We start from the raw sequence: 57,671 nt of genomic DNA on the forward strand, positions 1-57,671 counted from the left end.
CAGATTCAAAGTATGTTGTAGATTCTGTGCAGAAGAAATGGGTTTTCGGCTGGGAAAAGAAAGGTTTTGCAGGAAAGAAAAATCCCGACTTATGGAAACGTTTTTTAGTTGTGAATAAAAAACACCGTGTTGATTTCAAATGGATAAAGGGACACAACAATCATCCTCAAAATGAAAGATGTGACGAATTAGCTGTTATGGCTTCTATGCAAAAGCAGCTTTCTATTGATGCTTTTTACGAAAAAGAAGAGGGTAAATTTTTATGAAAACTTTGACTGCTTGACTCTTTGCAATATTGCAACTTAAGAACTATCTTTGCACCCTAATTCGAAACTCATATAATGAATAAATTATTGATTGTTGGAACAGTAGCTTTCGACGCGATTGAAACTCCTTTTGGAAAAACAGACAAAATTCTAGGCGGAGCAGCAACTTATATAGGAATATCTGCTTCCTTTTTTAATGTAAAATCAGCTATAGTTTCTGTTGTTGGTGATGATTTTCCACAAGAATATCTGGATTTGTTAACAGACAGAAATATTGATATTTCCGGAATTGAAGTTGTTAAAGGAGGAAAAACTTTTTTCTGGAGCGGGTTGTATCACAATGATTTAAATTCAAGAGATACTTTAGTGACCGAATTAAATGTTTTGGCAGATTTTCAGCCAAAAGTACCTCAGGATTATAAAAATGCCGAAATTGTGATGTTAGGGAACTTACATCCTTTAGTGCAAAGCAGTGTTTTGGATCAAATGGAAACCAAACCAAAATTAGTGGTTCTAGACACCATGAACTTTTGGATGGATTGTGCCTTGCCGGAATTATTGGCTATAATCAAAAGAGTAGATGTTATTACGATTAATGATGAAGAAGCGCGTCAGCTTTCAGGAGAATATTCTTTAGTTAAAGCCGCTGCAAAAATCCATGAAATGGGACCAAAATATGTGGTAATTAAAAAAGGGGAACACGGAGCTCTATTATTTCATGGTAAAGAAATTTTCTTTGCGCCAGCATTACCATTAGAAGAAGTTTTTGATCCAACTGGTGCAGGTGATACATTTGCAGGAGGATTTTCAGGATATATAACACAAAGTGAAAATGTTTCTTTTGAAAACATGAAAAATGCAATAATTTATGGTTCGAATTTAGCTTCCTTCTGTGTAGAGAAATTTGGGACAGAAAGGATGGTTGATTTAGAGGAGGCTGAAGTGGTCTCAAGACTGAAACAGTTCAAATCTCTGACCCAGTTTGATATAGAATTATAATGTTCTAAAGCCTCGATGTGAGGCTTTTTTTAATTAATACAGTCAATATTTATAAGATGCAGTACGAATTTGCTTCGTATTTAGTTTAAAGAAACGTTATACAGACACCAACAACTACAAACAACAAAACAATGAGCGACGCTTTAAAACACGAATGTGGGATAGCTTTAGTTAGACTTTTAAAACCTCTCGAATTTTATAAAGAAAAGTATGGTACTGCTTTTTATGGCATACAAAAAATGTACTTGATGATGGAGAAACAGCACAATCGCGGTCAAGACGGTGCTGGTTTTGCAAGTATTAAAATGGATGTAGAACCGGGTGAAAGATACATAAGCCGTGTTCGTTCCAATCATGCACAGCCAATTCAGGATGTTTTCAAGCAAATAAATGAGAGGGTAAACGAAGAAATGGAAGCTCATCCTGAGTATGCAGATGATGTCCAGAAGCTTAAAGCAAATATTCCTTATATCGGGGAATTGTATTTAGGACATGTTCGTTATGGAACTTTTGGTAAAAACAGTATAGAAAGCGTTCATCCGTTTTTACGTCAGAGTAACTGGATGCATAGAAACCTGATTTTGGCAGGAAACTTTAATATGACTAATGTTAAAGAACTTTTTCAAAATTTAGTTGAATTAGGTCAGCATCCAAAGGAAATGGCGGATACTGTTACAGTAATGGAAAAAATCGGTCACTTTCTTGATAAAGAAGTTATGCAGCTCTACCAAGACTGTAAGGCTGAAGGTTATTCCAAAAGAGAGGCATCTCCGGTTATTGCTGAAAGACTTGATATTGCCAAAATTTTGGCACGTTCATCCAAAAATTTAGATGGAGGATATGCTATGGCTGGTCTTTTAGGTCATGGTGATGCTTTTGTTTTTAGAGATCCAGCAGGAATACGCCCAGCGTATTATTATCAGGATGATGAAATTGTGGTAGTGGCTTCTGAAAGACCTGTTATTCAGACAGTATTTAATGTTCCGTTTGAGAAAGTGAAAGAAATTGACCCGGGAAGTGCTTTGATTATTAAGAAAAGTGGAGATATTTCTATGAAAGAAATTCTGACTCCAACTGTAAAAAAGGCATGTTCATTTGAGCGCATCTATTTCTCAAGAGGGAGTGATGCTGAAATTTATCAAGAACGTAAAGATTTAGGGAAACTGATTTTGCCAGCAGTTTTAGAATCTATTGATAATGATACAGACAATACTGTTTTTTCGTACATTCCAAATACTGCCGAAACTTCTTTTTACGGTTTGGTTGAAGCGGCTCAGGACTTTTTGAACCAAAGAAAGAAAAATTTTATTCTGGAAAACAAAGATACCTTAACAGTTGACTCTTTAGAAAAATTACTTTCTGTAAAAATTAGAACTGAAAAAGTTGCCATAAAGGATGCTAAGCTGAGAACTTTTATTACCGAAGACAGCAGTAGAGATGATCTAGTGGCTCACGTCTATGATGTGACTTATGGAGTAATCAAACCAACGGACAATCTTGTAATTATTGATGATAGTATTGTAAGAGGAACAACTCTTAAGATGAGTATCATTAAAATGATGGATCGTCTAAAACCAAAAAGGATTGTAATTGTTTCCTCTGCGCCACAAATCCGTTATCCTGACTGTTATGGAATTGATATGGCAAAACTGGAAGGATTAGTTGCTTTTAGAGCAGCTTTAGAGTTGTTGAAAGAAAGAAACCTGTATCATATTGTTGATGAAGTTTATGCTAAATGTAAAGCTCAGGAAAACTATCATGACAATGATGTTGTGAATTATGTTACTGCAATATATGATTCTTTCACTTCTCAGGAAATATCAGATAAAATTGCCGAAATGCTTAGTTCATCAGATATTAATGCGGAAGTAAAAATCATTTTCCAAACAGTTGAAGATTTGCATATCGCTTGTCCAAAAAATTTAGGAGATTGGTACTTCACTGGTGATTATCCTACTCCAGGAGGGAATCGTGTGGTAAACAGAGCTTTTATGAACTTTTATGAAGGTAAAGACGCCAGAGCATATTAGTCATATTGTCCGATTATCGGGTATGTAGGTACTTTGTCGAATTTATTTTTAAAATCATTAATGCCAAAGTATATTTGCTCTACCATAATTTAGTAGGTTAAGTTTATGGTAGATTTGGGGCAAAAAGGGTGAAAGTAAAATTTCACCTTTTTTATTGGTATAAAGCTAGGTTTTTATTATCTGAAGACACATTTACAGCCAGATAAGCACCAATAAAACATACTGTATTACAGTTAACTATTAGTTAAACGAGTTTATTGGGCATTCATCGAAAATAATTTAGAAATAGTTTTTTACAATGTATATTTGACTACCATAATTTTTAGTAGGTTAAGTTTATGGTAGATTTGGGGCAAAAAGGGTGAAAGTAAAATTTCACCTTTTTTATTGGCATAAAGTCACCTTTTGATTTTTATTATCCCAACAAAGAGTCGTTAATTATTGAATAAACATGAATTAAACTTGTTGAATATGAATGAATTAACCGTTTGACGATTTTATAAGACATTCATCGAAAATAATTTAGAAATAGTTTTTTACAATGTATATTTGACTACCATAATTTTTAGTAGGTTAAGTTTATGGTAGATTTGGGGCAAAAAAGGTGAAAGTAACATTTCACCTTTTTTATTGGTATAAAGTCTCAAAAAGAAAATAGAATTTAGAAAAAAGTATGTACAAAAAAAATAGACGAACAAACTCTAGGTTCATCCGTCTATTCTCAATATTGTTTACTCTATTTCTTCTAACTATTTTTCTAAAGCAAAACGTCTTGACACTTCAGTCCAGTTAATCACATTGAAAAAAGCTTCAATATAATCAGGTCTTCTGTTTTGATAATTCAAATAGTAAGCATGTTCCCAAACATCCATTCCTAAAATTGGAGTTCCGCCACAGCCAACTTCCGGCATCAAAGGATTATCTTGATTTGGAGTGCCGCAAACATCAAGTTTACCTCCTTTTTGTACACATAGCCAAGCCCATCCTGAACCAAATTGAGTAGCTCCAGCTTTAGCAAATTTTGCTTTAAATTCTTCAAAAGTCCCAAAAGAACTTTCGATAGCCACTAGCAATTCACCAGTTGGTAATCCGCCTCCATCAGCAGACATAACCGTCCAAAATAAATTGTGATTGTAAAAACCTCCGCCATTGTTACGAACGGCTGCATTAGATTTATCAAGATTTATTAAGATATTTTCGATAGTTTTCCCTTCCAAATCAGTTCCTGCAATAGCTGCATTCAAGTTTGTAGTGTAAGCATTGTGATGCTTTGAATGGTGTATTTCCATTGTGCGGGCATCAATATGTGGTTCTAATGCGTCATACGCATAAGGTAATTGTGGTAATTCAAAAGCCATAATATAGTCGTTTAATGATTTATAAATATTTTATTCAAAATTAAACATTTAACTTTGGAATATAAAATTCTATTTTGTTATAATCCCATCAAATAAAATGATAATACAATTCTGATTATATTAATCCGAGTGATAAGGAGCTATTTCCTGCTGTCATTCCAATCTTTTTATCTCGTCGAAAAAGACGAGATAAAAAGGATTTTCCCTTCCATCAGGGCTGGGGCATTTGGAATTTCAGGAAACATTAGTACAGATCAGAAATAAAATTGTTAATTTACAATCTAAAATCCAAATGGAAAGACCTTCTTTCGCCATATATGATGCCTCGGCAGGTTCCGGAAAAACATACGCTCTTGTTAAAGAATATCTCAAAATTATTTTAACGGCACACAAGAATGACGCGTATCGAAATATTCTTGCCATTACGTTTACCAACAAAGCGGTTCACGAAATGAAAAGCCGGATCGTTGGCAGTTTGTCTGAATTTGTCAAAGAAGAGCCTAATTCCAAAGCATCAGATTTAATGCAGGATTTATCTGTGGATACAGGACTTTCCATAATTCAGATTAAAATCAAATCCCAGCAAATCATCAAGCACATTATTCACAATTATGCCGCTTTTGATATATCCACGATTGATAAATTCACCCACAAAGTTATCCGGGCTTTTGCACACGATTTGGGATTGCCAATGACTTTCGAAGTGACTTTGGACACAGAAAACCTATTAACAGAAGCCGTAGATGCGATCATAGCGCAAGCGGGTGAAGATGAAACGTTAACTAAGCTGCTTATCGATTTCACGATGGAAAAAACCGATGATGATAAATCTTGGGATATTTCACGTGAAATTTTGGAAACGGGAAAATTAGTCCTTAATGAAAATAACCGAAATGAAATTACCCATTTTCACGACAAATCGATCAGTGATTTTATAGCCGTAAAAGAAAAATTAGTTCAAGTCTGTAAAGATTTGGAAAAAGAAAATGCAGCTCTTGCAAGTGAATTACTATCATTAATTGATAAAAATGCAATTGATTTAAAATCATTTTCCAGAGGAACTTTTCCCAATCATCTTCAAAGTATTGCGGATAGAAAATTCAATTCAAAAAACAAGATGTTTCGGGAGTTCGAAGATATTGCGATCAATAAAACGGCAAAAGACAGAGCTTTAATCGAAAATATTATTCCCGATTTGTTACAAAATCTTACGTTAGTTTATAAAAATTTCGAAAAACGAAATTTTTATAAAGCCTTCCTAAAAAACATCACACCTTTGTCATTGCTGAATACGGTTAGCAATGAATTGACAAAAATTCAAAACGAACAAAATGTACTTTCGATATCCGAGTTCAATGCTATTATTCATCGCGAAATCCAAAATCAGCCCGCTCCTTTTATATATGAACGATTAGGAGAACGTTACCGTCACTTTTTTATTGACGAATTTCAGGATACTTCCGAAATGCAATGGCAAAATTTGATTCCGCTTATTGACAATGCGCTTTCAGGACAGGACGATTCAGGTCAAAAAGGAACTTTAATGATTGTTGGTGATCCAAAACAATCCATTTACCGTTGGCGTGGTGGTAAAGCCGAACAGTTTATAGAATTGAGTAAAGATCAAAATCCGTTCAGTAATCCTGAAAAAAAACTGGAACATTTAGATAAAAATTATAGAAGTTATTCGCAAATAATCGAATTCAACAATGACTTTTTTCAATTATTGTCCAATGAATTCAGTAATGCAGATTATAAAGATTTATACGAAAACCACAGTCGGCAAAAGATAAACAATAAGGCAGGCGGTTATGTAAATATTTCATTTTTACCAGAAATTGAATCTTCAGAAGAGGATGAAGAGACATTGGATAAAACAGATTTATATGTTTTGGCTACGCTAAATACTATTCAAAAAGCTGTAAAAGATGGTTTTGAATACAAAGATATTGTAATTCTGACCCGAAAACGAAGCCAAGGAATTGCTGTCGCCAATTATTTAACGGAGCAAAGCATTCCGCTCTTGTCCTCTGAAACATTGATGATTCAAAATGCAACTGAAGTTCGGTTGATTATTCACATTTTAAAATATTTAAAGAATAGTTCGGATTTGGAGTCAAAGGCTTATTTTTTGCAGTATTTGGCAGATAATAAACAAGATGAATTGCCTGTTCATGATTTTATAGCCAAAGGGATGGAATTGAGAGAGGAAGCAGCTTTCGAAAAGTGGCTTGAAAACTGTAACATAGAACTCTCATTTCAAAACATTAGAAAAAAATCATTGTATGAAGCCGTTGAAATTATTGTTTCAAAATTCCTAGCCCCCCCGCCCCCGAAGGGGTAGCTACTAAGATTGAGGAAAAGCTTACGTCTAGTTTGTCAGCTCCCCCTTCGGGGGCGGGGGGGCTTATGTTCAATATTTTCTGGACATTGTTTTAGAACGAGATGTTCGTAATCAGGCCGGAATTTCAGATTTCTTGAATTATTGGGAGAAAAATTCGGAGAAATTTAGCATTCCTTCTCCCGAAGGTACAAATGCTGTTCGTATAATGACCATTCATAAATCAAAAGGATTGGAATTTCCAGTTGTAATAATGCCTTTTGCCGAAGAAGACTATAATAGAAAACCGAAAGATAAGTTATGGCTTAACTCGGAAGAACAGGATTTTGACATGCCAAAAGTTTTAGTGGATAACAGTAGTGCCATTGAAGAATTTGGAGAAGAAGCTTCTGCGGTTTATAATCTAAAAAAACAGGAAGAATTGTTGGATAACATTAATGTATTGTACGTGGCTTTAACCAGGGCTGAAGAGCAATTGTACGTTATTTCTCAAAATATAAAGCTCAGAAAAGATGGAGAATATCCAAGTAATATGGCTTCATTTTTCATAAAATATTTGATACAACAAGGGCTTTACGATGAAGATCAATTAGAATATTCATTTGGGAGTTCAACTAAGTTGTCTGCAAAAGAAAAACATATCGACACAACCAAAAACATTCCTATTGTTTCGGAAGTACTGAATCCCAAAAACATAAAAATAGCCCAAAGGGAAGCATTAATGTGGGGAACGCATCAACAGGAAGCTATTGAATTTGGTAATGTAATACATGAAATACTTTCTTTTATAGCAACAAAAAACGATGTGGAATTAGCAATTAATAAAGCAATTGAGAATGGATTAATTACAATACTTCAAAAAGATATTGTTTATAATGCAATTATTGAAATAGTGAATCATCAAGATTTAGTTGAGCATTTTGCTGAAGGAAATGAAGTTTTGAATGAAAAAACGATTATTCAAAAAGTAAGTGGTACTATTAAGCCCGACCGAATAGTAATTAATAAAGAAAAAGAAGTTTTTTTATTAGATTATAAAACAGGTCTTCCAAATCCGAAATATAAATATCAATTGGAAAATTACCAAATGGCTATTGAAAAAATGGGCTTCAAAGTGCTAAAAAAGGCGCTTGTGTATATAGGAGCCAAAATCGATGTAGTACATTTGTGAAAAATTAAATAAATTGTCAACTAACGAAGTTTATTGCGCTTTCGCTTTTAAACTTTAAGATTTAAATCTCAATAAAATGTACGGTAAAATCCAACAACACTTACAATCAGAACTTCAAACTATTGAAGAAAACGGAATTTTTAAAAAAGAAAGAATAATTACTTCATCACAAGGAGCCGAAATCACCATTTCGACAGGAGAAACGGTTTTGAATTTTTGTGCCAATAATTATTTAGGGTTGTCTTCACATCCGGAAGTAGTCCAAGCTGCTAAAGACGCTATGGATACTCATGGTTTTGGAATGTCGTCTGTTCGTTTTATTTGTGGAACGCAAGATATTCATAAAACATTGGAAAAAAAGATAGCCGATTTTTATGGAACAGAAGATACCATATTATATGCGGCAGCTTTTGACGCAAATGGAGGCGTTTTTGAGCCTTTATTTGGAGAAAACGATGCAATTATATCAGATAGTCTGAATCATGCTTCTATAATTGATGGAGTGCGTTTGTGTAAAGCTAGTCGTTATCGCTATGAAAATAGCAATATGGAGGATTTAGAACAACAATTGATTAAAGCAAATGAATCTGGAGTTCGTTTCAAAATAATTGTTACTGATGGCGTATTTTCTATGGATGGAGTTGTAGCTCCATTAGATAAAATATGTGATCTGGCTGATAAGTACGACGCTTTGGTTATGGTTGATGAATGTCATGCTGCAGGATTTATCGGGGCAACAGGAAAAGGAACGCTCGAGGCCAAAGGCGTTATGGGGCGTGTAGATATTATAACAGGTACTTTGGGAAAAGCCTTGGGGGGAGCAATGGGAGGATATACAACAGCTAAAAAGGAAATAATTGAGTTATTGCGTCAGCGTTCCAGACCGTATTTGTTTTCAAATTCATTGGCTCCAGCTATTGTTGGTGCATCTATAAAGGTATTTGAATTGTTAGAAAAGGATACTGTCCTAAGAGATCAGTTAGAGTGGAATACTAATTACTTTAAAAACGAAATGAAAAAAGCTGGATTTGATATAGTTGAAGGGGATTCGGCTATAGTGCCTGTAATGTTATATGATGCAAAATTAGCTCAAACGATGGCTAATGAGCTGTTGAAAGAAGGAGTATATGTAATAGGATTCTTTTTTCCAGTGGTTCCTAAAGAAAAAGCAAGGATTAGAGTACAGTTATCAGCAGCTCATACAAAAGAGCATTTGGATAAGGCAATTCGTGCTTTTATGGTCGTAGGACAAAGACTTGCAGTAATATAATTGTTAAAATTTCAATTTGCGAAGTGTTTTATTTAACAAATGATTTTGATATTACAGAAAATCGTTCTATTTTTGTTTGAAATTAACTAATTGTAAATAAAATAACAAAGTATGAAACATCTTAACAAACTTTTAGTTGCTGTAACGATGGTGATGGGATTAAGCTCTCAAGCACAAGACAGTAACAATAAATGGGCAATCGGTTTTGGAGTAAATGCGATTGACTACAGATCTAGTGCTGGTGATGACTTTACGAGTCATTTTGACCAACCATTTAAGGTAAGTGACAACTGGAATATACTTCCTTCAGTTTCTTATATCAACGTTTCTAGATACGTAGGTAGTGGTTTTATAGTTGGACTTACTGGTTCAATTAATAAAATTGATAAGTTCGTAACTGCTCCCAATGTTGTTGTAAATCCTGGAGATTTAATGTACTACGGTATTGATGCAACTGTTACTTATAGTTTTATGGAGTTAATTAAGTCTAAAGTATTAGAGCCTACATTAAGTGTTGGTGGTGGTTATACTTTCTTAGGAGATGAAAGCTACGGTACTGTTAATCCAGGAGTTGGATTAAATATTTGGTTTACTGAAAACGTTGGTCTTTCATTATTAGGGACTTACAAGAAATCTTTCGGAGACAGAACATATGCAGACGGAAAAACCCCAGATGCTCCTTCTTACACTCAATATTCTGCGGGTCTTGTTTTCAAGTTTGGTGCTAAAGATACTGATGGAGACGGAATCTATGATAAAGATGACGCTTGTCCGGAAGTTGCAGGTTTAAAACAATTCAACGGTTGTCCTGATACTGATGCTGATGGTATCGAAGATTCTAAAGATAAATGTCCAACAGTTGCTGGTACGGCGGAATTCCAAGGTTGTGCTGATACAGATGGTGACGGTGTAGCTGATCCTGATGACGCTTGTCCTTCAGTTGCAGGTTTAAAACAATTCCAAGGTTGTCCTGATACTGACGGTGACGGTGTAACTGATGCTTCAGACAAATGTCCTACAGTTGCTGGTCCTGTTTCAAATGGCGGATGTCCTGAATTAGATTCTGATAAAGATGGTGTAATTGATAAAGAAGATGCTTGTCCTGCAGTACCTGGTCCTGCAAGTAATAAAGGATGTCCAGAAGTAACTGAGCAAGTATTGCAAGAACTTAAAGTACAAGCTAGAGCAGTATATTTTGTAACTGGTAAAGCTGTATTGGAGACTGCTGATAAAGGAGCTACAGATGGTAGATTAGAAGCGATTAAAGAAATCCTTAAAAACTACCCTAACGCTAAATTCGCTATAGAAGGTCACACAGATAATACTGGTAGTGCTAAAATAAACCAAAAACTTTCTGAAGACAGAGCTAAAGTTGTTATGGATAAGTTAATTGAAAAAGGTGTTAACCCTGCTAACTTAACTTCTGCTGGATTTGGTTCAACTAAACCAGTTGCTGATAACAAAACTAAAGAAGGTAGAGCACTTAACAGAAGAACTGAAATTAGACACATAGGAACAATATACGAAGGTAAATTGTAATCTAATTATCTAAATAATTTTAAAAAGCCATTCTTAATTGAATGGCTTTTTTTATATTTATAAAATGACAAATATTTCTTTTTTAGATAGAATTGCTACAGTAATAATATCAGAGTATTATAATAGAGTTGCTGATACTATAGTGGTCTTGCCGAACAAACGGGCAAAAATATTTCTTGTTGAAGCATTAAAAAATCAAATAGAAGAGAATATATTTTCACCCGAAATAATTAGCATCGAAGATTTTGTCCAAAATATTGCTGAGGTAAGAACAATTGATCCTATTGAATTGCTTTTCGAATTTTATGGGGTTTACTTGTCTATCACGGAGAAAAAGAATCAGCAGTCATTTGAGCTTTTTGCCAATTGGGCAAAAACACTTCTTCAGGATTTTAATGAAATTGATCGTTACTTATTAGATCCAGATCATGTTTTATCTTACTTAAAGGATATTGAAGATATTAAAAAATGGGGTATTGAAGTCGAAAATAAAACCCAATTACTCGAAAATTACATTGATTTTTGGAAATTACTGCCCAAATATTACCAGTCTCTTTATGAACATTTACTAAAAAAGGGAATCGGATATCAAGGATTAATATATCGTGAAGCTGTAAAAAATATTGATAATTTTTCCAAATCGATAAAAAGCAAACAATTCATTTTTGCAGGTTTCAATGCCTTAAATGCTTCAGAGGAAAAAATAATTCAACATCTTATTGCTTCAGATCGGGCAAAAATTTATTGGGATGTCGATGTAACGTTTCTAAATGATCCTTACCATGACGCTGGCTTATTTGTGCGCCGTTTTAAAGAAAACTGGAAACATTATAAGTCAAATCCTTTTGAGTGGATAGTTGATGATTTTTCAGTGGTCAAAAATATTCAGGTGATAGGGACTCCAAAAACGATTGGTCAGGCGAAGATTGCAGGAAGTATTATAGCAAGTATCAGTAATGGAAATCCAAATGAATCTCTTGATAAAGTGGCTATTGTTTTGGGAGAAGAGAATCTGTTAATTCCGCTGTTATATTCTTTACCTGATACTGTTAGGGCTTTGAATATTACCATGGGATATTCCAGCAAGAATAACCCAGCTCAAATTCTGATTGCTAAATTGTTTAAAATGCACACTAATGCATTGTCAAGGAGCAATAACAACTATGTGTTTTATTATAAAGATGTTTTAGATATACTCACCCATCCGTTAATTGAGCCTTATGCTAACACAAGTGCGTTGGTTGGGATTATTAATAAAAACAATTATACTTTTATCAGCCATCATAAATTATTGGAATTAAATGATAATTCAAGTGATTTATTTTTGCTTGTATTCCAAAAATGGGAGAAAGGTTCTATTGCCGTTTTGGAAATAATCTCTAGTTTATTGCTGAAGGTTAAGAATAATTTGAGCAATGAAAATGAAGAAGAAAAAATAGCCAAAACTTTTGTCTATGCCATTTTTAAAGTGATTAATAAACTCATTAATTACTATTTACAGCACAAAGAAATAGACACGATTGATACATTACATGCAATTTATAAACAAGTGATAGATTTGGCGGAAGTCTCTTTTGAAGGGGAACCTTTAAATGGACTGCAGATTATGGGTGTCCTTGAAAGCAGGGTTTTGGACTTCGAGACAGTTATTATTACTTCTATGAATGAGGGCAAATTTCCGGCAGGTAAATCGCAAAATTCGTTTATCCCTTATGATGTAAAGCGTGAATTGGGACTGCCAACTTTTAAAGAGAAAGACGCCATTTATACGTATCACTTTTATCATTTACTGCAGCGGGCCAAAAATATTTATTTACTTTATAATACCGAAAGTGAAGGTCTGGATGCTGGTGAAAAAAGCAGGTTTATTACCCAATTAGAAGTTGAGAAACAGCCTAACCATGCTTTAACCCATGAAATTTACAATGCAGTTTTGCCCGAAACGGCTTATCAGCCTATAAAAATCCCGAAATCGGAGAAAGTATTGTTGCGCTTGAAAGAAATAGCCGAAAAAGGCTTTTCTCCTTCGGCGTTGACGAGTTATATCCGGAATCCGATTCAGTTTTATTTTCAAAAGATTCTTCGTATTAGTGAAGTGGAAGAAGTGGAGGAAAATATTGCTTTGAATACGTTGGGGACTATTATTCACGAGACTTTACGGGTTTTATATACCCCTTTCATTGGTAAATTTATTTCTGAAACAGATATTCAAAATTGTATCAAGCAAATTGATTCCGAAGTTTTGATTCAATTTAAATTGGTTTATAAAGAGGGAGAAATCAAAAAAGGCAGAAATTTGCTGGCTTTTGAAGTAGCAAAAAGAAATGTTTTTAATTTCCTGAAAGTAGAATTAGAAAGCATTAAAAATGGTGATGCCATCAAGATTTTGGAGCTTGAAAAAACGTTCGAAAGAATGGTGCAACATCCAAGTCTCCCTTTTCCTGTTTTGATTAGAGGAAATGTGGACAGGATTGAAGAACGCAACGGAATCATCAGAATTATTGATTACAAAACGGGTAAAGTCGAAAAGACAAATGTTACTCTTAAATCATGGAAAGGATTGACAGATGATATTAAAAACGATAAAATTATCCAGGTTTTGACGTATGCTTATATGTATGAGGAAAATGCCAATGGTAAGCCTATTGAGGCGGGAATTATTTCTTTTAAAAACTTAAAGTCAGGATTTTTACCTTTTAATTTTAAAAAAGATAAAGAGAGTATTTCGATTATAAACAATGAAATCCGGTTTAATTATTTAGAGCAAATTGTTTTGTTATTGCATGAAATTTCAGATGCAGCAATTCCTTTTGAGGAGAAAATTTTATAACAGAATGAGTAAAAAATGGAACAATCTGTTTGAGTTTTTCAAAAGTACTCTCGCGGTTAATTTTGCTGTGAGTTTTTTTGTTTTTCTTTTTGGAGGATCAATAGCTTTTAATTATTCTGTACTCTCTTTTGGTTTTGTTTTAAGTTTGCTTTTCAAGGAAGTTAATGCTAAAAAAGAGTATGTGTTTTATTTTAACAATCAAATTTCTAGAATACAGCTTTGGCTTTTTTCTTGGGGTTTTACTTTTGTTTTTTTAGTAATTTCTGTTTTTGTTTTTAATTTGGTAAAGAAATTATTTTGAAAAAACATTTATTAGAGATTGACAGCGTTCAGAAATCTTTTGACAATAAAAACATATTGTCGGATGTTTACTTAAAATGCAATACAAAAGACATTATTGGACTTCTTGGCAGAAATGGTTCGGGGAAATCGACTTTACTTAAGATTATTTTTGGGACAACTGCAGCCGATTTTAAGTTTGTTAGAGTTGATGGTAGTGTTAAAACCAAGACCAAAGATCTATTTGCAGAGATTAGTTATTTGCCTCAGGATAATTATATTCCTAGTGCATTTTCAGTAAAAAAAGCGATAAAGCTATCAGTTCATAAAGAGAAGATTCCTGAGTTTTATGCTGACAAAATGATCTGCACAATGTTAGGTAAGAAAATTGCTCATTTGTCGGGAGGAGAATTACGTTATCTGGAAATCAAAATTATTCTTAATAACTCTTCAAAATTTGTTTTGTTAGATGAGCCTTATAATGGTTTGTCTCCTTTGATAGTTGAGAAAGTAAATGAATTAATAGCTGCCAATTCTAAGACTAAAGGAATTATTATTTCGGATCATAATTATGAAAATGTAATCAAAGTATCTACAAAACTGGTTTTACTCAAAGAAGGCAAGGCACACCATCTGCTTTGTAAAGATGAGTTGATAGAAAAAGGATATTTGAAAGAAGGAATGCTTTAGATTCTTTTGAAAAAGTCTGCTAAAACAGTTTCGGCTTGGCTTTCAATAGAGCTCATGTGTCCGCCCGAAAGAGTAATTAATTCAACTTCGGTGCTTTTTATTTGTTCCAAGTTTTCTTCATAATTTAGATAAAACCTCGTGGACCACATCGGCATTTTCTTTCATCGTTTGGATATAACCCAAACTTTCTGTTTCCCCATGCCCCCCAATAAATAGATGGTTATGATTTGGTATTTTTTACTTAATTCTGAAACATAGAAATCCCACATGGTTTTATTTTCCAAAAAGCCATGTAGCAAGACTACAATTGTTCCTTTTCCAGAATCTGAGTACGAAATTTGCGTGTTTTTGTAGAGAATTTGATTCATTTGTTTTTAAACTTGAAACAAAGTAAGGTGAAATTTTTAAGAAATATTAACGGCTTCATAAATTCTGTATAATTGTCTTATTCTATAAATGATATAACTTTTAGGAGTAATTTTATAACACATAAAATTCATAAGATTATAAATTTACCATGAAGCTAAAAAAACAGAAATTATGAATCTTAAAAGATTTTTTGGAGGATTGCTTATAATTCTGGGAATTGTTGGTCTTATTTACACAGCAGTTATATTCGCAGGGACATCTGGCGAAACAAGAGATGTTAAGTCATTAATTATTTACGGAATACTTGGAATCGTGTTTTTTATGTCAGGAATTAGTTTAGTTCGTACTACAAAAGACGAGTCCTAAATTTTTCTTTATTTAGACAGAATGAGTATTACTAAAAAAACGGCTTCCATTTCTGAAAGCCGTTTGAATTACTATTTTTAAATTTTTTAAAAGCGAATGCCCTGTTATTTGCCTCAGGATAATTATATTCCTAGTGCATTTTCAGTTAAAAAAGCAATAAAGCTATCGGTTCATAAAGAGAAGATCCCTGAGTTTTATACTGACAAAATGATCTGCACAATGTTAGATAAGAAAATCGCTCATTTGTAGGGAGGAGAATTATGTTATCTGGAGATCAAAATCATTCTCAATAACTCTTCAAAATTTGTTTTGTTAGATGAGCCTTATAATGGTTTGTTTCCTTTGATGGTTAAGAAAGTGAATGAATTAATAGTTGAGAATTCTAAATGGTATCGCTTCATTTTTTTAATCTCTTTAGGTTTAATTCCTCGAAGCTCTGCTTCGAAATAAATAAAAATTCGATTTAATATCTCTGGGGCTCTGCCTCGAGGTAGTTTATTACCGTAAAGCAATATAGGTGTTCTGATAAAATCAATGACTTCGAGAATCGTATTGATTCATTAAAAGAAAATGATATTGATTTGATGAAATATGTGGATAATTCAGTTGAATTATTGTGTCAGTTGGAGAATGTGTTCAACCATCTGTAAAATTGAAAAGGGTCGTTTTTAAGGGTTATTTACCCTGAGAATATAATACTCGAAAAAGAATGTTTTCGAACCAGTTCTGAGAATAATTTAGTTGAGCTTATGGCTATATTTTACGGGGTTCGCAAAGTATAGAAATAAAAAAACCATTCCGAAGAATGGCTTTTCCACTATTGCTCCCCCTCTTGGGCTCGAACCAAGGACCCTCTGATTAACAGTCAGATGCTCTAACCAACTGAGCTAAGGAGGAATCACCTTAAAGGTATGTATGTTTGCTAAAAAAAGTTTGCTCCCCCTCTTGGGCTCGAACCAAGGACCCTCTGATTAACAGTCAGATGCTCTAACCAACTGAGCTAAGGAGGAAGTTGTTGCTCTTTTTAGCGAGTGCAAATATAGGATTAAATTTAAATGTAGCAAACAAAAAAAGCAAAAATAATATTCTTTTTTATTTGCCTACAATCGCTTTATAAATATCGTTCCCATTAGCAAACAATAGTAATGAGATAAGAAGTACAAAACCAACCATTTGGGCATTCTCTAAGAATTTGTCGCTTGGCTTCTTACCGCTTACGATTTCAAACAACAAAAACATTACGTGACCACCATCAAGTACCGGAATAGGCAATAAATTCATCACACCAAGCATAATTGATAAAATTGCTGTAATGCTCCAGAAAACTTCCCAGCTCCAAGAACTTGGAAAAATATTATAAATAGCATGGAATCCGCCTACTTGTTTGTACGCTTTGGTTTCTGGATTGAATATGGTTTTTAATTGTTTTCCGTATCCTACCAATTGATCTTTTCCTTTTTCAATTCCAAAAGGTATGGATTCAAGGAAACTGTATTTTTGATGCGTTATTTTGTAATATCCTAGTTTCTCCAAAGAATCAAGACCCAAAGCGCCAAGCTGAACGCCTAATTTACCTTCCTTATTTACTTTTAGGTTTAACGTTGTTTGTTTTTGATTTCTCAAAATCACTGCTGAAACTGTTTTATTCTTGTTTTTTTCTAAAATTACTTTGGCTTGGTCAAGGTATTTTGTAGTCTGACCATTTAGTGACAAAAGAATATCTTTTGCCTTAAGATTTTGGTTTAAGGATTCATCGGCTATGTTACCAATGACAAAAGGGATTCTTATGGTAGCCAATGGTTCTTTTTCAAATTTTGACAATTGATCAATAAAATCATTTGGCATTTTAATCATTTGTTCGATGCCATTTCTTTCGATAACCACTTCTTTGGCCACAATAACTTTGGAGTTAATCTCTTTGTCAAAACGTATGATTTTTTCACCATCAACAGCAACGATTTTGTCCCCTGATTTAAATCCAGTATTAATCATCGCTTGGTTTTCGATCAAAAGACCGTCTTTCATATCGGCATTTGAAATATAGGAATCTCCGTAAGCATACGCCATACCTATATATATAATGAAAGCAAGTATGAAATTTACTGTTACACCGCCAAGCATGATAATCAAACGCTGCCAAGCCGGTTTAGAACGAAATTCCCATGGCTGCGGAGGCAAAGCCATTTGTTCCTTGTCCATGCTTTCGTCTATCATGCCGGAAATTTTCACATAACCGCCAAGAGGAAGCCACCCAATACCATAAACAGTTTCACCAATTTGTTTTTTAAACAGTGAATATTTTACATCAAAAAATAAATAAAATTTCTCGACTCTGGTTTTGAATAATTTTGCAGGAATGAAATGCCCTAATTCGTGAAGTATAATAAGTAATGATAAGCTCAATAAAAATTGAGAAAGCTTGATAACTATTTCCATTTTTTAATTTTCGGTTCTTTAATGACGGACAAAAGTACTATTTTCTATTTTATTAATTACGCAATATTAATCCGTATCGTTTTAAAACTTTGTTAATTAATCCGTTTTTCATTTTTAATTTGGCGTTGGTGCTATAACTTTGTTACAACTGGAATCATATATTTTTTTTGGAGCAGAAAGATTTGGCATTTTTAGGAGATATGGTTCCCGCTATTCGTTTCAATCTCCCGAAAAAAATCGTGAGGATTTCCACTTCTATCGGGGCTAAAGACAAACATAGTGCATTTTTGTTATTATCTACGATTACAGCCAAATTTAAATTTAAAACTTTCACTATCTTTCATTTATGGAATCAAAATTATTTTCTTCACTACAAATAAAAAGCATTACACTCAAAAACAGAATCACGATTTCGCCAATGTGTCAATATTCGGCTGAGGATGGTTTTGCCAATGATTGGCATTTGGTGCATCTTGGCAGTCGTGCCACAGGTGGTTCGGGTTTAATCATTCAGGAAGCGACAGCAGTTTCCCCCGAAGGAAGAATTTCTCCGGCCGATTTGGGTTTGTGGAGCGATGAACACATCACAAAATTGCAGTCTATAACCAAGTTTATCGTCAGTCAGAATTCGATTCCAGGAATACAATTGGCTCATGCTGGCAGGAAAGCTAGCGTTTCATCACCTTGGTACGGGAACAAAAAACTAGACCAAAATCAAGGCGGATGGGAGACCGTTGCGCCAAGCGCGATTAGCTATCATGACAATGAGCCACATCCTACAGCATTGAATTCAGAAGGGATTCAAAAAGTAATCACCGATTTCAAATTGGCGACCCGCCGAGCGGTTCTTGCAGGATATCAAGTAATAGAAATTCACGGGGCACACGGGTATTTACTGCACCAATTTTTATCTCCTTTAACCAATGTTAGAACTGATGAATATGGTGGTTCTTTTGAAAACAGAATAAGATTGCTTCTTGAAGTATTAGAAGCGGTTCAGTCGGAATGGTCGAAAGAACTTCCGTTATTAGTAAGAATCTCGGCTACGGATTGGGCAGATGGCGGATGGAATGTTGAAGAATCTATTCAACTTTCTAAAATATTGAAATTGAAAGGAGTGGATTTAATTGATGTTTCTTCAGGCGGATTGGTGTCGCATCAGCAAATTCCTCTAGGACCAAATTATCAGGTTCATTTTGCCGAAAAAATTAAAAAGGAAACTGGAATTTTGACAGGAGCAGTTGGCTTAATTACCACTTCGCAACAAGCTGAAGCTATTGTAGCAAGCGGAAAGGCTGATTTAGTTTTGTTTGCCAGAGAGTCATTGAGGAATCCGAATTTAGGATTGGCTTTTGCGCAGGAATTAGGAATTGATGTTCAATGGCCAAAACAATACGAAAGGGCCAAAACGCGATGAGTTATTTTCTATGCGTTTTCCTGCGAGGTCTTTTTTTGATCTTGTAGGGATTAAATTTAAGAACCATACCTACAAGGTTTCGGAAACCTTGAAGGATAAACTATAATAAAAAAATATGCAAAAAATAAAAACGGCATTATTGTCTTACGGAATGTCTGGAAAAGTTTTCCACGCTCCTTTTTTAGAATTTCATCAAGGATTTGAATTGGTTGGCTCTTGGGAAAGAAGCAAACAGCTGATTCAATTGGATTACCCAAACGTAAAAAGTTTTGCCACTCTGGAAGAAGTGCTTCAAAGCGATGCCGATTTGATAATTGTAAATACGCCGGTTGGAACTCATTTTGAATATGCTAAGCGGGTTTTACTTGCGGGAAAGCACGCTGTGGTAGAAAAAGCTTTTACTACTACTGTTGCCGAAGCTCAAGAATTGATGAGTCTGGCTAAAGAAAAAGGACTGAAACTTTCGGTATTTCAAAACCGACGATGGGACAGTGACCTTAAAACGGTACGGAAAGTATTGGCTGAGAAAACATTGGGAGAATTGGTTGAAGCTGAGTTTCATTTTGACCGCTACAATCCAATTTTGAGTCCAAAAGGACATAAAGAAACAGCCAATTCTGGAGCTGGGATTCTAAAGGATTTGGGACCGCACATAATTGACCAAGCTTTGTGTTTATTTGGATTTCCCCAAAGTGTTTTTGCTGATATTCGAATAACCCGAGAAAATTCATTGGTGGATGACTGGTTTGACATTTTGCTGTATTATCCTGAATTTAGGGTGCGGTTAAAAGCAAGTTTTTTTGTGAGAGAAGCCAATCCTGCGTATGTTATTCATGGAAAAAAAGGATCTTTCCTGAAATCTCGCGGCGATGTTCAGGAAGACGAATTGAAATTAGGCAAGAAACCAAACCTGACTTCTTGGGGCACCGAAGCTCCAGGTCAAGAAGGATTATTGCACACAGAGATTGATGGTGAAATAATTAAGGAGAAAGTTCCAACGCTTCAAGGTAATTATTATTGGTTTTTTGATGAGATACATCAGTCGATTGTAAATGATCAGCCAGAGCCTGTAACAGCACAAGAGGGTACTCATGTAATGCAGATTATTGAGGCATCTATTCAAAGCTGTGAACAGAAAAGAAGTATCGATTTAAGTCTTATAATTTAATAGTTAATGGCTGTTCTCAATTAAATAAATTCATTTAAGTACTTTTGCATTTCATTTTAAAGAGCGACGATTTTGCAATATTTTAATTTTATAGGCTGGTATAAAGCCAAAGGAAAATACAAGAAAAACTATCGAGATGTAAAAGCATCCTATCTGCTTAGGATTCGCTTGGCGGTTTCTACGTTTTATTTTGCTATGGGATTATGTTTTGCTACTTGGGCAAGCCGTATTCCAACTATAAAATCGGCGCTGAATTTAAGTGACGGTCAATTAGGAACTATACTTTTTGCTTTGCCTGTTGGTCAGTTAACGATGATGTATTTTTCGGGTAAATTAGTCACCCGTTTTGGAAGCCATCGCATTTTGCCTTTTGCTATTTTGATGTATGCAGTGAGTTTGACTAATTTAGGTCTGGCTCAAAATGCATGGCAATTGGCTCTTGGATTATATACTTTTGGAATATTTGGCAATCTGACTAATATTTCTGTAAATACTCAAGGAGTTTATACCGAAGGACTTTTTAAAAGAACCATTATGTCTTCATTTCATGGAATGTGGAGTTTAGCAGGTTTTACAGGTGCATTGGTAGGTTTGGGAATGTTAGCATTGCAGCTCAATACGCATACTCATTTCTTAATAGTTGCTTTTACAGCATTTTTGCTGATTGCTTTTAATTTTAAATTTTTGATTAAGGCCAAAGAAACCATTAAAAGAGAGAAGAAAAAAGGTTTCCGAAAGCCAGATAAGACTTTAGTTTTGCTGGGTGTTATTGGTTTTTGCAGTATGGCAAGCGAAGGAATCATGTTTGATTGGAGCGGAGTTTTCTTTAAAGATATTGTCAAAGCTCCCGGTGCTTTAATAATTTTAGGGTACACTTCGTTTATGATTATGATGGCAAGCGGCCGTTTTTTTGGAGACAAATTAATCAATAGATATGGACGGAAAAAAGTAATGCAAATCAGTGGCATTATGATTTCATCAGGTTTCTTTACTGCAGTTATTTTTCCTTATATAATACCTTCAATGATTGCTTTTATGATTATTGGATTGGGAGTTTCGACGGTGGTTCCTACTTTGTACAGTATTGCAGGCAAACACCCTACAATCCCTACTGGCGAAGCTTTGACTACTGTTTCAAGCGTGAGCTTTCTTGGCTTTTTGATGGGACCTCCCGTTATTGGTCATATAGCTGAACTGTCAAGTTTGCGTTTTTCTTTTGCTTTTATTGGGATCTTTGGTGTTCTCATCGCTTTCATGGTAGGGCGAATTAAAGTGATTAGCGAATAATCACAAAAACAAGTGTTTATCTTATTTTTTTAAATAGTTTTTTCCTTATGTTTGTTTTCGGTGTTAATCGGGGGTATTTCCATTCGGTTGATATTCAAAATGCCACACTTGATTTAGGACTTTACATTATTATTTTTCCAAAACTTTTTTATCCTTTTTTTAAACGAATTTAATCTTTGGATTTGTTGTGTCTTGTCATGACCTATTCCATTTGTTTGCAAAATAGGTATGAGGAAATTTTTGTTAGGAATGTTCTTTTTATGGAAAATAACTTTTGTTTTTGCCCAAAAACCAACAGGGATAAAAGGAAAAATTATTGATTCTAAAACCCAAAAACCATTAGAAAATGTAGTGGTTTCGATTGAAAATACACAGTTGATGCAAATCACTTCCGGTGATGGTGTTTTTGGTTTTTATGCTGTTGCAGAAGGAAATCAATTACTGCTTTTGCATAGTCAAGGCTTTAAGGATATACTGCTCACTGTTGTAATTACTAAAGACCAAATGTTGGATTTAGGTACTATTCCAATGGAAGATAACCAAATGGTAGAACAGCAGACGGGCTTAATCACGCTTCTTGATAGTGACTTGAGCGATGACAACAGCGGTTCCGAAAGCACTTCGGGACTTTTGCAGTCTTCCAGAGATGCTTTTCAGCAAGCGGCAGCTTTCAATTGGGGACAAGCTCGTTTTAGAATCCGAGGATTGGATAGTCAATATGCCACCACAACTATTAATGGTGTTACGATGAACAAACTCTACGACGGCCGTCCGCAATGGGGAGATTGGAGCGGACTGAATAATGCGGTTCGGAATCAGGAATTTACAGTTGGTTCTTTTCCTTCGGATTATGTTTTTGGAGGGATTTTGGGCACGCAGCAAATCAATACTCGGGCTTCTATTTACAAACCTGGAACAATTTTATCTTTTTCTGGTACCAATACTAATTATTCTTGGCGTATGACAGGAACGTATGCATCAGGAATGAATAATAAAGGCTGGGCATTTGTAGTTTCAGCAGGAACACGCTGGGCAGAGGAAGGCTATTTTGAAGGAACAAATTTTAATGCAATAGCGGGTTTTATTAGTGTGGAAAAGAAAATAAACGATCAGCATTCTTTGAATTTTTCCGGATTTTACACACCTAATTCCAGAGCCAAAAATTCACCAAATACTACTGAAGTGACTGAATTAACTAGTGAAAAATATAATTCGTATTGGGGTTGGCAAAACGGTAAAAAACGAAATGCTAGAATTAAAACCATTGAAGAGCCCATCCTGATGCTGAATCATTTTTACACGATCAACGATTACACTACTCTAAATTCAAGCTTGACCTATCAATTTGGTAAAATCACAAACAGCAATATTGACTACCAAAATGCGAATAGTCCAGATCCAACTTATTATAGAAAAATGCCGAGTTATTACAGCTCGCTTTATGCAAAAGATAATGGAGAATTTTCTGGAGAATTCACTCCTGATTTTGAGAATGCAGAAAAAAGTGCAACGCAGTTTTTGGCCAATAATCAAATCGATTGGAATGCTTTGTATTATGCCAATCAGTCTCCGGTTTTGGATGCGAATGGAAAAGTAATTGGGTATATTCCCAGCAAAAGTAATTATGTTTTGTACAAAGACCGTACAGATGATCAGACAATAACTGCCAATTCAACCTTTAATACGCAAGTAAACGACAATCTTTACTTGACTGCAGGCGGTTTTTTCAGTTATTTAAAATCGCATAATTATCAGCAATTGACGGATTTATTAGGTGGTTTGTATTTTGATGACATCGATGTGTTTTACAATGGAGATCAAGCACAATCAGATTTGAATCATCCCGACAGACAAGTAGTAGAAGGAGATACTTATGGTTACAATTTTAATTATCTGGCCAATACATTAAACCTTTTTACCAATTTTAAATTCACGTATGATAAAGTCGATTTTTATTTGGCGCAAAATTTCATAAGCTCCAATTATCAAAGAGAAGGTTTGTATCAAAACGGAATTTATGCTACCAATTCTTTTGGGAAAAGCAAGAAAGTTCATTTTGATAATTTTGGTTTCAAAGGCGGAATATTGTTTAAAATTTCGGGGAAGCAACAATTGAATTTTAACGGAGCTTATCTTTCTAATGCGCCAACAATCAGGAATGCTTTTCCTAATTCGAGATTAAACAATTCTGTCGTTGCAGGTTTAGAAAATGAAACCATTAACAGTTTAGATGCAAGTTACTTTTTCCGGACTCCAAAGTGGCAAACCCGTTTTTCTCTTTTTTATGCAAGTATAAAAAACATCACTCAAACTTCTTTTTTTTATGCCGAAGGAATATTTGATGACGGTGCTGGATATGCGAATACCGATGCTTTTGTGAGCCAAACATTAACGCATTTGGATAAGCAAAATTTGGGAGCCGAGCTGAGTTTGCAATACCAGTTAACCACAACAATAATGACTAATTTTTCGGCAGCTTATGGTCAATATACGTATAATAGCAATCCCAATATTATCATAACCAATGATGCTCAAACCACAATTGAAAACCAAAATCCCGTGTTTGACTTTGGAATGGCTACATTAAAAAATTACCATCAGGCGGGAATGCCACAACAGGCTTATGCTCTTGGAATCGAATATAGAGATCCCAAATATTGGTGGATTGGTGCCAATATCAATTATTTAGCCAATAGTTTTATAGATATTTCGCCTATTTCCAGAACGGAAACATTCTATAAAAACCCAGCCAGTGGTTTCAATTTCCCTGAAGCTTCAGAGGAAAGAGCAAGAGAGCTATTAAAACAAGAGGAATTCGATCCCATGACTTTGTTAAACATTTCGGGAGGGAAATCATGGAAAATAAAAGGTAAGAACATTGGGCTTTTTGCAACGTTAAATAATGTTTTGGACTTGAAGTACAAAACTGGAGGATATGAGCAAGCCAGAAATGCAAATTTCAGGCAACTCAATCAGGACGTTTCCAGCGGGACACCCAATTTTGGGAACAAATATTTTTACGGTTATGGGCGAACGTATTTTGTAAACCTGTACATCAATTTATAAATTTTAAAAATAAAAGAATATGAAGCTGCAATTCTACACTGTTTTTTTAGTAATTACGATCATTTTTGGCAGTTGCACCAAGGAGGAATTCGATGTGCCAAAACTCTCTTGCAACCAGCCCGATCTGAAAGTAAACCGTACCGTTGAAGAAGTTCGTGCCGTGACAAATTCTATAGTTACGCAATATACTTATGATGATATTATTGAAGCCTATGTAGTTTCCAGTGATGGAGGGGGAAATTTTTTTAAGACTATTTCGTTTCAGACTTTGGCAACGGCTACAATGCCAGCGACAGGTTTTAGTGTTCCTGTAGATGCTTCAAATACCTATATTGACTTCAGATTAGGCAATAAAGTTTATATCAAAATGAAGAATCAATACACTGATATTTATTTTGGAGGAATGCGAGTTGGAGGTATTTATGTCAATACGTATAATGAAGGAGGCGTTGGCCGAATTTCTCCAAACGATTATAAAAAAGTACTGAATGCTTCTTGTACAATGGTAGATGAGGAATTATTGGTCCGTTCGATTTCTATACCCGATTTACTGCATGATACGAATATCAATACTTTGGTGGAATTGTCTGAGGTGCAATTTACAAAAGAGGCTATCGGACGGCATTATTATGAAGAATCCAATGATGTTGGAGGAGGAACAAATTGGAATTTAATGGATAAATTAGGGAATCAGGTGTTGTTTCGCACTAGCAGTTTTGCTGATTTTTCCGATAAAATTATTCCTGATGGAAGCGGAAAAGTACGCGGGGTATTAACTAAATTTGGTTCGGATTATCAGTTATTAGCAAGATCCGAAAGGGATGTAATGATTACGGGTACAGCTTCTGTCCCGTTCTTTTCTGAAAATTTTCAAAGTGTCGAAACCAATACTAAACTCAATCTTCCGGGCTGGGCAAATTTAGTTCAAAAAGGGACAAAGTATTGGATTGGAACTGTGTATGCCGGAAATGGTTATGCCGAGTTTAATACGACAGGAACCAAAGTTGTCTCTAATGTGGCTTGGCTGATTTCTCCAAAAATTGATATGGATTTGCATACCAATGAAGTACTCACTTTCAGATCGGCACAGCATCACTTAGATGTAGATTCTTCTTTAAATTCATTAGAAGTATATGTCTCAACCAATTTTGACGGATTGAATATTGCCAAAGCTACTTGGACGCAGCTCAAGGTTGTATTGCCTAAACAGGCCACGCCTTGGTATCAGTTTGTGGGTTCTGGAGGAGTGGATTTATCAGCATATAAAGGAAAAATAAATATTGCATTCAAATATACGGGATCAGGAAAAGACCTTGCTTTGGATGGTGCCTTTCAAGTAGACGATGTGCAGATTTATGGAGATAAATAAAGTATATGGTTTGAAAATTAAATGTTCACAGTCTTTCAGCAAGACCTTAATTTTTATTCAAATTTTTTCACTTCGAATATTTCTCCGTCAAAAACTCCATAAGTAAAATAACTAATCCAATCGCCGAGGTTAACATATTCTGAGTTTTCGCCTACCTCTTTAATCATTGGCAGATGGCGGTGTCCAAACACAAAATAGTTATAGTGCTTAGTTTCCAGTTTTCGCTTGGCATAAAGTATTAGCCACTCGTTTTCATCTCCTAGGAATTTGACATCAGCATCGCCAGAAATCAGTTTGTTTTTAACAGAAAGGTATTGTGCCAATTTCATTCCAAGATCCGGATGAAGCCAGCGGTATAACCACTTAGATAACGGATTGGTGAATACCTTTTTCATCCGTTTGTATCCTTTGTCGCCAGGACCTTTACCATCACCATGTCCAATTAAAAAGGTTTTATCGGCAAAAGTAAATTCTCTGTTATCGTGGTAAACAGGAATGTTCAATTCGGTTTCAAAATAATCAGCCATCCATAAATCATGGTTTCCCACAAAGAAATAAATAGGAATTCCGCTGTCGCGAATTTCGGCCAGTTTGCCTAAAACACGGACAAATCCTTTGGGAACAACGGTTTTGTATTCGAACCAAAAATCAAATAAATCACCTAAAAGAAATATCGCTTCGGCATCGTCTTTTACTTCATTTAGCCAAGCGACAAACTTTTGCTCTCTAGGAAAACTCAATTCGGGAGTTGGCGCACCAAAATGCTGATCGGAAGCGAAATAGATTTTTTTATTATTTGGTAATTGCATGAACTACATTATTAATTATTGATTATCACTTGCAAACCATTCAGCAAATGAAGATTCGGTTTCTTGCAATTTTAAAGAGAAGAGTTTAATGTTTTCGGGTAATCGGCGGATAATTCTTTGAGAAAAATCGACTACCATATTTTCACTTGTGGGCTGGTAATCTACCAAAATTACGTGATGATCACGGGATTTTAGTTCCTTTGCCAATTCAATATGAGGAGTTGTTTCATTGAAAACAGTAGCATGATCAAACTGATCGACAATCTCTTCTTTTACAATTTTTTTCAGATCCGAAAAATCAATGACCATACCAAACTTTACATTATTGCGGTCGGTGATTGGTTTTCCAATAACGGTAACAGATAATTTATAACTGTGGCCATGCACATTTTTACACTTTCCGTCGTAACCGTACAAAGCGTGGCCTGTTTCAAAATTAAACTGTTTGGTAATTCTAATATTGCTCATTGAAGTTCTATTTTGAGTGCAAATTTAATGAATTCACATGAGAAATGACCATTAAAAAGCGGGTTTCAGTCTTCTAAATCCCTAGCCCTGATGGAAGCGGCATCCTTTTTATAAAGCAATTTTTCTTTGCTTTATAAAAAGATATAGCGGACAGCAGGAAATAGCTCCTAATAATTGGCAAAATATTTCGATTACAGTAAATATAATTGTTATTTTGTAGAATCAAATTTTAGCTGATTATGTTCAAAAAACATTTTAAATATATTCCTTTTTTACTTCTGATTTTTTTTATAAGCTGTGCCAAAAGGGGCTCCATTACTGGTGGTTTGAAAGACACTATTGCGCCTACATTGAAATCCAGTTATCCTGAAAATTATTCTGTCAAGTTTACTGGAAATAAAATCAAACTTACTTTTAACGAAAATGTCAAGCTTAAAAATTTAAATAAGCAATTGATTATTTCGCCGCCAATGAAGAATGAACCAGAAATCCTTCCGACAACTCCAACAAAAACATTAACGATTACCATAAATGATACTTTAGCACCCAATACAACGTATAGTATGAATTTTGGTCAAAGTATTGCCGATAATAATGAGGGAAATCCATATAATCAATTTAAATATGTGTTTTCAACTGGAGATTATATCGATTCATTAGCTCTTGGAGGAAGGGTAAAAGATGCGCATGAGAAAGAAGTGGCTTCATTTGTTTCGATTATGCTTTATGAAGCGAATGAAAAATTTAATGATTCTACGATTTATAAAGAAAATCCCCGCTACATTACCAATACATTGGATAGCTTGAAAACGTTTCGTTTGGAAAATTTAAAAGCTGGTAAATACTTTCTGGTTGCTATGAAAGATAATAACAACAATAATAAATTCAATCCAAAATCGGATTTAATTGGCTTTAACAAACAAATTATTACCATACCTAATGATACGGTTTTTGAATTGGAATTATTTAAAGAAACACTTCCTTTTAAAGCTAATAAGCCAAGCCAAGCTTCTGGAAACCGATTAATCGTAGGTTATGAAGGAAATCCCGGAAGGAATGGCGAATTGACCAAACTTACTTTGAAAAATCAAAAAGAAATAATACCTGCGATAATTACTAAAATGAGTAAAAAAGACTCTCTGCAGGTTTGGTACAAACCGATGAAAGCTGATTCTCTTTCACTAAATATTACAAAAGACAAATACTCAAAAAATTATGCTTTTAAAATTAAAAAACAGAAAAACGACACTTTAAGCATCAAAGCATTGCAAGCTGGGTCTTTGAATTTTAGAGACCGATTTACGCTGGAATCCAGCCTTCCTTTGGTGGATTTTGACAAATCTAAAATGACGCTTATCAACAAAGATTCGGTTGCTGTTCCATTTACCACAGCTTATGATGAATTTAACCAGCAGTTGTATGTTGATTTTAAAATTGAAGAAGCACAGAAATATAATTTCAAGATGATGCCTGGTGCTGTGACCGATTTTTTTGAAAAAAAGAATGACACTTTATCTTTTAAAACAGAGACTAGAAATTTTTCTGATTATGGGAGTATGATTCTCACCTTAAAAAATGTGAACCGTTTTCCTGTTATTATTGAATTGACAAATGACAAAGGAGATATAATAAAAGCAAGTGAATATACTGAAGGTAAAACAGAAATTGAATTTAATTTGCTTGAGCCAAGTGTATATGGCATTCGAGCCATTTATGATGACAATAAAAACAAGGAATGGGACACGGGAAGTTATCTTGAAAAACGACAAACCGAAGAAGTTGTTTATTATTCTAAAGAAATAAACCTTCATGCTAATTTTGACATGCATGAAACCTTCGATTTAAGTATTCCTTATACTCCAGAAGTCAAAAAGAAAAAGCCTAAAGAAAAAGAAAAGTCCAAAAAGAGTTCATTCTAAAACAAATGAATCCCGATCTCTTAAAAAATTGAATTTTTTGCGAAATGAAATTAGTTCAGCTTTATCTAATTTGACAATAAAAACACCTTTAGACTCTACAGGTTCCAACATGTAATCTCCTAAGAAATTAATCGATTGGGAATGTCCATTGTGCTGAAATTTATTATCATCTTCGCCAATTCTATTGACTCCGACTACATAACACATGTTTTCTATGGCACGTGCTTTTAGTAAAGCATCCCAAGCATTTATTCTTATTTTTGGCCAATTGGCAACATAAATCAATACATCATAATCTTCTGCATTTCGGGCAAAAACAGGGAAACGCAAATCATAACAAATCAAAGGGCAAATCTTCCAGCCTTTATATTCAATAATTAATTTTTTGGTGCCGGCTGTATAGACTTCGTTTTCCCCCGCCAGCGTAAACAAGTGCTTTTTGTCGTAAAACCGAATTTCTCCTGAGGGAAAAACAAAAACTAGCCGGTTGTAGAAATTTCCTTTTTCGGTGATAACTAGACTTCCTGTAATGGCCATGTCTTTGGCTTTCGCTAAATGTATGAGCCAAGTTATTGTTTCGCCTTGCATGGTTTCGGCAACATTTTGTGGATTCATCGTAAATCCTGAAGTGAACATTTCTGGAAGTACAATCAAATCAACGTCATCAGTAATGCCATTAATTTTTTTTTCGAAATGATTTCGGTTTTCTTTTGGGTTTTCCCAGAATAAAGAGGATTGAATGAGTGCAATTTTCATTCTATAAAATTAGTAAAAATTGACACATTGATGACACGAAATTGATTTAACAGATTCAAATGTTTGGTTCAATAAAAAAAACGCATCCAAATTAATGAATGCGTTTTTGTTATAATAATTTTTGAAATACTATTTCAAACTTGCTGACAAATATTCTCTGTTCATACGAGCAATGTTCTCCAAAGAAATTCCTTTAGGACATTCAACCTCACAAGCTCCAGTATTGGTACAGTTACCAAAACCTTCTTCATCCATTTGACGAACCATGTTCAATACACGGTTTGTAGCTTCCACTTTTCCTTGCGGTAATAATGCATATTGTGAAACTTTTGCTCCAACAAATAACATAGCAGAACCATTTTTACAAGTTGCCACACAAGCACCGCAACCGATACAAGCCGCGGCCTCAAATGCTTTATCAGCGTCGTCTTTAGGAACTGGAATAGTATTGGCATCGATAGTGTTTCCAGATGTATTCACTGAAACGAATCCTCCCGCTTGTTGAATTCTGTCAAAAGCTGTTCTGTCTACAATTAAATCTTTAATTACTGGGAAAGCTGCAGAACGCCAAGGCTCTATAACGATCGTATCTCCGTCATTGAACATTCTCATGTGTAATTGACAAGTAGTGATTCCAGTATCTGGTCCGTGTGCACGTCCGTTGATATACAAAGAACACATTCCGCAGATTCCTTCACGACAATCGTGGTCAAATGCGATTGGTTCTTTTCTTTCGTTTACTAATTGTTCGTTCAATTGGTCTAACATTTCCAAAAAGGAACTTGCCGTAGAGACATCGTTCAATTTGTATGTTTCCATTTTTCCTTTTTCTTTGGAGTTTTTTTGACGCCAAATTTGAAGGCTTATATTGATATTTTTTGCTGCGCTCATAATTTTTTTATTTGTAATTTCTTGCGGCTATTTTAATAAACTCGTATTTCAATTCTTCTTTGTGAAGCTCTTCATTTTTAATGTCGTATCCTTTGTATTCCCAAGCACCAACAAATTTGAAATTTTCGTCATCACGTAAAGTTTCTCCTTCAGCATCCTGATATTCTTCACGGAAATGACCTCCACAAGATTCTTTACGCTGCAAAGCATCAATAGCCATTAATTGTCCTAATTCAATAAAATCAGCCACACGAAGCGCTTTTTCCAATTCAGGATTCAATTCATCGGAACTTCCTGGAACGTAAACATCTTTGTAGAATTCCTCTTTTAAAGAGGCGATTTCTCCGATAGCTTCTTGCAACCCTTTCTCATTACGCCCCATTCCAACTTTGTTCCACATAATCAACCCTAAACGTTTGTGGAAATGATCCACCGTTTTTGTACCATTATTAGAAAGGAATTTATTAATCGAATCTTTTACATTTTTTTCAGCTTCAACGAATTCCGGCAAATCAGTAGAGATTTTTCCAGTACGAATATCACCTGATAAATAATCAGAAACAGTATAAGGCAATACGAAATAACCGTCGGCTAAACCTTGCATCAAAGCCGAAGCTCCTAAACGGTTCGCTCCGTGGTCAGAGAAGTTCGCTTCTCCTGCAACGAAACAGCCCGGAATAGTTGATTGTAAGTTATAGTCAACCCAAACACCACCCATTGTATAGTGAACTGCAGGATAAATTTTCATTGGAGTTTCATAAGGATTCTCATCTGTAATTTTTTGGTACATAGTAAACAAGTTACCATATTTTTCCTCCAACCATTTTTTTCCTAATGAAAGAATTTCTTCTTGAGAAGGATTATGATTTCCTTTGGCGTAAGCCGTTTGTTTTCCTTTAGATTGAATCTCTGTAGAGAAATCCAAATAAACTCCTTCATTAGTATCATTAGCTTCAATTCCATGACCTGCGTCACAAACTTCTTTTGCGGCTCTTGAAGCAACATCACGAGGAACTAAGTTACCAAATGCTGGATATTTTCTTTCTAGGTAGTAATCTCTATCTTCTTCAGCAATTTGTGTTGGTTTCATTTTACCTGCACGAATCGCTTCAGCATCTTCTTTTTTCTTTGGAACCCAAATACGTCCAGAGTTTCTTAAAGACTCAGACATCAATGTCAATTTAGATTGATTGGTTCCGTGAACCGGGATACAAGTTGGGTGAATTTGTACGTAGCAAGGATTTGCGAACAAAGCTCCTTGTTTGTGGATTTTCCAACCAGCAGTTACATTCGATCCCATTGCGTTTGTAGAAAGGAAATAAACGTTTCCGTATCCTCCTGTCGCAATAATTACAGCGTGAGCAGAATGTCTTTCGATTTCACCAGTAATCAAATTACGAGCAATAATTCCGCGGGCTTTTCCATCCACTTTTACCAATTCCAACATTTCGTGACGGTTATACATATCGATTTTTCCTAAACCGATTTGTCTTGATAAAGAAGAATAAGCTCCTAATAACAATTGTTGACCAGTTTGTCCAGCAGCATAAAAAGTACGCTGTACTTGTGTACCACCAAAAGAACGGTTGTCCAACATTCCTCCGTAATCACGGGCAAAAGGAACTCCCTGAGCCACACACTGGTCAATGATGTTTCCAGAAACTTCTGCTAAACGGTGTACGTTTGCTTCACGTGCTCTGTAATCGCCACCTTTGATGGTATCATAAAACAAACGGAAAGTACTATCCCCGTCATTTTGATAGTTTTTTGCAGCGTTGATACCTCCTTGGGCAGCGATTGAGTGCGCACGGCGAGGAGAATCTTGATAACAGAATGCTTTTACATTATATCCCATTTCGGCAAAAGATGCCGCTGCCGAAGCTCCAGCCAATCCTGTACCCACAACGATAATATCTATTTTTGGTCGGTTGTTTGGAGCAACTAACTTTAAGTGATCTTTATAATCAGTCCATTTTTGTGAAATGTGACCTTCTGGTATTTTAGAATCTAGTTTCATTATAGATTGATATTAATTATTAAAATGATGAAATAACGCAATGAAAATAAATCCAAAAGGAACTATAATTGCAAATGCATAACAAATTTTATGCAATGACTTCCCTATTTTGTTATCAAATCCTACAGATTGCAAAGAAGATGTGAAACCATGCCAAAGGTGTAATGCTAATAAAATGAAAGCCACACAATACAATCCTGTACGAACCGGGCTTTCAAATTTAGCCACTAATTCTCCATAGTATCTTGTTTCTTCGATAGCATTTCCTTCTACATATTTGTACACTATTTCATGAAACCAAAAGTCGTACATGTGCAATCCTAAAAAAGCCAACACAACCAAACCAGAAATAATCATATTCCTAGAAGCCCAAGATGAGTTTGCTGCACCGTCAAACTTTACGTAGGCAACAGGTCTTGCATTTCTGTTTTTCAGTTCCAAAACGAATCCCATAACGAAGTGAAAAACTACTCCCGCAACCAAAACAGGCTGCATAACAAATTGTATTAACGGGTTGTAACCCATAAAATGTGACATCGCATTAAATGAATCGGCACTAAAAACCGATACGAAATTAATAAAGAAATGAAGCGATAGAAACATAATCAAAAAAAGTCCTGAAAGCGCCATAGCTACTTTTTTAGCTATAGACGACTTCAATATTGCAGATTTTGCCATAATGATATAAATATTATATTTTTTTAAAAAGTCGAACAAATTTAGGGTAATTGAGAAAGAATAACAACCAAATATGCAATTTTACTTCGCAATTTATAATCATTTTAAAGTACTTAAAAAATACTTATTAAATACGTATAAAAATACGTAGTTTAGCTCTTTTTATAACAAAATGTAATCGATTACATATACAAAATAATATAGTTTCTAAAATTAGGTGATAAAAATCAGGTCTCAAATTAAAAATTAACGTTAAAACTATAGTCCTAATTATATTTCATTGACAAAAGACAAAAAAACTAACAATCTAACAATACAAAACAAGATTTACAGCTTATTCCCTAAAAATTGAAAAACAACCACTTTATAGTCTTCAAAATATTGTAATTCCCCAAAGCAATTTTAACTTTGCATCTTTAAATTTTATTCATGAAAACTGGAATTGACGCTATTGCATTTGATGTTGCCAAATTGCATTTACCCATAAAAACATTAGCCCTAGCTAGAAATATAGAACCTGAAAAACTCGAAAAAGGATTAGGATTATTAAAGATGACTTTGCCCGATGCGCATCAGGATACTGTGGTTTTTGGAGCCAATGCTTTGACAAAACTGATTCAAGACAATAATATAAAATTAAACGAAATTGCCCGAATATATGTGGGAACCGAAAGTGCTATTGACAGTTCAAAGCCTATAAGCTCTTTCCTGATTTCTCTGATGGAACAAAAATTCGGAGAAAGCTCTTTATCCGAATGTGATGTGGTAGATTTTACTTTTGCCTGCATCGGCGGTGTAGATGCCATGCAAAACTGTCTTGATTTTGTTCAGCTCAACCCAACAAAAAAAGCGATTGTTGTTACTACCGATTTTGCTAAATACGACTTAAATTCTACTGGTGAATACACGCAAGGTGCTGGCGCAGTTGCCTTGCTGATTACTTCAAATCCAAGAATTATAACGTTTGAGAATCATTGGGGCGTAAGTACAAAAGGCGTTTTTGATTTCTTCAAACCTTACAGAACAATTTCAAAACAGGAAATCACAGGGAACTCAAACAATGAATCTTGGTTTGATAATTTGGAAAACGAAATTGAAATCCACAAAGACCAGCCTGTTTTTGACGGTCAATATTCGAACCAATGTTATATGGATCGTACCAGAGACGCCTATTTTTCATTCAAGAAAATAAAAAACGCTCAAGAAACAGTTTACAGCACTTGGACAAGTATTGTAATGCATTTGCCTTATGCTTTTCAAGGGCGCAGAATGCTTTCTGAAATTTATGCTTTGGATGCTTCATCTCCGATTATTTCTGGTGAAGAAAATGCCTCAGAATACCAAAACAAATTGAAAGAAATTAGCAAATCAGAAGATTACAAAACATTTGTTGTCGATAAATTACAGCCTGCAGAATTAGCTTCTTCTTTAATCGGAAACCTTTATACTGGTTCCATTTTCATGGGATTGCTTTCTACTCTGGCTCATTTTTATAATACGAAAAAAGAAATTGCAACTGAAAAATTTGGTTTTCTTGCCTATGGAAGCGGTTCGAAAGCCAAAGTTTTTGAAGGAACTATTCAATCCGAATGGAAATCGGCAATAGCTAATGTTTCTCTTTTTGAAACATTGGAAAAAAGTTTTGAAATCGATTTTGAAACTTATGAAAAACTACACAAAAAGGAACAAAAACAAAGCATTCAAGAGCCCAAAAACGAATGGATTCTTGACAGAATAGAAACCGAAATTCCTAATTTAATCGGAGCCCGTTATTACAAATGGATTGATTGACTTTAATATTGACAATACAAAAAGAGCCACGAAAGATAAAATTCATTCGTGGCTTTACTTTAACTAAACTTAGCAATATATTCCTGAACCGTCGCATCTGTCTTTTCGTTTCTAAGTTTTTGATTCAAATGAATCGGCGGTGAAGCTCTCTCTAAACAATTTTGTACAGCACAGGTTTCACAAGTCACCCCAACTAATCTTTTTTGCATTAAATTCCCTTCTATAAATTTAAATCGTTTTTTGATTGAAGGTGTGATTAAAATCCCAACAGAAATACTTCTCATACAATTTTTCTTGAATGGATCCGGCGTAGCCGATGAAAAAACAAGATATTCATTATTACTGTTTTCATAACGCGAAATCTGTGCATCAAAAAAGTGTTCTTTCTTTTGTTTCAAAGACTCCACAATTGTTTTTATCGACACCCATCTTCGACAATAGTGTTCATTCATCTCGTTGGCATGAGGTTCTTGCTGATTGGTAATATGCAGTTCTTTTTTTATCTGATAAGTGTCTGCTCCAATTTCATGAGATAAACGAAGGAAAAAGAGATTCTTTATCTGAAAATCCTTAGGTAAAATATTAGTTAGCCGCTGATAAAATGATTCTGGAGAAACCGTAAATCTGTTCATCAGCTGAACCATTTCCTGAGGTTTTGGATCCTCTTTTGATAAAAATAAATTTAATTCTTCAATCAGCGTCTCTCTTGGAATAAGCAAGGCTCCTGCAAAATAGGAAGCATAAAAATTATTAAGAACTTGGTCAAAATTATCAAACTTTATCCAACTAAAAGTATACAGTCTTTCTTTGATTTCAAGAAAATTATAAGCAATTTCTTTTGCTAAAATAAATGCTTTCTGAGAATCATCAATCCCAACAGACAGTAATAAAGTTCTGCTTTTTGGTACAAAAATAGACCGTAGGTCACCTAATTCTTCTTTCTCCGAAAAAACAATTTCGGTAATGCTATATCCGTATTCTTCAATTAAAATTGCTGACAATTCACTAATCGAAATATTGGTTGTATTAGTAATGTGGAATGCTTTGCAAAACAGCAGCACTTTTTCTTCAAGATCTTCAAAATAATTATTGTGCGCTTCCTGATAGGAACGCAATGAAGCCAAGAAAAAACTTTCTCTTGTTAAGTTATAATGCTGCGCAATTTCGATAATTGTGCTTATAAAGGCGTTGACCTTGGCCGGAGCATTGGCTATAATATCTATTAAGTCAGCTTCTTGAATCCCAAATAGATCCAGCGGAATCTCTTTCAAAATTCCTGATTTTAATATTTCGCCAATCGGTGCGAGATTATTATCAAGCTTTAGAGACACCATGTGATCGTATGAGACTTCTAACTTATTAGCCAAAAGAATAATTTTTTCCGTTTTAGGATATTTTTTTCCTTTCTCTATTTCGTTGAGATACGATTTAGACAGTTCTGTTATTTTGGCTAGGCCAAATAATGACAAATCTTTATTTGTTCGAGCCTGCTTGAGTTTAAGCCCAAAAATCAACTTAATATAATCCTTCTCTATGTTCATAAAATCAAAGATAAACTAAAAAAAATAAAAAACTCAAAAAAATATTTTTACGTTTTTAGCGAACGTTCGCTTGTTTTATAAAAAACTTTTTGTACTATTGTAAAAGAAAAACGCATTAGCCATGAAAAACCAAACAGAAACCACAGAAAAAACATTCCAAATCACAAATGGAATGACACAGCAGTATCCCGAAATATTGACGGACAAAGCCATTGAATTCTTAACAGAATTGCATCAAAAATTTAATAACAAAAGACTTTCGTTATTAGAAGACCGAAAAAGACAACAAGTATTATTTGATGCTGGAGCCTTACCTTGTTTCCTCCCCGAAACACGAATGATTAGAGAAAGTAAATGGGTAGCCGCAACTACTCCAAAAGATTTATTGGACCGAAGAGTTGAAATCACAGGACCGGTGGACAGAAAAATGGTCATTAATGCACTCAATTCAGGTGCTAAAACTTTTATGGCTGATTTTGAAGACAGCACATCGCCCACTTGGAGCAATTTGATGGAAGGACAGCAAAATTTGATAGATGCAGTTAACAAAACCATAACTCTTGAAGACACTGTAAAAAATAAAAAATACGCTCTAAAAGAAAAGACTGCCGTTTTAATTGTAAGACCTAGAGGGCTGCATCTCAATGAAAAAAATATTCATATTGACGGGCAGGAAACCTCAGGTTCTTTAATAGATTTTGGATTGTATGCTTTCCATAATCACGAGCAATTGTCAAAAAATGGAACTGCTCCCTACTTCTATTTGCCAAAATTGGAGCATTATTTAGAAGCAAGATGGTGGAATGAAGTTTTCGAATTTGCCCAAGAATATTTAGGAGAACAAAACGGAACTTTTAAAGCCACAGTATTGATAGAAACGATTACTGCCAGCTTTCAACTAGACGAAATTATTTTTGAATTAAGAGACCATATCGTAGGATTGAACTGTGGCCGGTGGGATTACATTTTTTCGTTCATCAAAAAATTAAGAAAACATAAAACCTATATCATTCCAAATCGTGATCAGGTAACGATGAATACACCATTCATGAGTGCTTATTCACAATTGGTAATTCAAAGATGCCACAAACGAAATATCCATGCTATCGGCGGGATGGCAGCACAAATTCCGATTAAGAACGATGAAGAAGCAAATAACATTGCGTTTGACAAAGTAGTAACTGACAAGCAAAGAGAAGTGCAAAACGGCCACGACGGCACTTGGGTAGCTCATCCTGATTTGGTTCCGTTGGCACAATCGGTTTTTGATAAATACATGCCTACACAAAATCAAATTCATGTAAAACGAGAAGACGTAAACGTAGTAGAAGAAGATTTACTCGCAATCCCAAAAGGAACCATAACCGAGCAGGGAGTTCGAAAAAACATTAGCATTTCTGTTCTCTATATTGCCTCATGGCTAAACGGACAAGGCGCGGCCGCTTTACACCATTTGATGGAAGATGCCGCAACTGCAGAAATCTCAAGGTCTCAATTATGGCAATGGGTACAAAACGAAGTTGTATTAGATAATTACAAAGCGCTAACAGTAAAATACTATCATCGCCTAGCAATGGAAGAATTTGAAAAAATTAGACAGCAAGTAGGCAACGATAACCATGAAAAACAAAACTATCGATTGGCAGAAGAACTACTGGACAAGCTTGTAATAAATGACAATTTTGTAGAATTTCTAACCTTAATCGGATATAAATACCTATAAACTTTCAGTTTCAAAATAAAAACCAACAAACTTTATTAAACGTATATCATGAAAACAACCGAGACAAGAATTCAAGAATTAATTAGCGACTGGATTACAAACCCGAGATGGAAAGGAATCGAACGTCCTTATACTGCTGAAGAAGTAATAAATCTTCAAGGTTCTTATCAAATTGAGCACAGCATTGCCAAAATGGGAGCGGTTAAACTATGGAACAAACTCAATTCTCAAGATTTTGTTACAGGACTAGGAGCTCTTACCGGAAACCAAGCTATTCAGGAAGTCGAAGCTGGATTAGATGCCATTTATCTCAGCGGCTGGCAAGTAGCAGCCGATGCCAATGTGGCGGGCGAAATGTATCCGGATCAATCTTTATATCCAGCCAACAGTGTTCCGTTAGTAGTAAAGAGAATCAACAATGCTCTGTTGCGTGCCGATCAAATACAAATAGTAAATAAAACCACGGATAAAAAAGATTATCTAATACCTATCGTTGCCGATGCAGAAGCTGGTTTTGGAGGTAATCTGAATGCTTTCGAACTGATGAAATCAATGATTGAATCGGGAGCTTCGGGTGTTCATTTTGAAGACCAATTGAGTTCGGCCAAAAAATGCGGTCATTTAGGCGGAAAAGTTTTAGTTCCAACCCAGGAAGCCATCAATAAATTAATTGCCGCTCGCTTGGCAGCCGATGTAATGGGAACACCAACGCTTATCGTAGCAAGAACAGATGCCGATGCTGCCAACTTATTGACGAGCGATATCGACCCAAGAGACACTAAATTCATTACAGGAGAAAAAACGGCCGAAGGATTTTTCTATGTAAACTGTGGCGTAGAACAAGGAATTGACCGTGGATTAAGTTATGCACCGTATGCTGATTTGATCTGGATGGAAACTAGCAACCCCAATTTGGCTTATGCCAAACGTTTTGCCGATGCTATTCATGATAAATTCCCTGGAAAATTATTGGCTTACAACTGCTCGCCTTCATTCAACTGGGCTGCCAAATTATCCGTAGCCGAAATGGAAACCTTCAGAGAAGATTTGGCTGCAATGGGTTATAAATTCCAATTCATCACTTTGGCAGGATTTCATGCGCTTAACACCAGCATGTTTGAATTATCGAAAGCATACAAAGAAAGAGGAATGGCAGGTTACTCCGAATTACAGGAAAGAGAATTTGCTTTACAGCAACACGGTTTCAAAGCTGTAAAACATCAAAATTTTGTAGGCACTTCCTATTTTGACGCCGTACAAAACACCGTTACTACAGGAAAATCCTCAACAACAGCAATGAAAGATTCTACCGAAGTAGCACAGTTTTAATTTTTAAATACTTTTCTAAGAGCACGGAGAAAGTTAATTTCTTCGTGCTTTTTTCTTTTTTGGATCACAGCAAAAATGCAAAATATCTCACTTTAGCCCCGATTGAAATGGAAATCCTTATAAGCCGGGGTTCGGCTTATAAGATTGAAACGAAAAGCGGGACCAATGCCTGCTAAAAATGCCCAATCTCTCTGCTCCAAAAATTAACAGTTAAACTCTTGTTTTAATTAAAACCCGTTATAAAAACCTTAAAAAAATCACTAAAAGCACCAATTTCGTTATAAAAATTTCTATTTTTGAAGATTCAATACCAAAATTCGTTTTCTTATGAAATATCATCAAATTGACCGTGCTCTTTTTATTAAAAACAGAGCAAAATTCATGGCTGCAATGAAACCTAATAGTGTAGCTGTATTTAATTCTAACGATATTTATCCTGTTTCTGCAGACAGTACCTTGCCGTTTGCACAACACCGCGATATTTTTTATTTATCCGGGGTTGATCAGGAAGAAAGCATCTTATTACTTTTCCCAGACGCTCCATACGAGAACCAAAGAGAAATACTATTCTTAAAAGAAACCAGCGAGCATATTGCTATTTGGGAAGGTGAAAAATTGACCAAAGAACGCGCTTTTGAAGTTTCGGGGATTAAAACTGTTTATTGGTTGCAGGATTTCGAAAAAATTTTAAATGAAATGATGACGTATTCAGACATCATGTACATTAACACCAACGAACATTACCGAGCTGCTGTTGAAACAGAAACCCGTGAAGCCCGTTTTGTAAAATGGTGGAAAGCCAAATACCCGGCGCATCAGGTGGCTAAAAGCAATCCTATTTTGCAGCGCATTCGTTCTATCAAAGAAACTGAAGAAATAGATTTAATCCAGAACGCTTGTAATATTACCGAAAAAGGTTTCCGAAGACTGTTGTCTTTTGTAAAACCTAATGTAACCGAATACGAAATCGAAGCCGAATTAATTCACGAATTCATCCGCAATCGTTCCAAAGGTTTTGCCTACACGCCAATTATTGCTTCGGGAAATAATGCCAATGTACTGCATTACATCGAAAACAACCAACAATGCAAAGCGAGTGATTTAATCTTACTGGACGTTGCAGCCGAATATGCCAATTATTCAAGTGATTTGACACGAACTATTCCTGTTTCAGGACGTTATTCAGACAGACAAAAAGCGGTTTACAATGCAGTTTTGCGCGTAAAAAACGAAGCCTCCAAAATGCTTACGCCAGGAACACTTTGGAAGCAATACCATGTAGAAGTGGGTAAAATCATGACTTCCGAATTGCTTGGTTTAGGTTTAATCGACAAAGCCGATGTTCAAAATGAAAATCCGGAATGGCCAGCCTACAAAAAATATTTCATGCACGGAACTTCGCACCACATGGGATTGGACACACACGATTATGGATTATTGCACGAGCCAATAAAAGCCAATATGGTTTTTACCGTTGAGCCCGGAATTTATATTCCTGCCGAAGGTTTCGGAATCCGTTTGGAAGACAATGTTGTTGTTCAGGAAAAAGGAGAGCCTTTCAACTTAATGCGAAACATCCCGATTGAAGTGGAGGAAATCGAAAGTTTGATGAATTCATAATTCTTATTAAATACAATCAATAAACGGCTTTCAGTAATGGAAGCCGTTTTTATTTGGGCGCGTCCCAACCTCCGTAAACTTCAGCTGGGTCGGGCTATTCACTGCAAGTCCTCGTCCCGTCTCGTCTTTTTTGACGAGACGGGACTGTGGGCTTTCCGTTGCTATCCCTCGCGCGGAAAGCGACATATTTTCGTCTTCGTTTGTAACATTCTAAACCCACATCCGACTCATTTAAAAAACTAAAATTCAAGAAATCATGCAAGCACACGAAATAGATTATCAGATTTTTGGAGAAGAAATGCAATATGTAGAAATAGAATTGGATCCTCAGGAAATCGTAATTGCCGAAGCGGGCAGTTTTATGATGATGGAAAACAACATCCAAATGGAAACCATTTTTGGTGACGGATCCGAACAGCAAGCCAGTTCAGGTTTATTTGGCAAACTTTTGAATGCCGGAAAAAGAGTTCTTACAGGCGAAAGCTTATTCATGACGGCATTCCTGAATCAAGGCAACACCAAAAGCAAAGTTTCGTTTGCCTCTCCATATCCCGGAAAAATCCTTCCAATTGATTTAACGCAGTTCCAAGGTAAGTTTATCTGTCAAAAAAGTTCTTTTCTATGCGCTGCCAAAGGCGTTTCGGTTGGAATTGAATTCTCCCAAAAACTTGGTCGCGGCTTCTTTGGAGGCGAAGGTTTCATTATGCAAAAAATAGAAGGAGACGGAATGGCGTTTGTTCATTCGGGAGGAACAATGGCTAAAAAAGAATTGGCTCACGGCGAAGTACTAAAAGTAGACACAGGCTGTATAATTGGTTTTACGAAAGATGTTGATTATGATATTGAATTTATAGGCGGAATCAAGAATTCTATCTTTGGAGGTGAAGGTTTGTTTTACGCCACTTTACGCGGGCCAGGAACTGTTTATATTCAATCATTACCTTTCAGCAGATTGGCGGATAGAATCATTGCATCAGCACCAAGATCAGGAGGAAGCGGTCGTGATGAAGGAAGTTTGCTTGGTGGATTGGGTAATCTTTTGGATGGTGATAATCGATTCTAATTTTTTATAAATAATACTTCAAACGGCTTTTCAGAAATGGGAGCCGTTTTTTTAAGTACAATATGAATGTCTTTTACACATTGCTATCCGAAAGTTTTACTGAATAACAATAGAGTGCCTTATTACCCTTTGAATATATTTAGTCAAGCATACTCCAACATTATCCTAATAGTGTAATATTATACTGTTTTAGATTTTGTGTTTCCACAAGCGTGCCAATGTTTTTAGACCTTCTTAAAATGTAATCTAATTCTTCGTATATTAAATAATTTTAAATACACAACCGATTGTTTTTTTAAATACATTTGAAAAAATAACTTACTTATCTTAAATAAAACGATATGAAAAAAATTATCACTTTAATACTGATCTTTTTATGCTTTAACAGCATTGCACAAAACGTTAATAAAAAATGGATTGATATTAACTATGCAAATGATACGCAGGTATATCACAATCTAGACATTCATATTCCAAATACAGAAAAAACTTCATATAAGGTCATTGTAATTATTTATGGCAGCGCATGGTTTGCCAATAATATGAAAGCTATGGCATTTCAGTCTATGGGAAAACCTCTATTAGACTCTGGTTTTGCGGTAATTTCCATAAATCATAGATCAAGTTCCGATGCTAAATATCCTGCTCAAATAAACGATGTAAAAGCAGCTATTAGGTTTATAAGGGCTAACGCAAAAAAATATAATTTAGATTCCTCATTTATTGGTATTACAGGTTTTTCTTCTGGTGGACATTTAGCTTCTTTAGCTGGAACTACCAACGGTATTACAAATTATACAATAGGTAAGAAAACAATAAATTTAGAAGGAAATTTAGGAGAGAATACTTCGGAGAGCAGTAAGGTTGATGCAGTTGTTGATTGGTTTGGTCCTGTAAATTTAGCATTAATGGAAGCTTGTGAAAAGCCAAAAGATGAAAAGTCACCAGAAGCTGCAATTATCGGAGGCAAACCTGCTGATAATTTAGACATGATTAGCTTGCTTAGTCCCACTACTTTTATTGACAAAACTGATCCTGATTTTTTAATAATACATGGTGATGCAGACACTATTGTGCCCTATTGTCAAAGTGAACTTTTTGCTAAATCTTTAAAAGAAAAAGGAATTTTGGCTGATTTTATTACTGTCCCAAACGGACAACACGGGCCTGTAACATTTAATGAAACTACTTTTAAAAAAATGACTGATTTCTTTTTGAAGGAAGCCGAGAAAAAATAACTGCATAGTTCATCTAACTTGTCAAATAACGGGTTTTTGATATTTTTGTATCGCCTGAAGAGCCCCATAAAATATTATTTGTTTCGCAAAATAAAAAATACGGGATTTTCAGGCTCTTTTTATTTTGGACTTTCGGATAGCAGTGATAAAATTATATCATTTGCAGAACACAAAACTGTTTAGATTTTTATAACTATGAACTTGTATTTCTTATATAGTTTAAAATTTTAGCATTATTTTTGTCATAAGCTTACAGCAAATGAATCAAATTATCTTCAAAAACACGCAAATTTCGTACTCTGATTCTGGAAAAGGAACAGCAGTAGTCTTACTTCATGGTTTTTTGGAAAATAAAACCATGTGGGATGTTTATGTTTCCGAATTAAGTAAAAAAAACAGAATCATAACCATCGATTTATTGGGACACGGCGAAACCGAAAGTTTGGGTTATATTCAAACCATGGAAGAAAATGCCGATGTGGTTCATGATGTTTTATCCAAATTGCGAATTCGAAAAGCCATTCTTGTGGGCCATTCTATGGGCGGTTATGTCGCTTTGGCTTTCGCCGAATTGTATCCCGAAAAAATGAAAGGATTAGTATTGCTCAACTCTACTTCCAAAGAAGACAGTTCCGAAAGAAAGAAAAACAGAGACCGCGCCATCAAAGCCGTTAAGAAAGATTACGAAACTTTCATCCGATTATCGATTGCCAATTTGTTCAGTGAAGAGAATAGAGAAATCCTTACCAATGAAATCGATGCAGTAAAAATTCAGGCTCTAAAAACACCACTGCAAGGAATTGTGGCCTCGCTTGAAGGAATGAAAGTCAGAAAAGACCGTGAATATATTTTGCATTCAGCAACCTATCCAAAATTATTGATTCTGGGAAAAAAAGATCCTGTTCTTAATTACGAAGAAAATCTGGAACAAATAAAAAATACCGAAATTGAATTGGTTACTCTTCCAGACGGACACATGAGCTCTATTGAAAACCAAGCCGAATTACTAACTGTTTTAGCAGACTTTTTCAAAAGAATATAAAGGATTCCTTCTTTCAAATATCCTTTATCTATCAACTCATCTTTGCAAAGCAGACGGTGTGCCTTGAAATCTAAATGGTATAAATCAGATTGTAAAAATAATGATTATAGAAACTTTTATAAAAAACCTCATGTGGTTTTAGTTATTTTTATATTTAAATTAGACTAATTAATATATCTAAATGCATTGCCTACTTATAAAATCTGTGAAATCTTGTTTGGAATATCTTCTTTTGTGTGCCAAAAAGCCAAGATAAAAATTTCATCATTTCCCCAAATATAATACAAACCATAAGGAAATTTATTCAGCCAAAATATTCTGATTTTAGAATAACGGTATTGAAAATTTCTGGAATTTTTTTGCAATACTTTTGAAACCTAATCGAATTTCTTTTTCAATTCGTTTGGCTAAAATAATGTTCTTTGGAGCATAGTAAGAAATTACGTTTTCGATTTCAACTGCAGCATTTGTTTTTAAAAAGAGTTCATTATAACTCATTTTTAGATTTTAAGGCATCTAAAAAAAATCAAAAGCATCTGCTCCCGATTTAGGATTTTCTTGATGTTTCAATAATCGTTTCTTGAGTTCTTTTCTTTCGGTTGGCATAATTAAGGTGATTATAGTCAACTCTTTTCAGGACGGGACATTAATTAAAAAAGATTTTTCGGTTTGTACGCTCATAATAAAGATTGTTTAAACGAATATAGTGAAAATTAGAAAATAATAATTTAGGTTTTTAATTTTTACACAACCTCATAACCTGCATAAGCCTCTTCGATTTCATTCAAAACGGCAAATAATTCTTCGGGATGGTCGAGGGTTACCAGTTTTTGTTTGAAAGGTTTGAAAGAATGAATCCCTTTGAAATATTAAAAATCGTATCCAATTCTTATTTGAGCATCAATTGCTGTGTTATTATGGTCGCAATCACAGCCTTCGGTTTTACTAAATACATTATATTGGTAACCAACACCTGCAGAAAATTCATAATTGAAATGCTTTGCAAAAGCTCTACGAATTCCATACTTAGGAATAATAGTAATAGCTGATACAACATCAAAATCACCGTTATTTGTTATTGGAGTTTTATAAGACATATAGGAATTTGCCAATGAAACATAATTTGAAGAATTGTTATAGGTCTTTTTTCCAAGCCTTTTTCTTCTATCTAAACCATAATACCATCTTGGCTCCAGTGTTAGGTATGGGACAATAAGTGTAGTAGTTTCATCTTTAATTGCAGGATCTGCATAATCGTGCGTAGAAAATGCTAATACCAAACCTATTTCTGTTCGAAGTGTAATTTTTCTTTGCAATTGAGTTTCATAATAAAAACTTGTACTTAACAAACCCAACTGAGCGCCATATAAATTTTTCTCAACCGATACTTTTTCTGATTCTTGTCCTTTTGCAATGAAACTGATTAAAACGAAACCCAAAACTATAATTTTTTTCATTAATATTTTTTTGCAAAAGTAATTTTTATTTTACAAAATCAAAGAGAAAAAAACAATTATTAGACCACCTCATAACCAGTATAAGCCTCTTCAATCTCATTCAGAACAGCAAATAATTCTTCTGGATGGTCGAGGGTTACCAGTTTTTGTTTGAAAGGTTTGAAAGAATGAATCCCTTTGAAATAATTGGTATAATGCGGACGGGTTTCCACAATTCCGAGTCGTTCTCCTTTCCATTCCATTGCCCAGGTGAGGTGATTTCGCACTGCTTCGACTCTGTCGGCAACAGTGGGTTTTGCTAGATGTTCGCCTGTTTTGAAGTAATGTTTGATTTCGTTAAAAATCCAAGGGTAGCCAATAGCGGCACGGCCAATCATTATTCCGTCGATGCCGTATTCGTTTTTATAGTGCAATGCTTTTTCTGGAGAATCAATGTCTCCGTTACCAAAAATAGGCATTGTGATTCTTGGATTGTTTTTGACGCGGGCAATATGCGACCAATCGGAATGGCCTTTGTACATTTGGGCACGAGTCCTGGCGTGGATGCTCAAAGCGGCTACGCCAATGTCCTGCAAACGTTCGGCAACTTCATCAATATTTATGGAGCTATCGTCCCAGCCCAAACGCGTTTTTACGGTTACTGGCAAATGGGTACTGTCGATAACGGCTTGCGTTAAACGAATCATTAAATCGACATCTTTCAGAACTCCGGCACCTGCGCCTTTGCAAACAACTTTTTTTACGGGACAGCCAAAATTGATGTCTATTAAATCAGGGTTTACGGTAGAAACTATTTTCGACGATAACGCCATTGCTTCTTCGTCACCGCCAAAAATTTGGATGCCTACAGGTCTTTCATAATCGAAGATGTCTAATTTCATTCGGCTTTTGATGGCGTCGCGGATTAGTCCTTCGGAAGAAATAAATTCGGAGTACATTAAATCGGCGCCGTGTGTTTTGCACAATCTGCGGAAAGGAGGGTCGCTCACATCTTCCATAGGTGCTAACAATAGAGGGAATTCGGGTAATATAATGTTGCCAATCTTAATCATCGTCCTTTAAAATTTTTGCAAAATTACATCTTTTAAGCGAAAGGATAAAAGACTTAATGACATTAGATAACTAAGAAGATGATTTTGAATAATTTACTAACTAATTAAGGGGTATATGTATTACAATTTGAAAAGACTTTGGGGAAATGCCTGAGTTTCCTATTTTGAAACTTTGAAACTGTTGAATTTAGAGTATATTTGCAGATTAATTGTCGCTTTACGGCGTTTGCGTGAGATTTGAGATTAAGAGGAGAACAGCCAGTGGCTGTTCGGAATAATATAAGTTAGACATCATTATACATGAAACATATAAGGAATTTTTGCATTATTGCACATATTGACCATGGGAAAAGTACATTGGCGGATCGTTTATTGGGGGCAACCCAAACGGTAACGGCTCGTGAAGAAAAGGCGCAATTGCTGGACAATATGGACTTGGAACGTGAGCGTGGTATCACGATCAAGAGTCACGCGATACAAATGGAATATACGTATAAAGGCGAAGAATATATCCTGAATCTGATCGATACTCCGGGACACGTGGATTTCTCTTATGAAGTTTCGCGTTCTATTGCGGCTTGCGAAGGTGCGTTGTTGATTGTGGATGCTGCACAGAGTATTCAGGCGCAAACAATTTCTAACTTGTATTTGGCTCTAGAAAATGACTTGGAAATTATTCCGGTTTTGAACAAAGTGGATTTACCAAGCGCCAATCCAGAGGAAGTGAGCGACGATATTATTGATTTGCTTGGATGTAAATTGGAAGATATTATTCATGCTTCGGGTAAAACTGGTTTTGGTGTAGAAAATATTTTGGCTGCAATTATTGAAAAGATTCCAGCTCCAAAAGGAGTGAAAGATGAGCCTCTTCAGGCTTTGATATTTGATTCGCATTACAATCCGTTTCGAGGTATTGAAGTAATTTTCCGTGTGAAAAACGGGGAAATTAAAAAAGGACAAAAAATTAAATTTATGGCGACCGGCAATGAATATTTTGCCGATGAAGTTGGAACTTTGAAATTGAATCAAGTTCCTAAAAATGTGATTTCGACAGGAGATGTTGGGTATTTGATTTCTGGAATTAAAGAAGCGAAAGAAGTAAAAGTAGGTGATACGATTACCGATGCCAAAACGCCTACAACTAATATGATTACTGGTTTTGAGGATGTAAAACCAATGGTATTTGCCGGGATTTATCCTGTAGATACTGAGGATTATGAGGATTTGCGGTCGTCGATGGAAAAACTGCAATTGAATGATGCTTCCCTAGTATTTGTTCCGGAAAGTTCTGCCGCTTTGGGATTTGGTTTCCGTTGTGGATTCTTAGGAATGCTTCACATGGAGATTATCCAAGAGCGATTAGAGCGTGAGTTTGACATGACTGTAATTACTACGGTTCCTAACGTTTCGTATTTGGCTTATACCAAAAAACATCCAGAAGATGCTTTTGTAGTTAACAATCCATCTGATTTGCCAGAACCTTCTCGTTTGGACCGAGTTGAAGAACCTTATATCAAAGCGACTATCATTACCAAATCCGATTTTGTTGGTAACGTTATGAGTTTGTGTATTGAAAAACGTGGTCAAATTACGAATCAAACGTATTTGACAACGGAACGTGTAGAATTGAATTTTGATATGCCTTTGGCAGAGATTGTATTTGATTTTTACGACAGATTGAAAACGGTTTCTAAAGGATATGCTTCATTTGATTATTCTCCAATTGGAATGAGAACTTCAAAATTAGTTCGTTTGGATGTTTTATTGAATGGTCAAACGGTTGATGCCCTTTCGGCGTTGATTCACGAAGACAATGCGTACAACATCGGAAAGAAAATGACCGAGAAATTACGTGAATTGATTCCGAGACAGCAATTTGATATTCCAATTCAAGCGGCGATTGGTGCGAAGATTATTGCCCGTGAAACGATTAAAGCTTTACGTAAAGACGTTACCGCCAAATGTTACGGTGGGGATATTTCTCGTAAACGTAAATTACTTGAAAAACAGAAAAAAGGTAAAAAACGTATGCGTCAGGTAGGAAATGTGGAGATTCCGCAAGAGGCATTTATGGCGGTATTGAAATTAAATGATTAGATTTGTAGAGACGCACTGTTGTGCGTCTTTTTATAATATAACGAAAACCTGATGATGTAAAAATTGTCAGGTTTTTTTGTTTAAGTTTGGGAGAGAAAATATTGATATGGAAACAATAACCCGAGAAGAATTTTATCAAAAATTAAATGAGGATATTAACTTAACTGATAGAACTATTAATTCAGATATAAATATTCTAATTCTAGAAAATAATATTAAATTAGAATCGTTCACTTTTGAAAATTGCACTTTTGATTGTGGTGTTTTGGAATTCAGACATATCAAAAAACCAAGATTAGAATTAATTTTTAAAAATTGTACTTTTAATTGCGAGGTAAAGTTTTCCGATTGCATTTTTGATAGTTTAACATTCAGAAATACAAAAATTCTAAAATGTTTAGAAATTTATAAAGGATCATCTGACGACAGTATTTTTCAATTAAATGTTCTTGATTTTTCAAATGATTCGGATATTAAAAAACCAGAATTAGATACAGATTTCAGCATACAAAAAACAAATATTGACTCCATATTATTTCAAAAAATAAATCACGTGAATGGGCAATTTAAGTTTCTTGGAAATACCGTGGGAAAGAAGTACATCAATATTTCATCATTCCAAGACTCTACAATTTCAAATGTAATGTTTGGTACTAATTCATTTTCTACATTTTCTATATTCAAAAGAGTAATATTTAATTCTACACCAGAATATTTAAAACCTTCAGATTCGGCATTTGAATTTCCTGGTTTTTATAAAAATAATTTTGTAAAAGTTTCATTTTCTGAATCAAACTTCATGGGTAAATTTCAATTTGAGAATTGTGATTTTCTAAATACAACTTGGTTTGAAAATTGTAAAAATCTACAAAATTCGGAATTAAAATTCGTAGCTTGTAAATTTGAAAAATATTCATTATTCGACAACTCAAAATTTAATAAAATTGAGATTCTCCATTCAAAATTCCTTGAAAAAGCATCATTTGAAAATTTAGAAGTAAACTATTTCAAAATCCATCAAGTTTCTTTTTTTGAAGCAGCTTATTTTGATGATTTAAACAGAAACAACAATAAAGCAATTGAGAATTGGGACATAAAAACTTTAAGAGCTATAAAACGAGAACTTCAAAGAACAGAAAACAGAATTGACTTCAATAGATTCAGAGCTTATGAACTTGCAGCACATTATGAAGAGTTAAACTATAAAGAAAATTTTAAAGATGTAGCTATTCTTTGGGCAACAAAATGGTCTTCCAATTATGGAAGTTGGACTTGGGCATTTTGGTTCACTTTAATTATTGGGTTTGTATTTTTTACTCCTTTTTACATTTTAGAAAACATTAAACTTACTCTGGATTTAAACAACTGGGAAGATTTTCTTTATGGTTATTTTAGGTTCTTTTTAATCACAGATTTCAAAAATGAATATTATATAGCAGGAGAAAGCGTTTTAAAATTTAATTGTTTTATTAGTTTAGTTCCATTTATAATTGGCAAGATTGCTGTTGCCTTTGGTATTTATGAAATGATTCAATCCTTTAGAAAATTCAAAGCTTAAAATCTCTATCCAATGAATAATATTAATACCGACGAATTTATCAATGATATCATTGAAATTCCTATTGAACATCAACAAATTGTTTTGGAGCGAATGGAAAAATCAAAAACAGACCCGGAAAGACTTTTAGACTGGGATGAAGTTTCAAAGGATTTGTAATTTTTGAAATGTATCTTTGAATCTTAGTAACTCAGAATCTTTAAAAAATGCTCGACGAAACCCCAAAACGGTTTGACCGAATCGTAGCAATTCTAATCCAATTACAATCCAAAAAAATTGTAAAAGCTCAGGAATTGGCGAATCGTTTTGAAGTAAGCTTACGAACTATTTATCGTGACATTCGCACCTTAGAAGCTTCGGGAGTTCCTATTTATAGTGAAGCCGGCGTTGGGTATGCCTTAATGGATGGGTATAGATTACCGCCTGTAATGTTTACCCGTGAAGAAGCCAGCAGTTTTATTGCAGCCGAAAAATTAATGCAGAAATTTACTGATGCAGCTCTTGGGAATCATTATGCTACGGCGATGTACAAACTGAAAGCGGTACTTCGAAGTGATGATAAAGATTGGGTTTCGAGCATTGAATCCAGTGTATTGATGCAATCGTCAGAGAAGCTTTTTAATGATAAATCGCCTAATACTCTAGCTACGCTTTTTGAAAGTATTGCTGAGAAAACACAAGTTATTCTTTCGTATGAAGCTATTCAATCAGATGGAATTACAGTGCGAAATATTGAACCTGTAGGGGTTTTTCACGATAATAACAATTGGTATATGTTAGGGTATTGTCATTTGCGAAAAGATTATCGTCAATTTCGGGCTGATCGTGTTCATGGAATCAAGAAAACAGAAATCCCTTTTTCATTAGAACATGACGCATTGGAAACCTATTTGAATAAGAATAAAAATGGCTCAACAATCAAAATCAGGATTTTGGTGGAGAAAAAAATCGCCAATTACCTGACATCCGAACGAAAATACTACGGCTTTGTTTCTGAAAAACAAATAGAAGATAAAATCGAAATGACTTTCATGTCTTGTGATAAGTTGGAAGGATTTTCGCGCTGGTATCTGATGTTTGGAGATTATGCCACTATATTGGAACCAGAAAGATTAAAGACCAAAATTCTGGAATTACTTGAACGGAACAAACAAAAGCTCTTATAAAAAAGCTCCTAAAATGAATTTCATCTTAGGAGCTTTGAGATTTTATCTTTCCCAGAAAAAAGGAGGTTCAATGCCTAATGCACGCAAATACACATATCCCTGACCCCGATGATGTATTTCATTATCAATAAAATATAAAACATTCTGAATGATTGGAAATTCATATTGACCAAACAATTTAAAGGTTTCGTTAAAATCTTCTATCGTTAATTTCTCCCAATGCTGATTGATTTCAGCGGTAGCTTCATCCCATTTTTCAAGATATTGCGCTTTGAAAATTAACTTTTCTGCTGCTTCTGTATAAGGCTGAATTTCCCGATTTACAATTCCTTTCAAAGCTGGTGCAGCAATGGCAAGAAGTTCATCGGCTAATTTCGAAAATGGACGCATTCCGCCAATTGAAAATTCAAAGAAATCTTTTTCAGGAAATAATTCAATTACACGGCGTGTCAAGGCGCGATGTCCTTGCCAGTGTTTTAATAAATCTTCGGGAGTAATAACTTGCGCTGCTACTGTTTTCATAATTTTAAAGTTTTTAATTTTTTACTTCTTCAAAATTAGGCAGGGTCGGTGACAACAGTTTGTCAGCAGCTTTTTTTATTTTATAAAATGTCTAAATATATAGTGTATTGGCTATTTTAATTTGAAGATGGGTACTAGAATACAGGGTTTTGGGTATAAAAAAAACCACTATGAACACAAGGCTCTTAGTGGTTTAGTAATTTTAAATTTTAAAAGTTAATCTTCGGAGTACATTATTTTGGACAACAGGTATTTTATCAAAAGAGCTGGTCCAAACGAAATAAATATTGGGATTAAAAGTTCAATATTTACAAAAGCATTCCTGCTGTTAAAATAAAATTGGCAGGCAAAAGGCATTATAATCGCACCAATGGTAAATCCAATCATTGCTGGAATTGCTTTTTTAGGGTGTCCATAGTAGCCGGCAAAACATGCAAGAACGATAGAAAGCAAAATCATAGAAACGCTATTGCCTCCTAATACGGCGACAGATATGGAAGAAACTATTGCTAAGCCTAAAGCAATAATGTTTCTGTCATTATAGTCCCTTTTTTCATTCGCTTTAGACAAAAGGTCATACTTGTAACTTCGAATTACATCCATCACTAACTCTTTTGCTGTTTGCTGTTCAAATCCTAAACAAATCAAATTGTTTTTTTCGAAATCGATATCAAAGGCTCCTGCCTTAATCTTGTTTTTTAAGTCTTGTATCTGACTGTAGGTTAATTCATTATTCATATTTTCTATAATTTGGGGCATGTTAAAAGTATAAAAAAATACATACAATATCAAATTTTTTTTGCTTTTATTCGAGATTTTTGGAAGGTTTATCGGATTTATTATGTAAAATACTGTTTGTCAATATTTTATATAATTATTTGAATCTGGCGTAAGTTAATTCATTCTAAAATATAGGATGAAAAAGTAATGATATCATCTTAAGATACATTACTATTTTTAGTAAAACCTAAAAAAAATAGCTGTCTTTAGAATTTAAAAAGCTAAAAAACTAATTGTTTGGATTGGATTTTAAAATGCTTTAACCTTATGAATATAATATTAGAAAAATATGATTATTTAAAATTTATTTATCTTTCAGCCAATCAAATAATCGCTGAGCGTCAGTGCCTTTAAATAATTGTGTTCCTTCGTTCATTGTTGCAGCTGATCCACAGGCAACACCCCAACGGATTACTTCTTTCAGGCTTTTGTTTTGCGAAAGCGCCCATACCATTCCGCCAACCATGCTGTCTCCAGCGCCAACAGTACTTTTCTTGGCTACATTTGGCGCAGGAACAAATTCATAATTGTCCTTGGTTACCAAAACCGCTCCTTGAGGACCTAGAGAGACAACTACAATTTCGGCTCCTCCTTTGGAAATGATTTGCTTGGCAGCTTCGTTTACCTCTTCCATCTCCAGTCTTTCGACACCGATTAGTTTGGCTAATTCACCAACATTTGGCTTGATGAGGTAAGCTCCAGTTTCGAGAACTTTTTTCAAGGCCTCTCCAGAGGTGTCCACTATTAATTTTGCACCAGATTGTTTTGCTATTAGGGCTATTTTTTGATAAAAATCGGCAGATAAACCTTCATTTAAACTGCCGCTGGCAACAATAAATCTTGATTTTAAGTTAGTAACGGCATTAAGAACAGCTTTTTCTTCTTCGGCAGTGATTTCTCCGCCAGTAAATCCAAAACGGTATTGCGAATTAGTATTGTCATCTACAGCAACAAAACTCTCTCTTGTCCAAGTTTGGATGGGAATAGCCTGAAAGGGGATAGATTCTTTGAAAATTAATTCTTCCAGCATTTTTCCTAATGGTCCCCCTGACGTGAAGATTGCTAAAGAAGTCCCTCCCAAACGTGAAATAGCTTTTGACACATTGATTCCTCCGCCTCCAGCATCAAAACGAGGTGATGAACAGCGGATTTTTTGTTCGGCAGCTAAACCTTTAAAATGTGTGCTTTTGTCCAAGGCCGGATTGACGGTAAGGGTAATAATATCGTATGTATTCATTTTTATGATGTTTTTGATTAATAAAGATGCGAAAAAAATCATAAAGAACCATTCAAATAAGCGCGATTATTTCTTTGTATATTTGCAGTCTCAAAAAAATGTAAAATCAATAATAATAATGAATGAAGCGATTGCTTTGTTCTTCTCAATAATCATGATTGAAGATAAAAACCCGCAACGCACCAGTATAGCTCAACTAGGAGAATTTGGTCTGATAGACCATTTAACAAAAAACTTCGAAATCACTCAGACTTCTACACTAAAAGGAATTGGAGACGATGCAGCCGTGCTGGATTTTAAAGATAAGAAAGTAGTTATTTCAACCGATTTATTGATTGAAGGCGTGCATTTTGACTTGGCCTATGTACCCTTAAAACATTTAGGATACAAATCGGTAGTTGTCAATGTATCTGATATTTGTGCGATGAACGCGAGACCAACACAAATTACAGTTTCTATTGCGGTATCTAATCGTTTTCCATTGGAAGCTTTGGAAGAATTGTATGAAGGAATCGAACGTGCAGCGCAGGAGTATAAAGTTGATGTAATAGGAGGAGATACTACTTCTTCTCAAAAAGGATTAATTATTAGCATCACTGCTCTTGGTGAAGCCGATGAAAATGAAATCGTATATAGAAACGGAGCAAAACAAAGCGATTTGTTGGTAGTAACTGGAGATATTGGTGCCGCTTATATGGGATTGCAGGTATTGGAAAGAGAGAAACAGGTTTTTCAGGTAAATCCAAATTCTCAACCCGATTTAGACGCTTATACCTATTTGATTGAACGGCAATTAAAACCTGAAGCGCGTAAAGATGTGCGTACCTTATTGCATGCATTAGAAATAAAACCAACGTCAATGATTGATATATCCGATGGATTATCTTCGGAGATTATGCATTTGTGCAAACAATCTGGTGTAGGCTGTAACTTGTATGAAGATAAACTGCCAATTGACCCTCAATTTATTAATGTTTGCGAAGAGTTTAATATTGACAGTACTACTGTAGCCATCAATGGAGGAGAAGATTATGAATTGCTCTTTACTATTGCAATGGAAGATTTTGACAAAATAAAAGGAAATCCTAACTTTAGCATAATTGGTCACATGACTCAGGAAAGCGAAGGTATACATTTGGTCACCCGCGCCAATACCAGAATACCTTTAAAAGCTAGAGGCTGGGATGCTATAAGAGAATAAAAGGATTTAGAGCGTATATATCTTTATCTACAGTTAAAAACATATAAAAAGCGCACCGAAAGGTGTCGCTTTTTGGTTTTTATTTTTGAAAGTGTTTATAAAATAATTCCTCTCATCTTTGCTTCCTTAATTAAATCAACATCGCTTCCATCTTCAATTTTAAATAATTGCTTAAGATTGACTTTTCGCTGTTCAATAGCAAGTAATGAAATAGGGATGTATTGAGTAATATCTTTAGTTTTTGTTCCTTTAGAAATGTGGAATAAAATTAATTTGTCAAATTGGTCAATTCCTTCGATATCTTTATTATTTTGATTGGCCATTTTAATTACAGAATGGCTGTAATAAATTTCATCTTTTAATACTATATCAAAACCAAAAAGTAATTCATCAAAGGTTAAGTCATTTTTAATAACTAGTCCTGCGGGATTTATAGTGTCGATTATGTTTTTTATTTTGAGTAGCTCAGTGTACATGGTTAGCAAAATAATTTTGCAGTCGGGCATGTATTCCATAATTAATTTGGCCAAATCTTCACCAGAATGAATTCCTTTTTCTTCATATACAGGCATACTGATATCTAAAAAAGCAACGTCAAAGGGTGGTATTTCTGGATTTGTAATGATGTTATAACCAGTCATGCAGTCCTTTCCCTGAGTAAATGAATATTCATAGAATTCAGGTTTATAACGGGTTATAGCATTTTTATATCCGTCAATTATAAAGGGATGATCGTCTACAATTAAAATGTTCTTTTTAATTAGTTTTTGTGCCTTTGAATCGATTGTCATTATGCAATAGTTTTTTGAGTTTCTTTGATTGGAATTATTATCGTTATAGAAGTTCCTTCGTCTTTTTTTGATTTTATTTCGAGGGTTCCTTCACATTCTATAGTTCTCGTTTTTATATTTTGGAGACCTATTCCTTTTTTGGCGCGATTTGTGTTAAATCCTAAGCCATCGTCACTAATTTTTAAAACTAAATTATCATTTTGTTTTCTGAATTCTACCTTTATCTTTGTCGCATTAGCATATTTGTTACAATTTTGAAGCGATTCTTGAAGGATGCGGTATAAATTAATTTTTATAATATTGTCAATAGAATCCCATTTTATAGCTGGATCTATATGAGCAAGAAATTTTGTTGAAAATGTTTTCTTTTGTTCTTCAAATAAGTTAGTTACTATTGCAACGAAGTTATTAATTAATTCTGATTTTTCTCTATTCAGATTATGAGATATTTCGCGAATATCTTGTTCAATATTTTTTAGTTCGGTTAAATAATTTAACCGCAGTTCGATTCCAGAGTCATCTTTAATTTTATTTAAACCATCCAAATTGATTCGGACGCCGAACATTCTGCCAAGAACTCCATCGTGTAATTCTCTCGCTACTCGTTTTTTTTCTTTAATGCTATTGATTTCGATAGCATTTTGCTGATTAATTAACAGATTATATATTTCGGC

47 protein-coding genes and 2 tRNA genes (2 of these 49 running past the window's edge) are annotated in these 57,671 nt (G+C 34.8%); 28 read left to right on the plus strand and 21 right to left on the minus strand.

Translation table 11 applies throughout. From position 1 onward, the window contains the following. The 3 genes from rnhA to CLU83_RS18000 form a co-directional block, all read left to right on the plus strand. Positions 1-266, plus strand: partial view of a ribonuclease HI gene (gene rnhA, locus CLU83_RS17990; RefSeq protein ID WP_100432889.1) — the 3' portion only. The gene continues 214 nt to the left of window position 1, outside the view; only the last 266 of its 480 coding nucleotides appear in the window; its start codon lies beyond the left edge, outside the window; it ends in the stop codon at positions 264-266. A 75-nt stretch (positions 267-341) separates the two neighbouring features. Next, on the plus strand, positions 342-1,265 hold the full coding sequence (locus CLU83_RS17995; protein ID WP_100432890.1) for a PfkB family carbohydrate kinase: 924 nt from the start codon (positions 342-344) through the stop codon (positions 1,263-1,265). Between the two features lie 131 nt (positions 1,266-1,396). After that, positions 1,397-3,295: a hypothetical protein gene (locus CLU83_RS18000; protein WP_100432891.1), complete on the plus strand. Its 1,899-nt coding sequence runs from the start codon at positions 1,397-1,399 to the stop codon at positions 3,293-3,295. 749 nt (positions 3,296-4,044) lie between these two features. Here CLU83_RS18000 and CLU83_RS18005 read toward each other — a convergent pair. Continuing rightward, complete coding sequence (locus CLU83_RS18005; RefSeq protein WP_100432892.1) at positions 4,045-4,653, minus strand: superoxide dismutase; 609 nt, start codon at positions 4,651-4,653, stop codon at positions 4,045-4,047. 292 nt (positions 4,654-4,945) lie between these two features. Here CLU83_RS18005 and CLU83_RS22900 point away from each other — a divergent pair, with 292 nt between their 5' ends. The 6 genes from CLU83_RS22900 (at position 4,946) to CLU83_RS18035 (ending at position 14,773) form a co-directional block, all read left to right on the plus strand. Further along, positions 4,946-6,997: a UvrD-helicase domain-containing protein gene (locus CLU83_RS22900; RefSeq protein WP_369828783.1), complete on the plus strand. Its 2,052-nt coding sequence runs from the start codon at positions 4,946-4,948 to the stop codon at positions 6,995-6,997. Between the two features lie 133 nt (positions 6,998-7,130). Next, positions 7,131-8,165, plus strand: coding sequence for a 3'-5' exonuclease (locus tag CLU83_RS22905; protein WP_369828784.1), 1,035 nt, complete (start codon positions 7,131-7,133; stop codon positions 8,163-8,165). A gap of 76 nt (positions 8,166-8,241) precedes the next feature. Further along, positions 8,242-9,435, plus strand: coding sequence for a glycine C-acetyltransferase (gene kbl / locus CLU83_RS18015; RefSeq protein ID WP_100432893.1), 1,194 nt, complete (start codon positions 8,242-8,244; stop codon positions 9,433-9,435). A 111-nt stretch (positions 9,436-9,546) separates the two neighbouring features. Further along, entirely contained in the window at positions 9,547-10,974 is a 1,428-nt protein-coding gene (locus tag CLU83_RS18020) for an OmpA family protein (RefSeq protein ID WP_100432894.1), read from the plus strand. Between the two features lie 64 nt (positions 10,975-11,038). After that, positions 11,039-13,804, plus strand: coding sequence for a PD-(D/E)XK nuclease family protein (locus tag CLU83_RS18025; RefSeq protein ID WP_100432895.1), 2,766 nt, complete (start codon positions 11,039-11,041; stop codon positions 13,802-13,804). Between the two features lie 297 nt (positions 13,805-14,101). Beyond that, positions 14,102-14,773, plus strand: a complete 672-nt coding sequence (locus tag CLU83_RS18035) for an ATP-binding cassette domain-containing protein (RefSeq protein WP_100432897.1) — start codon at positions 14,102-14,104, stop codon at positions 14,771-14,773. Here the strand turns inward: CLU83_RS18035 and CLU83_RS22190 are convergent. Then, complete coding sequence (locus tag CLU83_RS22190) at positions 14,770-14,928, minus strand: hypothetical protein (protein ID WP_157802138.1); 159 nt, start codon at positions 14,926-14,928, stop codon at positions 14,770-14,772. The genes CLU83_RS18035 and CLU83_RS22190 overlap by 4 nt on opposite strands. Positions 14,929-14,934: 6 nt before the next feature. Continuing rightward, entirely contained in the window at positions 14,935-15,141 is a 207-nt protein-coding gene (locus tag CLU83_RS18040) for an alpha/beta fold hydrolase (protein WP_100432898.1), read from the minus strand. 172 nt (positions 15,142-15,313) lie between these two features. On the opposite strand from CLU83_RS18040, the gene CLU83_RS18045 reads away from it, so the two are divergent. Beyond that, on the plus strand, positions 15,314-15,508 hold the full coding sequence (locus tag CLU83_RS18045; protein WP_100432899.1) for a hypothetical protein: 195 nt from the start codon (positions 15,314-15,316) through the stop codon (positions 15,506-15,508). 823 nt (positions 15,509-16,331) lie between these two features. Here the strand turns inward: CLU83_RS18045 and CLU83_RS18050 are convergent. The 3 genes from CLU83_RS18050 to rseP all read right to left on the minus strand — a co-directional run bounded on the left by CLU83_RS18050 (position 16,332) and on the right by rseP (position 17,944). Beyond that, positions 16,332-16,405, minus strand: a tRNA-Asn gene (locus CLU83_RS18050). Positions 16,406-16,444: 39 nt separating this feature from the next. Beyond that, a tRNA-Asn gene (locus CLU83_RS18055) sits at positions 16,445-16,518 on the minus strand. A gap of 82 nt (positions 16,519-16,600) precedes the next feature. After that, on the minus strand, positions 16,601-17,944 hold the full coding sequence (rseP, locus tag CLU83_RS18060; RefSeq protein WP_100432900.1) for an RIP metalloprotease RseP: 1,344 nt from the start codon (positions 17,942-17,944) through the stop codon (positions 16,601-16,603). Between the two features lie 346 nt (positions 17,945-18,290). Here rseP and CLU83_RS18070 point away from each other — a divergent pair, with 346 nt between their 5' ends. The 5 genes from CLU83_RS18070 (at position 18,291) to CLU83_RS18090 (ending at position 26,251) form a co-directional block, all read left to right on the plus strand. Then, positions 18,291-19,361 (plus strand): NADH:flavin oxidoreductase/NADH oxidase, encoded by a 1,071-nt coding sequence (locus tag CLU83_RS18070; protein WP_100432902.1) that lies wholly within the window; start codon positions 18,291-18,293, stop codon positions 19,359-19,361. A gap of 115 nt (positions 19,362-19,476) precedes the next feature. Continuing rightward, complete coding sequence (locus CLU83_RS18075; RefSeq protein ID WP_100432903.1) at positions 19,477-20,529, plus strand: Gfo/Idh/MocA family oxidoreductase; 1,053 nt, start codon at positions 19,477-19,479, stop codon at positions 20,527-20,529. Positions 20,530-20,601: 72 nt separating this feature from the next. Then, positions 20,602-21,816 (plus strand): MFS transporter, encoded by a 1,215-nt coding sequence (locus CLU83_RS18080; RefSeq protein WP_100432904.1) that lies wholly within the window; start codon positions 20,602-20,604, stop codon positions 21,814-21,816. A gap of 228 nt (positions 21,817-22,044) precedes the next feature. Continuing rightward, positions 22,045-24,882: a carboxypeptidase-like regulatory domain-containing protein gene (locus CLU83_RS18085; RefSeq protein ID WP_100432905.1), complete on the plus strand. Its 2,838-nt coding sequence runs from the start codon at positions 22,045-22,047 to the stop codon at positions 24,880-24,882. 19 nt (positions 24,883-24,901) lie between these two features. Beyond that, entirely contained in the window at positions 24,902-26,251 is a 1,350-nt protein-coding gene (locus tag CLU83_RS18090) for a DUF5689 domain-containing protein (RefSeq protein ID WP_100432906.1), read from the plus strand. Positions 26,252-26,304: 53 nt separating this feature from the next. Here the strand turns inward: CLU83_RS18090 and CLU83_RS18095 are convergent, their stop codons facing one another. Beyond that, entirely contained in the window at positions 26,305-27,060 is a 756-nt protein-coding gene (locus CLU83_RS18095; protein WP_100432907.1) for a UDP-2,3-diacylglucosamine diphosphatase, read from the minus strand. 15 nt (positions 27,061-27,075) lie between these two features. Further along, positions 27,076-27,528, minus strand: a complete 453-nt coding sequence (locus CLU83_RS18100) for a 6-carboxytetrahydropterin synthase (RefSeq protein ID WP_100432908.1) — start codon at positions 27,526-27,528, stop codon at positions 27,076-27,078. A 239-nt stretch (positions 27,529-27,767) separates the two neighbouring features. Here CLU83_RS18100 and CLU83_RS18105 point away from each other — a divergent pair, with 239 nt between their 5' ends. Continuing rightward, the gene (locus CLU83_RS18105; protein ID WP_100432909.1) at positions 27,768-29,447 is read left to right on the plus strand and encodes an Ig-like domain-containing protein; all 1,680 of its coding nucleotides are present in this window, start codon (positions 27,768-27,770) and stop codon (positions 29,445-29,447) included. On the opposite strand, the gene CLU83_RS18110 is transcribed toward CLU83_RS18105, so the two are convergent. The 4 genes from CLU83_RS18110 to CLU83_RS18125 all read right to left on the minus strand — a co-directional run bounded on the left by CLU83_RS18110 (position 29,439) and on the right by CLU83_RS18125 (position 33,789). Continuing rightward, positions 29,439-30,203, minus strand: a complete 765-nt coding sequence (locus CLU83_RS18110) for an amidohydrolase (protein ID WP_100432910.1) — start codon at positions 30,201-30,203, stop codon at positions 29,439-29,441. The two genes, CLU83_RS18105 and CLU83_RS18110, sit on opposite strands and share 9 nt — an antisense overlap. A gap of 129 nt (positions 30,204-30,332) precedes the next feature. Beyond that, the gene (locus CLU83_RS18115; protein WP_100432911.1) at positions 30,333-31,094 is read right to left on the minus strand and encodes a succinate dehydrogenase/fumarate reductase iron-sulfur subunit; all 762 of its coding nucleotides are present in this window, start codon (positions 31,092-31,094) and stop codon (positions 30,333-30,335) included. A 7-nt stretch (positions 31,095-31,101) separates the two neighbouring features. Continuing rightward, positions 31,102-33,111 (minus strand): fumarate reductase/succinate dehydrogenase flavoprotein subunit, encoded by a 2,010-nt coding sequence (locus CLU83_RS18120; RefSeq protein ID WP_100432912.1) that lies wholly within the window; start codon positions 33,109-33,111, stop codon positions 31,102-31,104. Positions 33,112-33,123: 12 nt separating this feature from the next. Then, on the minus strand, positions 33,124-33,789 hold the full coding sequence (locus CLU83_RS18125) for a succinate dehydrogenase cytochrome b subunit (RefSeq protein WP_100432913.1): 666 nt from the start codon (positions 33,787-33,789) through the stop codon (positions 33,124-33,126). A 429-nt stretch (positions 33,790-34,218) separates the two neighbouring features. Between CLU83_RS18125 and CLU83_RS18130 the strand changes: the two genes are divergently transcribed. After that, the gene (locus CLU83_RS18130) at positions 34,219-35,580 is read left to right on the plus strand and encodes a hydroxymethylglutaryl-CoA synthase family protein (RefSeq protein ID WP_100432914.1); all 1,362 of its coding nucleotides are present in this window, start codon (positions 34,219-34,221) and stop codon (positions 35,578-35,580) included. Between the two features lie 59 nt (positions 35,581-35,639). Here CLU83_RS18130 and CLU83_RS18135 read toward each other — a convergent pair whose 3' ends face one another. Then, positions 35,640-37,121: an ImmA/IrrE family metallo-endopeptidase gene (locus CLU83_RS18135; RefSeq protein ID WP_100432915.1), complete on the minus strand. Its 1,482-nt coding sequence runs from the start codon at positions 37,119-37,121 to the stop codon at positions 35,640-35,642. 121 nt (positions 37,122-37,242) lie between these two features. Between CLU83_RS18135 and aceB the strand changes: the two genes are divergently transcribed. From aceB to CLU83_RS18165, 6 genes are all read left to right on the plus strand, one after another. Further along, the gene (aceB, locus tag CLU83_RS18140; RefSeq protein ID WP_100432916.1) at positions 37,243-38,844 is read left to right on the plus strand and encodes a malate synthase A; all 1,602 of its coding nucleotides are present in this window, start codon (positions 37,243-37,245) and stop codon (positions 38,842-38,844) included. A 48-nt stretch (positions 38,845-38,892) separates the two neighbouring features. Continuing rightward, positions 38,893-40,173, plus strand: a complete 1,281-nt coding sequence (aceA, locus tag CLU83_RS18145) for an isocitrate lyase (RefSeq protein ID WP_100432917.1) — start codon at positions 38,893-38,895, stop codon at positions 40,171-40,173. A 327-nt stretch (positions 40,174-40,500) separates the two neighbouring features. Next, complete coding sequence (locus CLU83_RS18150; protein ID WP_100432918.1) at positions 40,501-41,793, plus strand: aminopeptidase P family protein; 1,293 nt, start codon at positions 40,501-40,503, stop codon at positions 41,791-41,793. A 256-nt stretch (positions 41,794-42,049) separates the two neighbouring features. Next, the gene (locus CLU83_RS18155; RefSeq protein WP_100432919.1) at positions 42,050-42,856 is read left to right on the plus strand and encodes a TIGR00266 family protein; all 807 of its coding nucleotides are present in this window, start codon (positions 42,050-42,052) and stop codon (positions 42,854-42,856) included. A 341-nt stretch (positions 42,857-43,197) separates the two neighbouring features. Beyond that, the gene (locus CLU83_RS18160; protein ID WP_100432920.1) at positions 43,198-44,094 is read left to right on the plus strand and encodes an alpha/beta hydrolase; all 897 of its coding nucleotides are present in this window, start codon (positions 43,198-43,200) and stop codon (positions 44,092-44,094) included. A 259-nt stretch (positions 44,095-44,353) separates the two neighbouring features. Next, complete coding sequence (locus tag CLU83_RS18165) at positions 44,354-45,136, plus strand: alpha/beta fold hydrolase (RefSeq protein ID WP_100432921.1); 783 nt, start codon at positions 44,354-44,356, stop codon at positions 45,134-45,136. Positions 45,137-45,460: 324 nt separating this feature from the next. On the opposite strand, the gene CLU83_RS22195 is transcribed toward CLU83_RS18165, so the two are convergent. The 3 genes from CLU83_RS22195 to dusB form a co-directional block, all read right to left on the minus strand. Next, on the minus strand, positions 45,461-45,634 hold the full coding sequence (locus CLU83_RS22195; protein ID WP_157802139.1) for a hypothetical protein: 174 nt from the start codon (positions 45,632-45,634) through the stop codon (positions 45,461-45,463). Positions 45,635-46,005: 371 nt separating this feature from the next. After that, positions 46,006-46,593: a DUF3575 domain-containing protein gene (locus CLU83_RS18175; protein ID WP_100432922.1), complete on the minus strand. Its 588-nt coding sequence runs from the start codon at positions 46,591-46,593 to the stop codon at positions 46,006-46,008. A 59-nt stretch (positions 46,594-46,652) separates the two neighbouring features. Continuing rightward, positions 46,653-47,645, minus strand: a complete 993-nt coding sequence (gene dusB, locus CLU83_RS18180; protein ID WP_100432923.1) for a tRNA dihydrouridine synthase DusB — start codon at positions 47,643-47,645, stop codon at positions 46,653-46,655. A 300-nt stretch (positions 47,646-47,945) separates the two neighbouring features. Between dusB and lepA the strand changes: the two genes are divergently transcribed. From lepA to CLU83_RS18195, 4 genes are all read left to right on the plus strand, one after another. Continuing rightward, the gene (gene lepA, locus CLU83_RS18185; RefSeq protein ID WP_100432924.1) at positions 47,946-49,742 is read left to right on the plus strand and encodes a translation elongation factor 4; all 1,797 of its coding nucleotides are present in this window, start codon (positions 47,946-47,948) and stop codon (positions 49,740-49,742) included. 106 nt (positions 49,743-49,848) lie between these two features. Further along, positions 49,849-51,300: a hypothetical protein gene (locus tag CLU83_RS18190; protein WP_100432925.1), complete on the plus strand. Its 1,452-nt coding sequence runs from the start codon at positions 49,849-49,851 to the stop codon at positions 51,298-51,300. A gap of 12 nt (positions 51,301-51,312) precedes the next feature. After that, entirely contained in the window at positions 51,313-51,459 is a 147-nt protein-coding gene (locus CLU83_RS22200) for a hypothetical protein (RefSeq protein ID WP_157802140.1), read from the plus strand. 47 nt (positions 51,460-51,506) lie between these two features. Next, entirely contained in the window at positions 51,507-52,466 is a 960-nt protein-coding gene (locus CLU83_RS18195) for a YafY family protein (RefSeq protein WP_100432926.1), read from the plus strand. A 42-nt stretch (positions 52,467-52,508) separates the two neighbouring features. On the opposite strand, the gene CLU83_RS18200 is transcribed toward CLU83_RS18195, so the two are convergent. From CLU83_RS18200 to CLU83_RS18210, 3 genes are all read right to left on the minus strand, one after another. Continuing rightward, positions 52,509-52,988 carry a DinB family protein gene (locus CLU83_RS18200; protein ID WP_100432927.1) on the minus strand — a complete coding sequence of 160 codons (480 nt, stop codon included), beginning with the start codon at positions 52,986-52,988 and terminating at the stop codon, positions 52,509-52,511. A 216-nt stretch (positions 52,989-53,204) separates the two neighbouring features. Further along, positions 53,205-53,726: a hypothetical protein gene (locus tag CLU83_RS18205; protein WP_157802141.1), complete on the minus strand. Its 522-nt coding sequence runs from the start codon at positions 53,724-53,726 to the stop codon at positions 53,205-53,207. Between the two features lie 346 nt (positions 53,727-54,072). Beyond that, the gene (locus tag CLU83_RS18210; protein ID WP_100432929.1) at positions 54,073-55,005 is read right to left on the minus strand and encodes a 1-phosphofructokinase family hexose kinase; all 933 of its coding nucleotides are present in this window, start codon (positions 55,003-55,005) and stop codon (positions 54,073-54,075) included. 154 nt (positions 55,006-55,159) lie between these two features. Here CLU83_RS18210 and thiL point away from each other — a divergent pair, with 154 nt between their 5' ends. Then, positions 55,160-56,206 carry a thiamine-phosphate kinase gene (thiL, locus tag CLU83_RS18215; protein WP_100433791.1) on the plus strand — a complete coding sequence of 349 codons (1,047 nt, stop codon included), beginning with the start codon at positions 55,160-55,162 and terminating at the stop codon, positions 56,204-56,206. A gap of 95 nt (positions 56,207-56,301) precedes the next feature. On the opposite strand, the gene CLU83_RS18220 is transcribed toward thiL, so the two are convergent. Both CLU83_RS18220 and CLU83_RS18225 read right to left on the minus strand, forming a co-directional pair. Then, positions 56,302-56,997 (minus strand): response regulator, encoded by a 696-nt coding sequence (locus CLU83_RS18220; protein WP_100432930.1) that lies wholly within the window; start codon positions 56,995-56,997, stop codon positions 56,302-56,304. Further along, on the minus strand, positions 56,997-57,671 hold the 3' portion of the coding sequence (locus CLU83_RS18225; RefSeq protein ID WP_100433792.1) for a tetratricopeptide repeat-containing sensor histidine kinase. 1,287 nt of this gene lie beyond the right edge of the window; 675 of the gene's 1,962 nt are visible here — the last part of the coding sequence; the start codon falls outside the window, past its right edge; its stop codon occupies positions 56,997-56,999. The genes CLU83_RS18220 and CLU83_RS18225 overlap by 1 nt, the downstream gene beginning before the upstream one ends.

Origin of the sequence: Flavobacterium sp. 1 (assembly GCF_002797935.1) — a bacterium.
GTDB lineage: Bacteria > Bacteroidota > Bacteroidia > Flavobacteriales > Flavobacteriaceae > Flavobacterium.

What these genes read in the sequence shown, in the direction of transcription:
- CLU83_RS17995 (WP_100432890.1), top strand. Translation starts at nt 342, where the DNA reads ATGAATAAATTATTGATTGTTGGAACAGTAGCTTTCGACGCGATTGAA.
- CLU83_RS18000 (WP_100432891.1), top strand. Translation starts at nt 1,397, where the DNA reads ATGAGCGACGCTTTAAAACACGAATGTGGGATAGCTTTAGTTAGACTT.
- CLU83_RS18005 (WP_100432892.1), bottom strand. Translation starts at nt 4,653, where the DNA reads ATGGCTTTTGAATTACCACAATTACCTTATGCGTATGACGCATTAGAA.
- CLU83_RS22900 (WP_369828783.1), top strand. Translation starts at nt 4,946, where the DNA reads ATGGAAAGACCTTCTTTCGCCATATATGATGCCTCGGCAGGTTCCGGA.
- kbl (WP_100432893.1), top strand. Translation starts at nt 8,242, where the DNA reads ATGTACGGTAAAATCCAACAACACTTACAATCAGAACTTCAAACTATT.
- CLU83_RS18020 (WP_100432894.1), top strand. Translation starts at nt 9,547, where the DNA reads ATGAAACATCTTAACAAACTTTTAGTTGCTGTAACGATGGTGATGGGA.
- CLU83_RS18025 (WP_100432895.1), top strand. Translation starts at nt 11,039, where the DNA reads ATGACAAATATTTCTTTTTTAGATAGAATTGCTACAGTAATAATATCA.
- CLU83_RS22190 (WP_157802138.1), bottom strand. Translation starts at nt 14,928, where the DNA reads ATGCCGATGTGGTCCACGAGGTTTTATCTAAATTATGAAGAAAACTTG.
- CLU83_RS18040 (WP_100432898.1), bottom strand. Translation starts at nt 15,141, where the DNA reads ATGAATCAAATTCTCTACAAAAACACGCAAATTTCGTACTCAGATTCT.
- CLU83_RS18045 (WP_100432899.1), top strand. Translation starts at nt 15,314, where the DNA reads ATGAATCTTAAAAGATTTTTTGGAGGATTGCTTATAATTCTGGGAATT.
- rseP (WP_100432900.1), bottom strand. Translation starts at nt 17,944, where the DNA reads ATGGAAATAGTTATCAAGCTTTCTCAATTTTTATTGAGCTTATCATTA.
- CLU83_RS18070 (WP_100432902.1), top strand. Translation starts at nt 18,291, where the DNA reads ATGGAATCAAAATTATTTTCTTCACTACAAATAAAAAGCATTACACTC.
- CLU83_RS18075 (WP_100432903.1), top strand. Translation starts at nt 19,477, where the DNA reads ATGCAAAAAATAAAAACGGCATTATTGTCTTACGGAATGTCTGGAAAA.
- CLU83_RS18085 (WP_100432905.1), top strand. Translation starts at nt 22,045, where the DNA reads ATGAGGAAATTTTTGTTAGGAATGTTCTTTTTATGGAAAATAACTTTT.
- CLU83_RS18090 (WP_100432906.1), top strand. Translation starts at nt 24,902, where the DNA reads ATGAAGCTGCAATTCTACACTGTTTTTTTAGTAATTACGATCATTTTT.
- CLU83_RS18095 (WP_100432907.1), bottom strand. Translation starts at nt 27,060, where the DNA reads ATGCAATTACCAAATAATAAAAAAATCTATTTCGCTTCCGATCAGCAT.
- CLU83_RS18100 (WP_100432908.1), bottom strand. Translation starts at nt 27,528, where the DNA reads ATGAGCAATATTAGAATTACCAAACAGTTTAATTTTGAAACAGGCCAC.
- CLU83_RS18105 (WP_100432909.1), top strand. Translation starts at nt 27,768, where the DNA reads ATGTTCAAAAAACATTTTAAATATATTCCTTTTTTACTTCTGATTTTT.
- CLU83_RS18110 (WP_100432910.1), bottom strand. Translation starts at nt 30,203, where the DNA reads ATGAAAATTGCACTCATTCAATCCTCTTTATTCTGGGAAAACCCAAAA.
- CLU83_RS18115 (WP_100432911.1), bottom strand. Translation starts at nt 31,094, where the DNA reads ATGAGCGCAGCAAAAAATATCAATATAAGCCTTCAAATTTGGCGTCAA.
- CLU83_RS18120 (WP_100432912.1), bottom strand. Translation starts at nt 33,111, where the DNA reads ATGAAACTAGATTCTAAAATACCAGAAGGTCACATTTCACAAAAATGG.
- CLU83_RS18125 (WP_100432913.1), bottom strand. Translation starts at nt 33,789, where the DNA reads ATGGCAAAATCTGCAATATTGAAGTCGTCTATAGCTAAAAAAGTAGCT.
- CLU83_RS18130 (WP_100432914.1), top strand. Translation starts at nt 34,219, where the DNA reads ATGAAAACTGGAATTGACGCTATTGCATTTGATGTTGCCAAATTGCAT.
- CLU83_RS18135 (WP_100432915.1), bottom strand. Translation starts at nt 37,121, where the DNA reads ATGAACATAGAGAAGGATTATATTAAGTTGATTTTTGGGCTTAAACTC.
- aceB (WP_100432916.1), top strand. Translation starts at nt 37,243, where the DNA reads ATGAAAAACCAAACAGAAACCACAGAAAAAACATTCCAAATCACAAAT.
- aceA (WP_100432917.1), top strand. Translation starts at nt 38,893, where the DNA reads ATGAAAACAACCGAGACAAGAATTCAAGAATTAATTAGCGACTGGATT.
- CLU83_RS18150 (WP_100432918.1), top strand. Translation starts at nt 40,501, where the DNA reads ATGAAATATCATCAAATTGACCGTGCTCTTTTTATTAAAAACAGAGCA.
- CLU83_RS18155 (WP_100432919.1), top strand. Translation starts at nt 42,050, where the DNA reads ATGCAAGCACACGAAATAGATTATCAGATTTTTGGAGAAGAAATGCAA.
- CLU83_RS18160 (WP_100432920.1), top strand. Translation starts at nt 43,198, where the DNA reads ATGAAAAAAATTATCACTTTAATACTGATCTTTTTATGCTTTAACAGC.
- CLU83_RS18165 (WP_100432921.1), top strand. Translation starts at nt 44,354, where the DNA reads ATGAATCAAATTATCTTCAAAAACACGCAAATTTCGTACTCTGATTCT.
- CLU83_RS22195 (WP_157802139.1), bottom strand. Translation starts at nt 45,634, where the DNA reads ATGAGTTATAATGAACTCTTTTTAAAAACAAATGCTGCAGTTGAAATC.
- CLU83_RS18175 (WP_100432922.1), bottom strand. Translation starts at nt 46,593, where the DNA reads ATGAAAAAAATTATAGTTTTGGGTTTCGTTTTAATCAGTTTCATTGCA.
- dusB (WP_100432923.1), bottom strand. Translation starts at nt 47,645, where the DNA reads ATGATTAAGATTGGCAACATTATATTACCCGAATTCCCTCTATTGTTA.
- lepA (WP_100432924.1), top strand. Translation starts at nt 47,946, where the DNA reads ATGAAACATATAAGGAATTTTTGCATTATTGCACATATTGACCATGGG.
- CLU83_RS18190 (WP_100432925.1), top strand. Translation starts at nt 49,849, where the DNA reads ATGGAAACAATAACCCGAGAAGAATTTTATCAAAAATTAAATGAGGAT.
- CLU83_RS22200 (WP_157802140.1), top strand. Translation starts at nt 51,313, where the DNA reads ATGAATAATATTAATACCGACGAATTTATCAATGATATCATTGAAATT.
- CLU83_RS18195 (WP_100432926.1), top strand. Translation starts at nt 51,507, where the DNA reads ATGCTCGACGAAACCCCAAAACGGTTTGACCGAATCGTAGCAATTCTA.
- CLU83_RS18200 (WP_100432927.1), bottom strand. Translation starts at nt 52,988, where the DNA reads ATGAAAACAGTAGCAGCGCAAGTTATTACTCCCGAAGATTTATTAAAA.
- CLU83_RS18205 (WP_157802141.1), bottom strand. Translation starts at nt 53,726, where the DNA reads ATGAATAATGAATTAACCTACAGTCAGATACAAGACTTAAAAAACAAG.
- CLU83_RS18210 (WP_100432929.1), bottom strand. Translation starts at nt 55,005, where the DNA reads ATGAATACATACGATATTATTACCCTTACCGTCAATCCGGCCTTGGAC.
- thiL (WP_100433791.1), top strand. Translation starts at nt 55,160, where the DNA reads ATGATTGAAGATAAAAACCCGCAACGCACCAGTATAGCTCAACTAGGA.
- CLU83_RS18220 (WP_100432930.1), bottom strand. Translation starts at nt 56,997, where the DNA reads ATGACAATCGATTCAAAGGCACAAAAACTAATTAAAAAGAACATTTTA.